Origin of the sequence: Empedobacter sp. UBA5987, assembly GCF_002429865.1 — a bacterium.
Taxonomy (GTDB): domain Bacteria; phylum Bacteroidota; class Bacteroidia; order Flavobacteriales; family Weeksellaceae; genus Empedobacter; species Empedobacter falsenii_B.
The window spans coordinates 1-44,583 of the sequence record NZ_DJBB01000060.1 but is presented as its reverse complement, the minus strand read 5'-3'; the positions used below and the strand labels follow the sequence as shown (position 1 = coordinate 44,583).

The 44,583-nt window shown below is 31.9% G+C and carries 37 protein-coding genes and 1 pseudogene; 11 read left to right on the top strand and 27 right to left on the bottom strand.

What is annotated here, in order from left to right; translation table 11 throughout:
* Positions 1-525: 525 nt before the first annotated feature.
* The 5 genes from B3J26_RS10250 (at position 526) to B3J26_RS10230 (ending at position 4,125) form a co-directional block, all read left to right on the top strand.
* Entirely contained in the window at positions 526-2,154 is a 1,629-nt protein-coding gene (locus B3J26_RS10250; RefSeq protein WP_291074430.1) for a helix-turn-helix domain-containing protein, read from the top strand.
* A gap of 397 nt (positions 2,155-2,551) precedes the next feature.
* Positions 2,552-3,043: a hypothetical protein gene (locus tag B3J26_RS10245; protein ID WP_291074427.1), complete on the top strand. Its 492-nt coding sequence runs from the start codon at positions 2,552-2,554 to the stop codon at positions 3,041-3,043.
* A complete protein-coding gene (locus B3J26_RS10240) occupies positions 3,040-3,456 on the top strand; it encodes a DUF5675 family protein (RefSeq protein ID WP_306822320.1) in 417 nt (138 codons plus the stop codon). The genes B3J26_RS10245 and B3J26_RS10240 overlap by 4 nt, the downstream gene beginning before the upstream one ends.
* Entirely contained in the window at positions 3,443-3,670 is a 228-nt protein-coding gene (locus tag B3J26_RS10235; RefSeq protein ID WP_115000470.1) for a hypothetical protein, read from the top strand. The genes B3J26_RS10240 and B3J26_RS10235 overlap by 14 nt, the downstream gene beginning before the upstream one ends.
* A gap of 275 nt (positions 3,671-3,945) precedes the next feature.
* Entirely contained in the window at positions 3,946-4,125 is a 180-nt protein-coding gene (locus B3J26_RS10230; RefSeq protein WP_286496310.1) for a hypothetical protein, read from the top strand.
* Positions 4,126-4,317: 192 nt separating this feature from the next.
* Here the strand turns inward: B3J26_RS10230 and B3J26_RS10225 are convergent, their stop codons facing one another.
* Entirely contained in the window at positions 4,318-4,812 is a 495-nt protein-coding gene (locus B3J26_RS10225) for a thermonuclease family protein (RefSeq protein WP_291072125.1), read from the bottom strand.
* An 83-nt stretch (positions 4,813-4,895) separates the two neighbouring features.
* Here B3J26_RS10225 and B3J26_RS10220 point away from each other — a divergent pair, with 83 nt between their 5' ends.
* Positions 4,896-5,699 carry a hypothetical protein gene (locus B3J26_RS10220; RefSeq protein ID WP_291072123.1) on the top strand — a complete coding sequence of 268 codons (804 nt, stop codon included), beginning with the start codon at positions 4,896-4,898 and terminating at the stop codon, positions 5,697-5,699.
* A 149-nt stretch (positions 5,700-5,848) separates the two neighbouring features.
* Here the strand turns inward: B3J26_RS10220 and B3J26_RS10215 are convergent, their stop codons facing one another.
* The 24 genes from B3J26_RS10215 to B3J26_RS10100 all read right to left on the bottom strand — a co-directional run bounded on the left by B3J26_RS10215 (position 5,849) and on the right by B3J26_RS10100 (position 35,420).
* Complete coding sequence (locus B3J26_RS10215) at positions 5,849-6,274, bottom strand: DUF6943 family protein (protein ID WP_291072121.1); 426 nt, start codon at positions 6,272-6,274, stop codon at positions 5,849-5,851.
* A gap of 1,290 nt (positions 6,275-7,564) precedes the next feature.
* Positions 7,565-8,428: a hypothetical protein gene (locus B3J26_RS10210; RefSeq protein WP_291074425.1), complete on the bottom strand. Its 864-nt coding sequence runs from the start codon at positions 8,426-8,428 to the stop codon at positions 7,565-7,567.
* Entirely contained in the window at positions 8,425-9,246 is an 822-nt protein-coding gene (locus B3J26_RS10205; protein ID WP_291074423.1) for a HipA family kinase, read from the bottom strand. Before B3J26_RS10205 ends, B3J26_RS10210 begins: the two co-directional genes overlap by 4 nt.
* A gap of 107 nt (positions 9,247-9,353) precedes the next feature.
* The gene (locus B3J26_RS10200) at positions 9,354-11,372 is read right to left on the bottom strand and encodes a Piwi domain-containing protein (protein ID WP_291074421.1); all 2,019 of its coding nucleotides are present in this window, start codon (positions 11,370-11,372) and stop codon (positions 9,354-9,356) included.
* A 111-nt stretch (positions 11,373-11,483) separates the two neighbouring features.
* Positions 11,484-12,107 (bottom strand): hypothetical protein, encoded by a 624-nt coding sequence (locus B3J26_RS10195; RefSeq protein ID WP_291074419.1) that lies wholly within the window; start codon positions 12,105-12,107, stop codon positions 11,484-11,486.
* On the bottom strand, positions 12,097-13,557 hold the full coding sequence (locus B3J26_RS10190) for a PglZ domain-containing protein (RefSeq protein WP_291074417.1): 1,461 nt from the start codon (positions 13,555-13,557) through the stop codon (positions 12,097-12,099). Before B3J26_RS10190 ends, B3J26_RS10195 begins: the two co-directional genes overlap by 11 nt.
* On the bottom strand, positions 13,547-16,318 hold the full coding sequence (locus tag B3J26_RS10185) for a helicase-related protein (RefSeq protein WP_291074415.1): 2,772 nt from the start codon (positions 16,316-16,318) through the stop codon (positions 13,547-13,549). The genes B3J26_RS10190 and B3J26_RS10185 overlap by 11 nt, the downstream gene beginning before the upstream one ends.
* Before the next feature lie 8 nt (positions 16,319-16,326).
* A complete protein-coding gene (locus tag B3J26_RS10180) occupies positions 16,327-18,972 on the bottom strand; it encodes a DNA methyltransferase (RefSeq protein ID WP_291074412.1) in 2,646 nt (881 codons plus the stop codon).
* A gap of 14 nt (positions 18,973-18,986) precedes the next feature.
* Positions 18,987-19,418 carry a hypothetical protein gene (locus B3J26_RS10175; RefSeq protein ID WP_280037780.1) on the bottom strand — a complete coding sequence of 144 codons (432 nt, stop codon included), beginning with the start codon at positions 19,416-19,418 and terminating at the stop codon, positions 18,987-18,989.
* A 1-nt stretch (position 19,419) separates the two neighbouring features.
* Complete coding sequence (locus B3J26_RS10170) at positions 19,420-19,806, bottom strand: helix-turn-helix domain-containing protein (RefSeq protein WP_280037778.1); 387 nt, start codon at positions 19,804-19,806, stop codon at positions 19,420-19,422.
* Between the two features lie 15 nt (positions 19,807-19,821).
* Complete coding sequence (locus B3J26_RS10165) at positions 19,822-20,364, bottom strand: hypothetical protein (RefSeq protein WP_280037777.1); 543 nt, start codon at positions 20,362-20,364, stop codon at positions 19,822-19,824.
* Between the two features lie 42 nt (positions 20,365-20,406).
* Positions 20,407-24,066, bottom strand: a complete 3,660-nt coding sequence (locus B3J26_RS10160) for a DUF6079 family protein (protein ID WP_291074409.1) — start codon at positions 24,064-24,066, stop codon at positions 20,407-20,409.
* Positions 24,063-24,392 (bottom strand): hypothetical protein, encoded by a 330-nt coding sequence (locus B3J26_RS10155; RefSeq protein ID WP_291074407.1) that lies wholly within the window; start codon positions 24,390-24,392, stop codon positions 24,063-24,065. The genes B3J26_RS10160 and B3J26_RS10155 overlap by 4 nt, the downstream gene beginning before the upstream one ends.
* Before the next feature lie 156 nt (positions 24,393-24,548).
* The gene (locus B3J26_RS10150; protein WP_291074405.1) at positions 24,549-26,789 is read right to left on the bottom strand and encodes a DUF3987 domain-containing protein; all 2,241 of its coding nucleotides are present in this window, start codon (positions 26,787-26,789) and stop codon (positions 24,549-24,551) included.
* Entirely contained in the window at positions 26,782-27,090 is a 309-nt protein-coding gene (locus B3J26_RS10145; RefSeq protein WP_291074403.1) for a helix-turn-helix domain-containing protein, read from the bottom strand. Before B3J26_RS10145 ends, B3J26_RS10150 begins: the two co-directional genes overlap by 8 nt.
* Before the next feature lie 2 nt (positions 27,091-27,092).
* Positions 27,093-27,395, bottom strand: coding sequence for a helix-turn-helix domain-containing protein (locus B3J26_RS10140; protein ID WP_125350790.1), 303 nt, complete (start codon positions 27,393-27,395; stop codon positions 27,093-27,095).
* Between the two features lie 106 nt (positions 27,396-27,501).
* Entirely contained in the window at positions 27,502-28,569 is a 1,068-nt protein-coding gene (locus B3J26_RS10135; protein WP_291074401.1) for a DUF6617 family protein, read from the bottom strand.
* A gap of 2 nt (positions 28,570-28,571) precedes the next feature.
* Positions 28,572-29,678 (bottom strand): site-specific integrase, encoded by a 1,107-nt coding sequence (locus B3J26_RS10130; RefSeq protein ID WP_291074399.1) that lies wholly within the window; start codon positions 29,676-29,678, stop codon positions 28,572-28,574.
* A gap of 6 nt (positions 29,679-29,684) precedes the next feature.
* A complete protein-coding gene (locus tag B3J26_RS10125) occupies positions 29,685-30,095 on the bottom strand; it encodes an excisionase family DNA-binding protein (protein WP_291074397.1) in 411 nt (136 codons plus the stop codon).
* 219 nt (positions 30,096-30,314) lie between these two features.
* Positions 30,315-31,712 (bottom strand): tRNA uridine-5-carboxymethylaminomethyl(34) synthesis GTPase MnmE, encoded by a 1,398-nt coding sequence (gene mnmE, locus B3J26_RS10120; RefSeq protein ID WP_291074396.1) that lies wholly within the window; start codon positions 31,710-31,712, stop codon positions 30,315-30,317.
* Between the two features lie 461 nt (positions 31,713-32,173).
* Positions 32,174-32,908 carry an SIMPL domain-containing protein gene (locus B3J26_RS10115; protein WP_115000467.1) on the bottom strand — a complete coding sequence of 245 codons (735 nt, stop codon included), beginning with the start codon at positions 32,906-32,908 and terminating at the stop codon, positions 32,174-32,176.
* 65 nt (positions 32,909-32,973) lie between these two features.
* Positions 32,974-33,606 (bottom strand): thiamine diphosphokinase, encoded by a 633-nt coding sequence (locus tag B3J26_RS10110; RefSeq protein WP_280037555.1) that lies wholly within the window; start codon positions 33,604-33,606, stop codon positions 32,974-32,976.
* A complete protein-coding gene (locus B3J26_RS10105) occupies positions 33,599-34,165 on the bottom strand; it encodes a cob(I)yrinic acid a,c-diamide adenosyltransferase (RefSeq protein ID WP_125350685.1) in 567 nt (188 codons plus the stop codon). Before B3J26_RS10105 ends, B3J26_RS10110 begins: the two co-directional genes overlap by 8 nt.
* A gap of 37 nt (positions 34,166-34,202) precedes the next feature.
* Positions 34,203-35,420, bottom strand: a complete 1,218-nt coding sequence (locus B3J26_RS10100; RefSeq protein ID WP_219034569.1) for an MDR family MFS transporter — start codon at positions 35,418-35,420, stop codon at positions 34,203-34,205.
* A 124-nt stretch (positions 35,421-35,544) separates the two neighbouring features.
* On the opposite strand from B3J26_RS10100, the gene B3J26_RS10095 reads away from it, so the two are divergent.
* From B3J26_RS10095 to B3J26_RS10080, 4 genes are all read left to right on the top strand, one after another.
* The gene (locus B3J26_RS10095; RefSeq protein WP_291074393.1) at positions 35,545-36,393 is read left to right on the top strand and encodes a DUF6929 family protein; all 849 of its coding nucleotides are present in this window, start codon (positions 35,545-35,547) and stop codon (positions 36,391-36,393) included.
* Positions 36,394-36,514: 121 nt separating this feature from the next.
* Positions 36,515-39,430: a protein translocase subunit SecD gene (gene secD / locus B3J26_RS10090; RefSeq protein ID WP_291074391.1), complete on the top strand. Its 2,916-nt coding sequence runs from the start codon at positions 36,515-36,517 to the stop codon at positions 39,428-39,430.
* Between the two features lie 92 nt (positions 39,431-39,522).
* Positions 39,523-40,077 (top strand): twin-arginine translocase TatA/TatE family subunit, encoded by a 555-nt coding sequence (locus tag B3J26_RS10085; protein ID WP_291074389.1) that lies wholly within the window; start codon positions 39,523-39,525, stop codon positions 40,075-40,077.
* Complete coding sequence (locus tag B3J26_RS10080) at positions 40,077-40,652, top strand: phosphatase PAP2 family protein (RefSeq protein ID WP_221854685.1); 576 nt, start codon at positions 40,077-40,079, stop codon at positions 40,650-40,652. Before B3J26_RS10085 ends, B3J26_RS10080 begins: the two co-directional genes overlap by 1 nt.
* A 104-nt stretch (positions 40,653-40,756) precedes the next feature.
* Here B3J26_RS10080 and B3J26_RS10075 read toward each other — a convergent pair whose 3' ends face one another.
* Together B3J26_RS10075 and B3J26_RS10070 are read right to left on the bottom strand one after the other, a co-directional pair.
* Complete coding sequence (locus B3J26_RS10075; protein WP_291074386.1) at positions 40,757-41,905, bottom strand: AI-2E family transporter; 1,149 nt, start codon at positions 41,903-41,905, stop codon at positions 40,757-40,759.
* 145 nt (positions 41,906-42,050) lie between these two features.
* Complete coding sequence (locus B3J26_RS10070; protein ID WP_291074385.1) at positions 42,051-44,219, bottom strand: S46 family peptidase; 2,169 nt, start codon at positions 44,217-44,219, stop codon at positions 42,051-42,053.
* A 239-nt stretch (positions 44,220-44,458) separates the two neighbouring features.
* Between B3J26_RS10070 and B3J26_RS14955 the strand changes: the two are divergent.
* A pseudogene (locus B3J26_RS14955) lies at positions 44,459-44,583 on the top strand (IS982 family transposase); the annotation flags it as partial.

Below are 44,583 nucleotides of genomic sequence, written 5' to 3'. Positions count from 1 at the left end.
ATGAATAAAAATGAAAATAAGATTCTTTGATAAGCTCAGAATGACAAAATCCATCACGAAAGAGAACGAAGAAATTAATAAGAAAAAACAAACAAACCTTATTTCAAAATTTTAATTTTGCTTACCACATTACCACATTACCACATACTCCCAACATCAAGGCAAGATGAAGGCAAGATGAAGGCAACATAGTGGCAGTAGAGTGGCAATAAAGTTGAGGTAATAAAAAAGAGAAGTAAAACTTCTCTTTTTTATTCATCATTTAAGTTTCTTTGAAGTAATCGATTAGACTTATTTGTTCAAAGACATTCAAAACTAGAGATATTTATAGAACAACAAAGATTACAACAAGTACATTTTATAAAAAGAATGTATAATTTATAAATTATACACTTTTAAACGATTAAGTACTTAATAAACGATTTACGATATAAAATAAAGTATTTTAGTAGTAATCAATAGATCTATACCATGAAAAGAGTTGTAGTGTACACATACATACTCTTTCTACTTCCGCTTATAACAATGGCTAATCAAGTTGATTCCTTAGCCTCAAAAGATAATGCCTATCTAATAGAAAAATTGGATGCATTAATAGATGAAAAGCATCATCCAAATGCGATGATCTATGTGCAAGCGTATATAAGAAATGCTAAAAAAGAAAAGGATAAGCTAAATTTATTTTATGCTTATAAAGAAGGAATCTTTTTTTCAAGTCATTTAAATACTCAAATAGAATATGCAGATAGTGCGATAATTACTGCCCGGAAATTAAAAAACAAAGATTTAATAGCAACAGCTTTATTATCAAAAGGGCTAGCCTATTACAAAGCAAAAGATTATAGAGAGGCGTTACAAAATTATTTATATGCAGATCAGGAGTTAAAATATTCAAAAGACCAATATTTATTACATAAAGTAACATTTAATATGGCAATGATAAAAATCAAATTAAATCAATGTAACCAAGCAGAAGAATTGTTGCTGAAATGTAAAAACTTTTTTCAATCAAAACCAGAGAACAAAGATTACCAAGCCTATTTATTAAATACAATATATCAATTAGCATCTCTCCATCAAGAAGTTGGTAACAAAGCAAAAGCGAAAGAATTGAATCAATTAGGATTAAATAAAAGCAAACTTGAAAATAACGAATTTTTCCATAGATACTTTACGATAAATAAAGCAATTGATGAGTTTTTAAATGATCAATTTGTGACGTCTATTCAATTATTATCAACTAAAGAAGATATTTTAATAAAAACGAATGATTTTAATACACTAACCAAAATTTATTACTACAAAGCAAAGGCATTTGATAAATTGAATAATCAACAACATAAAATAATATATTTTAACAAAATAGATAGTATTTTCAATAAATTCAACTTCTTAGAAATTAAATACAGACCAATATACGAAAACATTTTAGATGAGGCATTAGCAGCTTCTGATACGAGCAGACAGTTATATATTGTCAATCAATTACTAAAAATGGATGAGTTAAATTATAAGTTAGATGCAGAAATGATACAAGTGGTGTACAAAGAATACGACACAGTGCAATTGCTCAAATTAAAGGAAAAAATATTGAATAAATCTCAAAAATTATATTACGTATTGGCTACGTCTTTTACTGGAATTATAGTATTGATCGTAGGAATTGTAAAAACGAGAAATAAAAATAAACATTTAATCGATAAATACAATCTGTTTATTAAAGAATCTGCTCAATCAAGTTACAAAGAACGGAAACCATCGATTAAAGATGAAGATGAATTGAACAAAGAGGCATTTGAAAGTTTATTGTTAAAATTTGAAGAATTTGAACAAAATAAAGAATTTTTAAACCCTAATATAACAGTGGTTAGTTTAGCAAAATCTTTTTCAACGAATACCACTTATTTATCAAAATGTGTCAATCAGTACAAAGGAATTAATTTTTCATCGTACATCAATCGGTTGAGAATAAAATTTATTACTGATTTATTGCAAGAACAGCCACAATACCTTAATTATAGTGTAGGGGCATTAGGAGAAATAGTAGGTTATATGAATCCCAGACAATTTTCAAATGTATTTTACAGTGAAACAGGTTTAAGACCTTTAGATTTTATTAAAATTCAAAAGCAAAAAAATATAGAGAGTATATAATGGCTTATTAATGTAATTTATTGACATACAGGCATTAAAAAGGACTTAGCTATTGCTTTAAACATATTGCTGTTGCAACTTTACAAAACCATTGCGCAATGGAGATCAATGTTTAATTAAAAATTTAAAAAAATGGCAAAGCAAAAAGGCTTTTTAAAACTTAGAGGTTCAATCGGAGATTTAAACTTCTACAAATCAAAAGATGGTTATATGGTAAGAGAAAAAAGTTCTATAGACCGTAATACCATAATGAGTGATCCGCGATTTCAGCGTACCAGAGAAAATATGCAAGAATTTAAGAATGCAGGTACTGCTGGAAAAACACTACGAAACGCATTCAATGCGATCATAAAAAAATGCAAAAGACAGCAAATTATCAAGTCGTCTCACAAAAGTAATGCATGGTATCCTAAAAGAAGATACTACAAATGCTCGTGGACAAAGAAATGTACACAAAGGAAATCAATTACTGATGAAAGGCTTTGATTTTAATGCAGGGGCATCATGGTTAAAAACGGTCTTAATTCCTGTACAAGTAGATATAGAACGTACTTCTGGTGAAACAAAATTTACATTAGAAGCATACAAACCCTTAGATGTGATAATAGCACCACAAGGAGCTACCAATTACCGATTTGTAGCAGCTTCTACAGAAATTGATTTTGTGAAGAACGAATACATTACCAAAACATCGTATACCGATTATTATCCATACGATGAGGTTGAAGTGAATGATGTAGAATTGTTGAACAATCTTTCTCCAAATTCAGAGCATACAATCGCTTTAGCAATTGGAATCGAATTCTACCAAGAGGTGAATACCGTTTTGTATCCATTAAAAAATGGAAGTTTTAATGCAGCACATTTAATCGAAATCAATTTACCATGATGACAATTGTAGTAGAACGAATGTATTATCCGAATGGTACAAATGGTAGCTTATTCATCAACGATAAGTTTATTTGTTATACGATCGAGTTACCATGGAAGGAGAACGAACCCCGCAATTCATGTATACCAGAAGGATGTTATGCAATCCAAAAGAGAAGCTCACCAAAATTTGGTCAACATTTTCTGATTACAAATGTACCCAATCGTTCATTGATTTTGATTCATCCTGCCAATCATGCAAAAACTGAATTACAAGGATGTATAGCTCCAGTAACCATATTAACAGGTGAAGGGAGAGGAGAGTTATCAAGAAAAGCATTTACAAAACTTAAAACTCTAGTAAATGATAAACTTGATCGTGATCAAAAAGTAAGTTTAAGGATTAAAAGTAAACAACATGACAATTATTAATCGCTTTACAGCACCTACACCTAAATTATTCCAACAACTACGAAATATAGGATTAACCTTAGCTGCAATTGGAGGTGTATTAATTGCTGCTCCTATAGCATTACCAGCAACATTAGTGACCATAGGAGGTTATTTGACCGTAGCAGGAGGAGTAATATCAGCTGTCAGTCAATTGACGGTAAACGACAAAAACCAAAGTAATGATGATGAATAATAGTAATACATCGTTAATTGTTGGAACGATAGGAGGAACAATGACAAGTTTGGTAGCGACCATTCAGTGGGAACAACTTGTTTATACGATTTGTATGGGAATAGTAGGAGCAATATGCAGTTATGGAACATCATATTTACTGCATAAGAAAAACAACCCTTACGACGAAGACTAAGTGTTTGATTACAAGTAAGATTTGGAAATCTTATTTTATTGATGTAAATTTTAACAACATTCATTTAAGTTTCATTGAGGTAATGCTAATTATTACAGAAATGAAAAATAACGAATTACAAAGAATGGTGATTTATCCGAAAGATGTATCAATTATTACGGGAAAGGGGTATAGGCAAAGTCTACGCTTACTCAATAGAGCAAAGCAGATAATCGGTAAAGAGAAAAAAGACTTCCTAACTTTTGACGAATTTTTGATTGCTTTTAAGATGAAATCGTAAAACCAAAAATGAAAAAGGTTCTCAATTTTATTGAAAACCTTTTTCTATATAACATAATTTTTAATAAGTATTATTTCCCGATGCAAAAAGTAATTAATATTGATATTCAGATAGTTATGTGCTTTGGGTAACAAATAGGCAACAAAATTATAGAAATTGTACAGAAAACAAAGGAAAATAACTGATTCTCAATTAGAAATTTTTAACATAAGAATATAGCCCTAACCTTTCTGATTTTGCTTTCAGATTCAATTCTTGATATAATGGTAACTGATTACAATGTATTTTATTATAGGCTTTAGCAAAGCCAAATTTAATCATTTCTTCGTTTATTATCCTTCCATCTTTTAAAATTAAATATCCTAAAGTTCTTCCGTATTTATCTTTCGTATTATCACGTTCTTGAATTAAGGTTACTGGATCATTTATCTGAACTAATGTTTTTAAAAATTCTAATGATTTATAACCTAATTCAATTAATAATCTTCCTGATACTGATGTTTCCAATTCGTCTTGTTTTAGTTTTTTACAAGGTGTTAATTCTGGAGCATCAATACCATAAAATCTAATTTCAATTACTTCGTTCGTAATTAAATCTTTTACAAAAATTCCATCCCCATCATTGTATTTTTCAATTTTAAGATGCGTTTTTGAAATAGTCTGACCGATTACATTTAATTGCTTCACATTGCACTTGTTAACATTCTGATTATCAATTATTTATATGTAAATTTACGATAATAATTTGTAACTATTTAATAATTAATATTATGGCTAGACAGAGTGGACACATTAAGTATGTTGGAACGTTAGGAGACGTTAGACATTTTAAGATTAAAGGAAACAAAGGTTTCTATGCTGGGTTAAAAGGTGGACCTACTGCACAACAAATTGCAAGCGATCCTGCTTTCGTTCGTACTCGTGAAAATATGAATGAGTTTGGTGGTAGTGCTACTACTGGTCGTTCATTTAGAACAAGTATTGCAAATCTAATTCGTAATAATGCTGATAGTCAAGTGACAGGTCGTATTACTGCGGTTATGAAGAAAATTAATTTAGAAGATGGTTCAGAAGCCAGAGGTCAAAGAGCAATTTTAATTACTGCTGCTCCTCAATATTTAGAAGGTTTTGAATTCAATAAATTTTCTTCTTTAAATGGTGTTTTTAATGCTCCTTACACAATTACTTCAAATGTAGATCGTGATGAGTCAACATTAGCAATTGCACCATTTAATCCATTGGATAATATGTTTATTCCTGCTGGTGCTACGCATTTTAGAATTATCAATGCTATTACGGTTTTATCTGACTTTGCGTACAATCCTTTAACTAAGTCTTACGAACCAAAAGATAACGTAAATAATGGATTGACTGCTACAGCTGATTCGGGTTATTTACCTGTAAATGCAATGACTTCTGCAATTTCTGTTGCTACGACATTGCCAGGTTCTCCAACCCTTTCTGCTGATGTTTCTGTAGTTAATATTTTAGCGGTTGAGTTTTACCAAGAAGTAAATGGAAATTATTATTTATTTGCTCAAGGTAACGCAATGAAGGTTGTAAAAATATTCTAATTCATCATTAGAGATTAGAGGTTTCGGAAAATTGAAAAGCCTGCTCGTTTGAGTAGGCTTTTACTTTTTGCATTAATTTTCCTATATTGATTAATCATCTATTAAATATGTGTTGATTATCTATCGTTTAAATACGAAATAAAGGCGTTTTAACGCCTTTTAATATATCGGTATAGAATTATTCTTTTAGCTTCGGAAATGAGCTGTAATGTTTCTAAATATTGTCTTTCTTTTTGCTCTAATTCTTTAATAGCTTTTACCGATTTTTTAAACAGGGGTAAATTGGCATTTGCTTGTATTAATCCGTTTTTGATGATGGATTTACAATCGTTAATAGTTACAAATAAAATCACTGATCCTTTCAAATAATTGTAGTAGGATTTAGATTTGAATAATCCATCGCATAAGGTTTTGAAAAATTGCTTTTCTTCTTCGGAATTTGTACGTAATACATAGCAATTTGCACAAGGTTCATCCAACGGTTTGCCGCTGTTTTTACCTTTATTCAGAATGTAAAATTCAAATTGTGATTTTTGATTCTTGGGGCTGAAAGTTTTTAATTCAAATTTTTGCATAATACGAGCTTTAAAATTTATTGCTCGCTCACGCTTCGCATCATTTTTTCAAAAGAAAACAGAAAAAAAACGGAAAAAAAAAGAAAAAGAAAGCCGCTCAAAAGGCTGGTGAGGCAAAGCAGTCAAGGTTTTTGGATAAAAAATACAACCTGTATAGGTGGAGATTTTTTATCCAAAACCCGTAGGGCTTGACCTTTACGGCTTTGTGCGTTAGCAGTACCGAAACAGCCTAACTTGCTTTCCTTTTTATTTTTTGAAATATGATGTGATTGCCTCATCTTCTAAAGGATGACTGATGAAAAAATGTGCAGAAGCTGTTTTCCTTTTCCAACTTAAAAGTTGATTTATTGGATAATATTTTCAGCACTTATTCTCTAACATATCGTCTTGTTAATTCGAATGAGTTGGAAATACTGGGTAGTATTTGATTAAGATATTTCCTAACATTTCGTCTTGTGGTAAACTTTGAGTTCTTGGTACTACCTCTCACAACTCTTGGGGCAATTAACTCCAGAAAAAAATAAACTATACCAAAATCAAATGTGGAAATGGTGCGGTGGCAAGTGTAGTGAATGCCTGAGAATGAACTATTGCTTACCTTTATCAAAAAGGAGCAGGCAAAATGCGAACTGCAAGTTTACAAAGATTGCGAAGTTTGCAAAGCAAGCAATAATAATTTGTAGACTGTATGTGAGCATCTGCCTGCGACCACTATAAATAAAGCAATAAGAATGGAAAGGCTGAACTACTCTTGCAGCACCATTTAGTCGATGTGGGTGCTATGTAATGAAATGGAATAGCATCCTACAATAGCCGACACCACTAAAAAATCATAGTTTAATTTTTTTCTGACCATTGAAAAGGGTGGTGGGGAGTTGTGGAAATAAAACGGCTTTTCTTAAAGGCAGAAACGTTCAATTTAGCACGAACGCCTATGGTACTGGCTATTTTACATAACGTTATTATAGTGGGCTTGTCCCCGTAGCCTTTAGGACTATAATGCCACGTTATGTAACTTAGCTTACGCCAATTTTAGTACTGGCATAAGCGAAACGGTGGTGGTGGTTGGAGTGTAGCGTTTTTTTGCTTGTGAAATGAGGAGGCTTGCTCTTTGCTTAGTAAGGAACGTAACTAAGCAATGTGCAATAAAGCCGACGAATGAACATTGCAAAAAATATGACAGTATAAAATGGCGGCAGTACCATAGAATAGAATGGATAAACCTTCAATTTTGCTGAAACTTAAAAGCCGTTTTATTTCATAAAAAAAAGGAGCTAAATGCCCCTTGTTTTATTCTATAAAAGTTGATGCTTTTTTTGATAATATCAATTCTGCGATGCTAGTTGATTCTTCTGAAGTTTTTACTTTGATAATATCATCTTCTTTTCTAATTGAATTCCATAAACGATACTCATCAGTATTAACCTTTGGTTCATCAGCAATTAAAAAGAACTGATTAACATCTAATCCTTTATGGTATTTCTTAGATAGATGAGCAATTATACTAATGTAAGTATTTAAGTTTTTATGAATGGTATCTTTAGATTGATTAAAGGATATTGATTTTGCTCCAATTAAAACTCCATTTTTTCCAACACAATCTAATTCGAATGTATTAATTAATGTAGGAATAATATCATTATCTAATTTGATATTGGTATGAACTTTTTCTTCAACTCTATCTATTAAATTTGTTTTAATTCTTTTATGAAAATTCTCTTCAATTATTTTTTTCTCAGAATTCAAATCTTCAGTAAAAATGGATTTATCAACGAACATACTGAAAATTTTAGAAAATTCATTTTCCGTATTTTTTAATGCTATAAATTTAGGAGTTGTAAATTCAATAATTCCGTTTGAATATCTAGAAAGATAATCAAAATATAAATCGTTGAATTTATAATCAACATTTAATAGACCATTTTTATACGAATCAAAATCTTTATTTGAACTCTCTAAGTTTTGTTTTATTTCCTTAATAATTAAATCAAAAAATTTACTCTCAATATCAACTAAAGATTTAGCTGTAGAAATTTTTTGCTTTGAAAACTGAACTTTGAATTTGAATTCATTGAATACAACAACACCAATAGTCAAGCTATCGCCTGATAATTGATTTGTTCTAACCTTAATTAATGTATAAAATGATTTCATTTTCTTATGTCGTTAATTATATATAATAATGTATTAAAAACTTCTTCTATCCTTAATTCGCTAAATAAATAACGTTTAATTATATCTCTATCTTGTTCTAAAATTGAAAAATATTCAGGTATATTATTGAAGATTTCATTTATATTTTGCCTTACATTATCAATGCAAAGATAAAAATATTCTTTAAGATGACTAATCCAATCTTCGTTAATATTTAAGGACTTAACAATTGATATGCCAACTTCAGAATACAATATTGAATCATTATCACTAAAACTCAAATATTCATCTGATAAGCTATTAAAAGTCAAAGAAGCAAAAGTAAATGCGTGATCGATTGCATATAATTCAAATTTATTATTATCTATACTACACAATAAATTATTATTAGTAGGTTTTCTATCATCATTCTCAATCCAAATATCAAATAATGCTATATAAATTATTGATTCAATATTTTGAAAATTACGTAAGGGAACTTTTCCACTAAAACTAAATAATCTATTTAATTCAAACTGATTTTCAATGAAATGACAACCAAAATAGAATTCAGAATATCTGAATCGTATATCTTCTGTAGAAATTTTATCATATAAATCATTATCTATATTGCATAAATAAACATTTGGAGTTTTAATATTCCAACAATCTAATAGTAAACTACATAAGTATTCTTTTTGTAAAGAAATGGTATCATTTATTGAGTTTTTAGGTTTTAAAATAATTTTATCGAGATCCTCATCCAACATTAAATAAGGACTGTGACCATCTGTTTGATATCTTTGTACAACAGAACCTATTGTTTTTGCTAGAATCAAAATTAATATGTATTAATATTATTGGTTATTATATGTTAGATTGTAAATATAAATAATTTTCAAACAATTAATTATTATTCAATTACGAATCTACTAGTATTTCTTTCTTACAAAAACCACAGGTTGTTTTTTCCGAAGTCGGGTAATTTGTCGCCTTCGAAGTGTGGGAATATTTGTGCTACCATTTCTGGGTATTTGATGGTTACAGGTAAGTTTTGTTGCTTAACTGATTTCCAATACATTCTGCTGAATTGATACACTTGGTCTATTAATTCTTTTACGTTGTTTACATTTTCTAAATAATCTTTGTCTGTACAGTATAATGCCAATTTTACTGGAAATGGATATGCTATTGGTTTGCCTTCTACTGAATATCTTGTATTGTTGTACAATAAATATTTTAGTTTACTGATTTGCAATATTGTTCCACTTATTGGCATTAATTCTGGTGATTGGGTATCAAATGCTACATAATCTGATGATTCTGTTTTGTTGATAGAAATAATAATGATTGGAATATCTAGGTTTAATCGTTTTAATGTTTGTTGTATAGGGTCTATTTCATCCTTTCCTATTGGTTTGTAATAATGAATGATTAATCGTTCGGCTTGGTTGTTATTATCTATAACAAATTTTAGCACCTGCTTTCCTATTGCTCCTGCTATTAAATCTATTTCGTTGTTTCTGAAACAATCAAATCCTTTGAATTCTCCTTTGTTATTAAAACAGAATGCACTGCCTACATAACGTGTGTTGAATTGAGCCGATTTAAAAGCTCCTACACCAATGATTAATTCTTGCTTTAGCTCTCTATCCAAACGCCAAGGAATACCGTCTATTTTGGCTAATAAAGCGGGTGTAATGTTCTCTAAGAATGCTCCGAAATAATTGTTTTTGATGCTTTCTTTATAAATTACTTGTGAGGAAATATCTTGCTTTAATAATTCCTCTTTGATTTGGTAATACAACTGTACATCTTGCTCGGATTCTTTATGAACAGGACTCACATAGATGGCTACATATCGTGTATTGGGTTCTTTTTTGAAATGTATGAGATGTTGCTTTAATTCTACTAAAGCTGTTTTAATGTCCTTATACGCTAAGCTGTTGTCTTTATCCATATGGAATGGTTGACAAATATGTTTAGCTAATGGCGGAAAAAATGTTTTATAACCTTCGGTAAAATAAGTGTATAAAGGTTTTACATATTCTTGTCTATCAGGCTGATGATATATAAAAAAGAACTTCACGTGTTGATGTGGGCTTGGTTGATAAGGCCCAAACTTTTTGATGCCGATTTTTGGATCTATTTCGCTATTTGTGCCAAACCTTAAATTATTGGAATGGTAATGCGTAGCATATACCTTTTCGGCTGGTATTGGGTAAAAGTTATCTGATGGATTTATAAAACTTAATGTGCTGTTGTTTACATATTTCTTCTTAAAATCATTGATTAACTGATAATAGGTTTTGTATCTGTTGGTTGATTTATCAATCGTATGTTCTATTCCTAAAATGTTTTTTAGTCCGATGTTTAGCACTGGATATACTTCTTCCAAATGTAATTTTGCTTCGTTATGTAGTTTATCGAAACTTAAAATCTCGTTTCTGAATATTACTTTTTTGAAATGATGGGTTGGAATATTAAATGTGTTGATGGATTGTGTAGCTACCTTAGATACGCCATCATACGCTATTAATAACGCTAAGTTATTGATGAGGTATGAATATTCTATTTTTAACGTGTATTTATCGTAAGTGGTGTACTCTGTTTTAGATAGTTGGGTGTTCTTCATCCAAACTTCGATGTCTTTTACAAAGTTTAGTTTTACCGCATCTACCAATGGCGAAATATAACGCAATAGCTGTTGCGTATAAAAGTGTTTGGCAAATTTGGTTGATTTGGATAAATCTATGGTTGTGGTGAATGCAGCATCTTGCCCAATTTCAAATGAAGTATAATAAAATTTATCTTTTATTTCCTCTTGATGATTGTCCCATAATTCGCAAGGTAATTCGCTTCTGTGTAATGGATATGAACCTTCGAACTTCTCTGTATAAAAGCTACATTGTAAAGTAGCGTTATTGATCTCTAATGGTATTAAATTTATCGTAAGTTGCTGCATATTTCATCGTGATTAATTAGGGTTATCGGTACTGAATGCTTACAACTAATTTACAATATTTTAGGGAAATAAAAAAGGAGCAAATTTTTGCTCCTTTTAGAAATATTTATACTAATAATTTTTCAAGAAAATCAAATAAGGTTCTGAATACTCATCCCAGATGAATGAATTTAATTCTGCGTTGAATTTTAATGATTCTTTGTATAAATCTATGCTTAGGGAAGATGTACAATGAAATTGTTTATTTACTTCATATAAACCCTGCTTTGGTCTATGAAGAATGTTTGCTTCAATAAACATTGGTATAACGCTATATAATCCAATTTCAGTGGCTCTATTTCCACCATATACATTGGAAATGCTTTTAGAAATCGTTTCTGTATTGACTAGGTCTTGTACCGCTAAATATTTACCGAATGTTCGTAATACGTCAAATGAAAACGGGAACGATGCATTCAATAAAGCAATTAATATTAAATTTCGATCATCTTTTCTTTTCAAAACATTTAAAATCTCTTCTTTATGTTGATCTACATAAGGTACTAAGGGATTTTTTAAAATTATTTTATTGATGATTCGTAATGACTTTTTAATTCTATTCTCTCCTGTAAAATCAAGGTGTAATTGTTCTAAGATATATTGCTCATCATACTCCCCACCAAGATAGCTCTGTAATGCAACATGCAAAGCATCTAAAGGTATACGTTGATTGATATCTATGGATTTACTCTTCATTATTTTTAATTTCTATAAATGGAATAAGCACTTCTAAAACATGTGCTCCTCCATGCGTTACTAAAGTATCCTTGTTAGAGAAACTAAGGTTATTTTTGAAATAGAGCGCGTTTTCTTCAGATACTACAAAATTTATAAGTTCTGGGTTATTATTGAATAGTTCATCTTTTAACCAGGTATCTGTATATTCAATATGTCGTTCGCTTCGACTACCTGATTTATTGGTACCTAATTTTTCCTTCCCTACTAATGATCTCCAAGATTTAGCTTCTATATTGCCGTGATCGGTTGTCAAAAATACTTTAAAATTGTTTTTTATTAATAGTTCTATGTCATTAAATAGTGACGTTTTCTCTATCCAATTCATTGTCAAATCATATAAATCCTTATAATCATCGGAACTGTGCATTTTATCGTCTAACTCTTTATATACAACCGCAATTTTAGAATAGTTTAGGTTATTTTCTTCTAAGCTTTCACTATGAAAATAGGTGATTTGATGCTTAGGAATTCCTTTTGATATCCAATAGTTCTCCCACATTTTTCTTTCATTTGCAGGAGCCTGTTTATATTCCACTAAAGGATTAGATCCTCTGAAAATTGCTTGTCTTGAAAGTTGCGTAATAGAAGGGATCCACGAATAAATGGTTTGCTCAGTAGCTTCAACATCTAACTTTTCTTTCAGCAATACATATTGCCAATACGCTAATCCATCGACTACAATTAATGCTATTTTGTCCTTTATATAATTAAAGGCTATATGATCTAAAACTTTGGATACTATTTTAGGTTTCTTTACAGCACTCGAATTTTTAATGTGCTTATAATTCACTTCCAATTCTACTTGGAAAGATTCATTTACTTCTGTAATTAGTTCGGCATACTTATTTAAAGTTCCCTTTTTGATTGTTCTTTTGATTAACTCAGCTATATCACGTGCAATGGTATTCCAATTAATGGGTGTATCTGCTAGTGTTTCTTTAATAATTTCAACTAATTGATTTTCTTGTTCGTCCTCGTTTTCTATGAGGCTTTCTGAACGTAATTTTTCAATTAATTTTACAGTATCTGCTTTATTTAATGGAATAAAAACCTCTTGTTTGAAAATTTTATTCAATAATTTTATATCTAAATCCTTTATAGATGGTACATGTAAAAAATTGAAATAATGCTCTAAAGACCATATTAATGCAGAAGAATTTGCTGTAATATCTGGTAAAAAACCATTATTATCGTCATTAATTAAAACACAATATTCTTCCTCATTTCTTAATTCATAATGGATGCGTAACTCTAAATTGGTTCCACATACTACTTCAATACCAAAATTCTTTAAAGCAGCAATGATGTCTTTACGTTTTAAAAATCCATCAGAATTTTCGACACGAAGAACTTTTGAATGATAAGATTTTAAATCCTTTGCGATTTGGTATATGAAATTATTCTCCATCTATACGTATTGTCATCAATAATTTAGAACCAGGAATAACATTACGATATTCTTTCATTTTTGATAACCAGTTGTTGTGTTCTTGGTCTAATCGTTTTAGTTTTGATTCTTTAATGTTTTCAATTCCAATTTTCTCTATTCTTCTTTTTTGTACGTTGTAAGCGTTCTCTTTATTTTTTAATTTTTTAACCAAATTTTCAATTAATTCCGCCTCTAATTTTTTGAATGTTTCGTATAATACCTCATTCACTTTATTTTGGATATCTTGCCAATTCTCAGGGTGTAAAGTAGATTGAAACGAAAAGTTATCCTTTAAACTCATCAATCTCGACCAAATATCATTGGCATAAGCTGTATATTGTTTGCCATTATCTGCCACAAAACAACTGATGTAATCTATTTTTTGATCTAACTGATTTTTAGCACTTACTTGCCATAAACTCCAATACCCAGAAGTTTCATCTGATTCTTTCGACTTTACAACAGGAATTCCTTTATCGATAGAAAATTCAGAAAGTTGATTTAATAAACTTTTGATGGTGTCATGCTGTAAGGTAATATGCTCCACATCTGGATTATTTAAAGCTACTTCTGGATCAAAAGTAATTTTCTTCTTTTGCCCATTTTCACCTAAAATAGCATAGCCTAAAGTCGTTGTGGTATAAGAAGTACCTTTAATTTGCGCATAAGTGGTATATAAATTTTCTAACCAAATAGGCAATGGACTGTGTTTTACATCCGCTGCTTTTTTATACTCAATTTCTTCTTCTTGAACTAAAGGTAAAATGCCTTCTGTTGATTTAAACTCTTTTAATTTACTTTTAATCTCATGCATCCATCTATCACTTGCAAAATCAAATCGTTCTGGGTTTAATAAACTTTGTAAATACAATTGATTGACCTTTTTCATATCAATTGCTGAATCCAATACATCCGATGATTTATCAATCCCAAATTGTTCTAAAATATTGGTAAGCTTTTCTTCAATTACCTCATAAACTCTTTGGTCTACACTGTTGTTGGTTAATAAATTAAATGCTTGTACAGGATGTTTCTGCCCGATACGGTCTACACGACCGATACGTTGCTCGATCATCATAGGATTCCATGGTAAATCGTAATTGAAAATGACATGGCAAAATTGCATGTTCAGCGATTCCCCCGCAGCATCTGTGGCTATAAGAATTTGTTTATCTGTTTTAAAAGAAACCAGCGCTCGTTTACGTTCATCTAAATCTTGACCTCCGTTTATAAATGCCACTTGATATCCTTTTTTAGAAAAGATATCCACTAACATTTTTTGTGTTGTTCTAAATTCTGTAAACACCAAAATCTTAAGATTGGTGTCGTTTTTTTCCTGTTGTAAGGCTTCAAATTTCTTTAATAGCGCTTCTGCTTTGGCATCAATTTCTGTTGCTAAACACTCTTTCGCTTGCGTGATTAATTGAACTAAAATCGCTTCTTCATCTTCTAAACCATCTGAAGCATTAAAATAGATTCCTTCAAAATCTAAGTCGATTAACTCTTCTTCAGTAGCCCTTTCATAATCATCTGACCAATCGTTATCTGCTTCTAACAAATTATTTTGCAAACGGTATAATCTCTTTTCCATTGCGGATAGAATGGCTAAAGTAGAACTACTTACCAAACGTTGGAAAAGAATCATAATCAGTCCAGTTGCTTTATTCTTTGAACGTTTAGCAGTATTGAAACCTTTGATGACATATTGGGTTACCGCTTGGTACAATGCCATTTGTTTGGCATGTTTGTTTATATCCAGCAACACATCCAATTTGTAGGTGAACCGTTCGTTAAACAATTTATTTCCTTCGTAATCGACTGCATTTCTTTTTTCTGTACGGATTACATATTGTTCTAATTCTGAAATTTCCGGTAAACCATCACCAGCAAAGGCATCTGGATCTAATAATTGTAAAATACGTCTGAAATGATCTGCTTTCCCTCTATGTGGTGTTGCCGTTAATAACAAAACATTTGGTACAGCATTGCACAATTCTTGCGCCAATACATACCTTGAAACTAAGGCATTGGCTCCACCCATTTTGTGTGCTTCGTCTATAATCACCAAATCGAAATCGGCATTCAGAACCGCATCCATACGGTAACGGTTGTATTCGTCTATGCGTTCTTGTGTCCAGCCTTGTCTACGGTCTAATGGTTTTAACGCATCGGTAGAAACAATGACTTGGTGGTGTTGACGCCAAAAGTTAAACTCTTCATCGGCGTTGATGTTTGAAAAAGTACGTGCTAAAGAAGTAATCATTTCTGAATCGTAGATATGGAAAACCTCGTTAAAATGCTCTTTTAACTCGGCTTGCCATTGCAGCATAGAGGATTTGGGAACGATAACCAATACCCGTTTGATTTCGCCTCTTAGTTTTAATTCCTTCAGGATTAGTCCTGTTTCTATGGTTTTTCCCATTCCCACTTCGTCTGCCAGCATGAAACGATTTTGTTCGGCTTGCATTACTTTCTCTAACACTAAGATTTGATGTGGCAAAGGCACCAAACTGCTTTCGTAAGGTGCAAGGATATTTTTCTTGGCTACCTCATCTTTTATCTTAGCCGCCAAAGCCACATAACGAATATGTGGCAGGTGGATGGTTTGCTCGTCTTCTTGTAGTTCTTGAAAAGGAACTTCTATGAATGTATTATTTTCTAAAAGACGTATCCAGGCAATTTTATGCCCGAATACCTCTTTTGTTCCTATGAGTTCGCAGGGTTGGTTTTGATACAGCATCGTAGAATTTAGATTTTTGCAGAAGCAATATCGTAGAATTGTAATAAGACCTCGTCTTCCATTAATAAATTATTTGGAATACGATCGCCTATGGTTACTATCGTTTTAAAATCTTTATCTTGGTAGCATTGTTTAAACCCTACACGTAGGGCTTCTACACGTACTTCTTTTAGCTTACCTTTTGGTTTGGCCGCTTCCGTTTTATAGTCTTCGAATATTTTTAATAAACGTTTCTCTCTTAATTGTTGTTTTTGAGCGGCGTTATGAATATCCGGAACATACCATTTCCCCGTATCGTCTTTTAAGAAGTTTTCTTCTAATATTTGGCGCATCTCTGGTAAGCTATCTCCTTTGCGCATGTTACCCGCTACTTCGCGCATCCATAATGGATGTAAGTCTTGTTCTGTTTTCGGTTGTTTCTCTAACAATTGGCGTAACCAATAAACGGCATCTTGTTCTGAACCGACAAATAAACTCATTTGGATAAACTCTGGAACTTCTGCTTTCTTGCGCTCGTATTCTTCTACTTGTTCTTGGGTAAAGTACATACCATCGCGCTCTACAAAACGTTCTTTTAAGCCTTCTTGGAATTTACCTGCATCGATAGGTACAGGCAATGAACGTTGTACATAAAAGGCAATTAAACGGTCAAATAAAATTTTTGCACTACGTTCTACTACCGCTGTAGTCGCATTGTCTTTGACCAAATGGATTGGTAAATGCGATAAATGCTCTTCTACAAAATTCCATACGCCCATTGCTGAATGTTGCGATTGTTGGAATTTGGTGTCGAATTCTGAAGACGGTTTGTAACACGAAATAACTAAATCTTGTTTAACTGCCGTTGTATATGTCATAGATTTTATTCCTCCGTGTTTTTTGTCTAAGGCCGCAACATTAGCAACTACAAACCCAGCATTTACTAAAGCAGTTTGAATACCGTTCCATACAGCCGCCGAAGTATTTGAAAATTCTACTGTCATCCACTTCCCAGGCTTTAATATTCTATAATAATCTTTAAAACAATCGATCATTAACTTTTGATACTCTAATGTTGACTTATTTTGTGATGAATTTTCAATGGCCTCTGGTTTATTGTCTGTAAAAACACCTAACCAAGATTCCCAAATATAATTTAACTCAGAATACATAATATTAGCGCCAAAAGGAGGATCAGTGAATATATAATCAATAGAATTATCCTTAATTTGATTAGATTGAGCAGGATTTGTTGATGTAATTACACCTGAATTATCCCAAGAAAAATTAGGAATTTTAGATTTGATTAAATCAAAAAAGTTTTGTTCAACATATTCGCTCGAAACATATAGGGTCCCACTAAGAGGTCCATTCACTTCACCATGTGGTGTTCTTGGTTTCAAAACATATCTATTTAATTTTGTCAGGTTTCTAGATAAAATACTAGTTGCAACAAACTTTTCTTGCAGATTAAGTTGTGACCATAATTCTGATATCAATATTAAATTTCTTTTTGTATAGAAATGATGAATATGAGTAATTCCATTAGATTTAATCGGTTGGCTTAAATTGTAACCATCTGGTAATTTATAATGTGGTACCCAAGCCTCTATTTTTAACCCATTAATTTTAGTAATTAACTCAAGATCAATATCGTCAATATTCTTGAATAATCTTTTTCTATTAAATGTATAATTAACAAAAACAGGTCGATAATTTATTTGGGAAACCACGTCTTCTATCACATTATCATAATTTGTTGACCATGATTTTGTAATAGAATTCTTACTTAATAGCGATTGACATTTAGGACAATTAAACTCCTTTTTCATTCTTCCGTTAACAGTATCTGCTGTCTCATCCCATAACGTAATTTCATGATTACAATCCGGACATTGCACCACTTCGCTCCATACAATAAAGTTTATTCTCCCTGTAGCTCCATTTGTATGTTTTGTTTCATACATCCAGCTGTATTTATCATTCAGTTTTTCTAATTTATCTAAAATTGATTTTTCAATTAAATTTGTCTGATATTTACTATTTAAATTCGCAGAAATAAAAGTTGCTGCTGGTGCTAAATCTGAAACAACCGCATTTCTTTTTCCCCAAATAGGATACTGTTTATGTACAGAGAAATATTCTTGATTTAATTTATTTTTTAAATCTGCATCAGGATTTTCGCATTGACTTGCCGCCACACCTGTCATTCCTGTTCCTGCAAAACCATCAAATACTACATCACCCGGTTGTGTGTAATGTAATAAATAACGCATTATTGCTGGATGTGGCACCTTAGTATGATAAGTATGTAATGTATAAAATGGATTATTTTTACCCTCGCTTACATCCGCAGCATAGGGTTCAGTTACTTCAAAATCAGGTACCCGTTTTCCTTCTTTTTCTAATTGTTTTTTTTCCTCTTCCCATTCTGCAATAAAATCGTTGATCCAAGGATTGGGGCAAGCGGTATAAAATGGAGGATCGGATAGGTTGATGATGTCCTCATCGTCCCCTATTGGGAAACCTTCTATCTCTTTTAATTCTGGTAATTTTTTGCGTAACTCTTCACGGAAATACGCACGTCTTTCTTCGTCGTTGGCAAATGTTTTGCCTAAGACGGTTACTGGACCATTGTTATGTTGATCTTCTTTTTGGAATAAATCTAATGTCATGTGTAAGAATTGGGTTATTGGTTATTCGTTAGCATCTTCATTGGAGAAACTACAGGAATGATGATGTTATGGATGCCTTGGTTGGCTAATTTTTCGAAAAGAATACCTCTTGTCGTAGAAAGCGCAATGCCTAAAATGGTTGCAATAATGGTTGCAGAAAATTTAGGTAATCCTTTTTCGTTGATGGTATAAAAATCTTCTAAATTTTCGATAAGAAAATGATACTCCATGTCTAATTGCAATAATTGCTCTTCCGAATCATTTCGGAATGAGCAACTCATGTCTAATTTTAGCCTTTTATCTTCTAAATTGTGCATTAAACGATGTGCAATGTTCAGTTTATGATCGACTGTATTTTTAAAAGCTTGCGTATTGATATTAAACTCACGAATTTCCAAGTGAAATAAGTGAATCAAATCTGCATCTATTTTTAGTTTATTTTCCATGTTACAAGGCAATTTCGTATGCTTGATCTGCATAAGATTCTTGGTAATCGTTTACCTTTTGTGCATAGTCTTCCGCACCTTTGATCGTACCCAAATACACGTATTCGTATTGTTTGATTGGCTCGGTATGTACTAAACAGATACCTAACGCTTGCTCCATTTTGATGATGCTTTTTAGCGTTAAGTTGTGCATACCCGAAAGCCATTTAGATACTTCGGATGGCGTTTTATCCATTGCTTTTGCTAAGTCTTGGGATTTCCATCCTTTAGCTTCCATTGCAACACGTACTTTTTCGGTAATTGCTAAGTTTTTCTCAACGAACTTATCAATTTCTGGATCACCGTATTGGTCTAACCAATCTGAAATATTATGATTTGACTTTTTCATGCGCTCTGTTTTATATTAATCCCATTGAAGTAAAAAATCATCATCTACTTCTATTTCTGTATAATCATTAATCCAACGAATTTCTTTATTTTGAAATGCTACGTCTATTAATTCAGTCAATTTATTTGCCATTTTAAAATGTGATCTAACATTCTCACATTCTTGCGCTTTCTCCGCCGTTTTAATGTCTCCATTAAATAGAAAAACTACATATTCATTAGCTCTCAAGCAGTATAACCTTAGATTATTTGGTTTATTTTCCTCAGTACCTGTTTCCTCATTGTATTCCACATAAACCGGTTCTTTGTTTACACCTTGAGGAGGTAAAGCGGATGCATGGGCTGTTTCTGCTTCGTTTCTAAAATATTGTTCTTGAGCACCAATTTTATCACCAATGACTTTAATCCAAGCTAAAATATGTTTTAATTTTTCTTTATTTTCATCGGTATGTTTATCCACAAAAGCATCGAACAATGCAATACCATCATTCACAGCAACTGTATAATAAGTTACCTTACGATATGTGTTTACCCAAATTATTTCTGCAAAGTTATTCACTTATAAGTTAATTAGCAAGTAAAATTCACTTTAAAGTGAATTTTACTTCATGATGATTCTGATTTTATCTCTCTCTTTCCCTTTTGCAAGACCATCTACATAAGCTTTAAACTTTTCGATGGCTTCGTCTGGCGTTAATGGTTTTGTAAAGGACGATTTTAATTCATCAAAGCCAATCTCTACCTTCTCTAACCCTTTATGCAAATTGGTAATGGCATTGCGGATACTTAACGCATTCGACTTAGAAAGTTGTACCGCACCTGATTTGAATTGGTTTAGAATCTCTTGTTCCGTCTCATCTAATAAACTGATTTTCTTCTTCACCATTGGATCTTCTAAAATTTCCAATAACGATTGATTCCATTGTTCAAGAATATCCGATAGGTCTTGTTTTAATTGCTTTACAGATGTCTCTTTAACATTGATGTACTCATGCGGATTGAAATCATGAAAAGGAACATTCAGCACAGCTTCTTTATTGACTTTGCTATCTGCTACTTGTAATTTATTAATTTGCTCCATCCATTTAAAGTATGGAGAAGACGAAATATAATCTGCCTCTTTTAAGATTTGAACGATTGAGTGTTCATCCGAATCTAAAATGGCCATTTTATCGGTATGTTCTCTTTGACTGATTCTACATTTTAAATACTGCTCCAAATACCAATTGGCATACTTTTCTTTTAAAGCAGAAAGCTCTTGTTTGTATTGTACTAAAGCTGCTTTGTCATTTTCTTGAACAATCTGAGGCAATTTATTTAAATGCTCGTTTACTTCGTTCTTTAAATCTTCTGCCGTAATATATTGCTTGGCTTGTTGTACATAAGATACTTCTTGATCCAAATCAGTGATTTGATTTAATAATTTTTGTACCTCAAGCACTTGCTCTTTATAAGGCATTAAGCGTGTAATATCTTCTGTAGAAAAAGCAAAGTTTTTCATTTTTGCTTCAGAAGTATAGTTTTGTAGCTTGTCGCAAAATCCGCTGAATGCTGTAAAGTTTTGACGGTATTTAGAAGCTTGTTCTGGACTTATGATTTCAATACCTTTATATACATACCCATTCTGAATTTTATTTAATAAAGCAACGGTTTTTTTCGCTAAATCCGAAGAAGCTTGTACTAAATGCGTGTAAGTTGATGGATCACTTAAATGTCCGCTTAAATCTCGTCCTACAATCCCAATAAACATTTCTTTAATTGCAGCAAGATTTAAACCTTTTGGTCTTTTTACATGCGTAAAGCTCCAAAAATCTTCTTTTTGGATGGTCTTTAAATCGTTTAAGTTTGTTGAATTGATCACTTTACCCGAATGTAATGTAATTTCTAATTCGCCTAAAGCGGCTAAAGTAGCCAAGACCACAAATTCTAATTCAGCTTCAATTTTAAAATCTTTCGATAACCATAAATCAACGCTCTTTTCTACGAACTCAATGATTTCATCCCGATTTAAAACCTTATCGTCTCCTTTATCTTTTAATAACTTTACGATAGATTGAGCATAAGGTGAGTGGCTATAATCTAAACGACCAGGCACCCATAAACCAAGACCTGCTAAAAGACCTTCAGCCTCTCTGTCCGCACGTTCAGGATTGGCAATTTTAGTTAAAGCTTGTTTTATTAATTTATCGTAATTAATTTTTGTTATTGGCGCATTTAATTGACTGAACTTAGGAAAGTTTGGCCTTTCATCGTTAAACCAAGGCTCAAAAACAATAGAAGCCACCGTAGAGAAAATCTGCTCCTTAGGCGCACCTTGCCCCGGTAAAGGATAACCATTAAGTGGTAACACTTTACCTTGGTATTCTACTTGTGTAATTTGAACATACTCTTGGTTAAAAATATCTCTCGCTTTTTTGTTTAACTCATCAATTTTTTGACGGTAAATTGGTTTTTGCGAACTATCTGCTCTTACTTCTAGCGCTAAAGCAGCACCATATAAAGTGATGTACTCTTTAAATTCTTTCGAAATATTATCGAAAGTAAAATAGATTTCATCCTCTTCGTTATTTTTGATTTTTTTAGTATCATCAAAAATTGGCATAAAATACATATAGAAATGTTGGCGCGGATGTGTCGTTGATTTCTCATTTGGATTACCAAAAAAGATGTATCCTTCGCGATAGATTTTATGCGACTGCCATTCGATTGCATGAGGCCAAATTTTAAACCCTGTTCTGTACGTATCACATTCTATTGGAAGGTTTACTTCTAAGAATTTAAAGAAGTATTCATCCTTTTGATTATCAGACATTGTTGCTGCATAATCTTTGATTTTCTGATCAAAATTTATTCCACCTTCAATTCTAAGGTGATACTCTCCGTTGTCATTATTTTTATCAAAATATTGACCAGAGGTTGCCGTAATGATTTGATTTGCAGCAGAATCAATAATATCGATTAAGAAATCTCTATCAAAAGCATTTTTATCCGTTAAGCATAAATCATCTACCAATAACTCGGTATTGGTACCATTTTGCTTTTGTAATTCGTGTTGAATAATTTTAATGGCACAAGCATTGGTAATTCTTGTCGCAATATCTTTTTTAGAACCTCTAACCCCAGTGAAGTAGGTTTCGATTTTATCGTAAACCGTATCAGTTACTTCCTTCACTTTTCTGATATCTGGTTCAGACATCATAGATTGATCATTCGATATGTCTTTCCAGTATTGATCATAGGTCAATAAACCAGGATTATCCGATGGTATTTCTTGATCTAATAAATCTTTGAATTGATTGGATAATGTTTTTAAAATTTCACGTTGGCTTTTACCAATTCTAATTTTTTCGAAATTTTCAAAATAACTCGGGTGTACAGGGAACAAATCTATATAATGCTCTGTACGGGCATTCATATCCGTAAAGAATGGTAAAAATTTATCCAGGTGTTTCTTAATCTTTTGTTTTTGATGTTCGTCTTTACGTAATAAACGATTTTTTACTATAAAAGACACATCGTCTTTTGTGATTAAAATATCTTTGTATCGATCATTTACCTTTTGTAACATTTCAGATTGAAATTGAAACTCAGGAGAATGATAAATCATTTCTTGTACCCCGAAAATGAACTTAAATTTTGACTTATCACAAGCTTGCCCTAACGCTTGAAGAACCGCTAAGTCTTGACTTAAATCTTGTGAGCCCGAACGACCTTTAAGGTAAGCAAGCATCTCATCTATTACGATAAGAAGTCCTTTATCTGGGAACTTCTCTTCGTATTCCGCCATCATTAACTGAAGCTTTTCTAAAAAAGATTTAGCTCCAAGACTTTCAAAAGAAAATGATACCCCAATTGATTCTAAATACTCCTCTAATTTGTATGTTACAATCTCCCATAAGGAAATCGTATGTCCTAATTCAAATCGTAGAACATTAAATTTACCTGCAATCTTTTTTAGTTCGTTTTTAGCTTTTTCGTCCTGTACTAATTCTACTAAGGATTCATCTTCAGCAATCAAGGAAACTAAAGACATGGTATGTGATTTACCGGTACCGTAGTTACCTACAACTTGTAAACCGAAACTTTCTTCTGTATATTCCAAGTCGAGATTACGTACCATCAAAGGAATAAGAATATCTTTGAAGGTAGATGAAAAAACGAATGTTTTTACAAGATTCTGTTGGTATGCTGATTCATTAGTTCTGTTGAACTTAACAACTTCTGTTATAGGTTCAAAACTAATTAGTTCATTGTATTTCATATTACGATGTGGCTTAAGTTATTTAAGTCTATTTTATAGTTATCATTTTTTGTTAAGAAGTAAAGTTGATTGGTATCAATTTCTCCTTCCCATTTTAAAATCAACGTATTATTTTGGGAGTAATCTGATAAAAATTTTTCTACGTTAAATTTCAATTCAGGTTCAAGGAGTAATCCGATATTTTCAATTGCAATTGTTTCACCGAACTCCTTATGTTGAATTTTGTTTTTCACAATTATCTCATCAAGTAATTGATTGATTTTAAAAACTATTTTTTTCTTATCCAAATTACTTAATTCCAATGCTACTAATTTCCCAATATTCATCCAATTTATTTCTTCCAGATTGAAATTGTTCTTACTAATTATCAACCGATTTCTAGGAAATGAATTTAAAAAACTAACTATTTTATCTTTACAAGTATTCATGGAGGATAATAGAAAATGTTAAAATTCAAATATATTAAAATTGGAAATAGTAAACTAAACTTTTTCATAACATCCTGTTTTAGGTTTAGACAATAATTCGGGTACAGAATTTTTAAGAAAATCATCTACCGAACGTTCTGATAGATTGTACTTTGCACCTAACTCTATTGCTTCTTTACGCTGGAATGATTGTGGTAATGCTTCGTAAAAAGCTTTTTTGTTATTGCCCATTTTGTAGGTAATCGGTTCTGACTGACTTGCTAGATTATTGAACATTAAAATGCTATGATTTAGATATACATTTATCAATTCTAATGCTGCTAAAAAATCTTCATCTGTACAAACCACCACTTCTGAACAATCGCCATTTTCCACTTTGCGCAAGGCAGTAAAAATCATACAGAAACGATACAATACTAATCCTAAACGGAAAACAATACTTGAGGTATCATCACTATTGAATAATACGGTATTGGTTAATAGTTTACTGAAAACTACATTTAATTGTTGCCATTGATCGGGCGTTAATTGTACTTCGGTAGGGTGTTGGTCTAGAAAATCATATACCTGCAACACATCGTTGGATAACTTTTCGAAATGATCGTTGAAAATAATTCCTCCTTTTTTAGGTGATGGGTCTTGCCATATAATTTCATTTTTGAAGGCATAGAACATAAACCTACTAAACAAACCATCTTCTGCTGATTGAATTAATTTGGGTACTTGTGCTGGAGTACCTGATAATGAAACGGCTAGTTGAGGATTCGGAATTTCTAATAATTCATTATTTGTTTTACGAGCTGCTGAAATTTTTTCGTGATGGAACGCTGCTCTCATAATATGCGAGTAATTTCCCCAATCTTGTTTGTTTGCACCACTCATTGCATCGGCTTCTGTTTCGCAAATGATACCTTTGCCATCGTTGTCTTGAAGCATTTTCATCATCATTGCTTGGCTGGTATCGGCAGGTAGAAACAATAAATTGAATTTTGGTTCTACAGGTTTTTCGGGAATAGCATCGTCTTTTTTGCGTTTGGCTAGTAGTGTTTTGTATTCTGCATTTTCTATTTCGAATGCTTTTTTAGCTTCATTCGATTTATTCACAAAACGCTCGTGTATTTTATCGCCTAAACGTTTGGCATTTTTAAGCACACCTTTTCCACTTGCTGCAGGAGCAATAATGAAAGAGAACAAATGCGGGTACACTCTTTCTTGATGGTAGATACCTGTAACATTAGGCAAACAACCACTTAAAATAGTTAGTCCAGCTGTAAGAAATACATCACGTTTGCGTTCGTTATCCTTAAACGCCTCGCAACCCTCAATTAATAATTCGGGTAAATAATTGACGATATGTGCAGGAATTGTAGGTGTGGTTTTAAGATAATCTACCTCATCATACACTGGTTCTTTATCAGGTGGACTGTCTTTTTGCAAGTTTACAAAGTTTGCAGTCTTTGCAAATGTACCAAACTCGTGTGCTTGATTTCTATATGCACTTTCAATAGACTTGATGAATTCTTTTTGATTTTCGTGATGAAAGTTTTGCAAAATGAATTGTTCTGCATCTAACTGATTTACGCCTTTTCGATTTAAATTACACGCTAACTGATATACATAATTGTTGCGATTACCTTTTTCGAACTGGGTAATCTTATTGGTAAAATCTACGCAATATTGAAATACATCATCTGTATTATTACTCGTAATTTGTACAGATTGATTGACTTCCTTTTCTTCAACCTTTGTATTGACAGCAAATATTGTAGCTAATGGATTGTAATTCGCATTTTCATCAAACGATACAAAACACAATCTTGTAACATCTTTACACTTTGGATCGGCATTAATACCTAATTGCTTTTCGTAATAATCTTGCACTTGTTTGTATGCTAAGTCGTGGTGTTGTAGTAAACTATCTACTTGAATGAATACTTTTAAACCATTACCACTTGGACTTTTGAAACAAGCTAACGTATATGGAATAGATGCGGTTTGTGTAGTGATTTGAATTAAATCTTCTTCATCAATTTTATCAAAATCTAAATGAATGATTTGATTGTATTCTTGAATAAACTCTTTCTTTCTGCCACCAGAATATATTGCTGATGGCGTGAAAGCTAAAAGATTCTTTTTTAATTCATCGGCTCTTTCGGGTTTCCCCATTCCAATAGCCATACGAATGGTGTTTACATCATCTTGGTATGTACCTGCTTTGATGTTTGAGATTAAATCTTGTAATGTAATGGTTTGTACAGGATTATTGAAGTTTTGGAAAATTGACACTCTAGTCATTGTTAATAGATTTAAGGTTAATGGAATTGTTAGCTGGAATTTTACAACGTTGTAATAGCTCTAAGATGTCGGCTAAAGTGTAGTAGATTTTATTGCCTACTTGTGAATAGGTAATAATGTTTTCGGTACGCCAATAAGCGGCAGTACGTTTGCTAATATTCATAATCTGGAGAAACTCCTGATTATCGTAAAAGACTTGGTCGGGTTCGGTACGTTGTTTCTTCTTAACCTCGATAGATAATTGATCTAAACGATCCATAATCTCTTGAACCTCTTCTTCGGAAAATCTATAAAAGCTCATAATTATTTACGTTTGTTTTTGATTAAATAATTAGCTGCAGCTGTTTCGATGTCTTCCGTAGTTTCTTGCCTGTTACGCATTAACCATTGGTCTATTTCTGTGCGATTGAAATAGAGTTTTTTCCCTTGTGGACAAAAATGTGGAATTTGCTTTTGAGAAGTTAGTTTGTAAAGGTGTGAAGAACTTATGTCTAAATACTTACACACATCATTAAACGTTAATACTTCTTTTTGCAATAAATTTTGCTCCTCAATTTTACCTTCTAATTGAGCAAGCTTTTCTAAAATCAAATTCTCTGAACTCATGACTTATATTTTTAAATTTCTAAGTCAAAATTCTAGAGATTGAGAGGGGTAAAAAGTAAGATGGTAACGTCTTACTAAGACATCTTACTCATCTTACTGTTTTTATTTATAATTGTTTGATAATTCTATCTATAGTTTCTTGTTCTTTAGGATAATTGCTGTTGTTTTTATATAAATTATTCCTTTTTAATAGTGTGCCTTTTTTAGAATAAAACAAATTGGTTTTCTCGATACTTGTAGGTGTAAGGTTATGAAAATGTGATTTTAATTTATCTACGATATAAGCAAATTGAGTGGTTTCGCAATCTAAATGAATTTGTGGCGCACCAATTTTTAAATCTTTAGTGGTAAGTACACTTAACAAATCATCTGATGAGGTTTTATTTTCATTTAAAAGATATAAATGTCTGTTTAATGCATTTATTACTGATTTAAGATTTTCTTTATTTCCATTGAAGCCAAAAGATAGTTTGTCTGATTTTTCGAGTTTAAAATCATCTATTTGAAGTATTGCATTTTTAGCCTCTTGGAATGTTGGTGTGGTAGTATCCGTTTCGAAAGATTCGAAATGATCGTGAAGCAATTCAAAGAATATCTCGTATTGTTCTGTTTTTATTTGATTGGTATAGGCAGGATAAAGTAATTCGACTTCCTTTAGTAAACGAACGATACATTTAACCAATAAATCGATTACATAATCTGTTAATTTATCAGTAGGGTATAAACTCTTGTCTGTGCCAATTCTTAAAAGTAAATCTTTACAAGACTTTATAACATTTTGGATTAATTCCTTTTTGTTGGTTTCGTTAATGTCTTTATTGAAGCAATAGTAAATTCTGTTACTGATTCGTGTCGTTTCATTCTGTAATAAGTAATAATAGAATTTACTTGTAGCAGAAAATGGTTCTTGCAACTGAATGTTAATCATTGGTTTTTTGATTGTATAATCTACCTCTGTATCGGATTGAGTTTCGTACACCTCTAATCCATCTTCATTGTACAATTCACGATAAGTCGGTAAAAGCTCTTTCAACGCTTCGTAAAATGTTGAAGGATCAGCTGGATTGACAAAGTTTGGATTTAGATTTTGTCTAAAAAACTTTTCGTTCGCATCGTCTTGTTGCCAAGGTTTCAAAACTCCATAAAGGATATTTCTATATACAATCAAATCCATAATTAAAGGTTTAGTTTTATTTTGTTAGCGGCTTCAATTTTTTTCTCATTAATAACTTTAGTGTATATTTCGGTTGTGGATAGGTTTTTATGTCCTAACAACTTCGATACGGTGTAAATATCAGTACCCAGCGTTAACTGTAATGTAGCATAAGTATGTCTCGCACAATGGAATGTAATACGCTTTTTGATACCTGCATTGGTCATCCAATCTTTTAATAAGGTTTTGTTCCAATTGCCATATTTAAACCCTGTAAACACGTTATCTTTTGGATTACCTTCTTCGCCTAATAAGGTACGAGCATCTTCGGATATAGGTTGCATTTCAGCTCCGTTGGTTTTCTGTTGTTTGAAGCGTAAGAAATTACCTAACTGTTCTGAATATTGCACTTCTGACCATTTTAGCTTTTCAATATCTGACCAACGCAATCCTGTAAGGCACGAGAATAAAAACATACGTTTTAGTGTTTCATTCTTACAAGGTGTATGCACTAAGGTTTGAACTTCCTCTAAAGATAAAAATTCTCTCTGAACTTCGTCTTGTGGAAATGGTTGTACTTGTTCGGCAGGATTGTATGTTAGCAATCCTTCTTTTAATGCTTGTTTTAGTGCTGCTCTTACTTTATTGAAATAAGAGTATTTAGTATTTAAAGATATAGGTTCGCCTGTTTTAGTAATAGCTACATTATCTAAATAGTCTTTGAAACCTTCTAACCAGTCTTTGTCTAAACGCTCAAATGAAATGCCTTTTGGATCATACGCTTGTAAATGTTTTTTGGTACTATCCCAATTGCCATAATTACCTACGCTGGCTTTCTTCTTTTCTGTTAGTGCTTCAAAGTATGTTAAGAAATTTCCTTTTTGTTTCTCCTTATCCCTAAAACCATAAATTTGATTTTGTGCTTCTAAATGTCTTTTGCTTCTGATACTTTCTGCTAACTCTAAGATTTTTTTGTTTTCATCTTTTTGAGCTTTAGTCAAACTTCCTTTTTCTGGTTCAGGTGTTAGGTACAAACCTAAATATTCGTATTCACGTTTGCCTTTGTCGTAATAGTCAAGGTACAAGGTTATTTTGTTGCCTTTCTTGCGTTGTCTTAAAGATACTTTCATAATTCATCATTTAAAAAGATTATCGATTTCGGTACGTTTTATTATTGTTCTTCTCCCAATTTTAGAAGCTTTTAATTCGTTACGATTAATCATTCTTTGAATTGTCCAACGACTAGCACCTAAAAGAATAGCGGCTTCTTGTACGCTTAGGAATTCTTTATCTCGAAGATTGATAAAGTTGGTGGTTTGGATTGGGAGTTTTTGTAGGCTTTGCAAACTTTGCAAGGTTTCGGGATTTGCAGAACTTACATTTTGAATTTGCTCACTTAGTGTGGCTCTTATTTTTTCTTCTTTCTTGATTTGCTTATAGTGTCTAGAATTGCACTTGTGGCTACAATAGCGAGTAGTGGTGGTTTGGGCAACAAAGGCTTGCCCACAGAATTGACAAAATTTTGGTATTTTGATATTCGTACTCATAATGTTGCTAATTGTAGCACAAAGTAGCTTGATGTAGCTAGTTGGTGCATCATTTCTCCATACTATAATTTTGATGTGCTTTGGGCAACAAACTTGATGCTTGGGCAACAACTGTACATCAAATTTAATCAAAATAAAGCAATTGGGCAACAAAAAAGAGCAACATAGTTGCTCTTAAATATAACATTTATAGGTAGTTAACAAACAAAAGAAAGATAACTACTTCCCGATGCAAAACTTGCCAAATATCGTCCCTAATATATCTTGATCCACATCTATTTCACCTGTAATATGTCCCAAATATGTTAAAGCTTCACGGATATCCATTGCTAACAAATCCCCAGGAAGTCCCATGTCCATTCCTTGTTTGATCTTTCCAATTTGAGAAAGTGTGTTTTGTAATGCTTCTAAGTGACGAGAGTTCGTAACGATTGTGTCATCCTGATTTGTTCCTTTTAATTTGATTTGATGAATCAGATTTTCTTTCAATGCATCAATATTAAATTGATCTTTAGCTGAAATTTCTAAATGAACAACATCTTTAAACTCTTGTTTGATAGCATCAGAAATAGCTGATTCGTTATTGTTTACATCAATTTTATTGGCAACATTAAACAAGATTTTTCCTCTACGTTGCAAATCATCTAACTGATTCGCAATTTGATTATCAGCAGTTATATTGGCATCATACAAATAGATGATAATAGAAGCATTGTCTATTTTTTCGAATGTTTTTTCAATTCCAATCCGTTCTATCGTATCGCCAGCTTCTCGAATTCCAGCTGTATCAATAAAACGGAACCCAACACCATCAATATAAATGGTTTCTTCAATGGTATCACGAGTTGTTCCTTCAATATCCGAAACAATAGCACGTTCTTCGTTTAATAATGCATTTAATAAAGTAGATTTCCCTGCATTTGGCGCACCAACAATAGCTACTGGTACTCCATTTTTGATAACATTTCCAAAAGCAAAAGAATCAGCTAAACGTTTTAAGATGGATTGTAATTTATTCAATAAATCATAAAATTGTGTACGATCTGCAAATTCAACATCTTCTTCAGAAAAATCCAATTCTAATTCCATCAAAGCTGCAAAATTGATCATTTGTTCTCTTAAATCTTTGATTTGATTAGAGAATCCTCCACGCATTTGTTTGATAGCAATTTCGTGCGAAGCCTTAGAATCCGAAGAAATAAGATCAGCAACAGCTTCTGCTTGTGTTAAATCCATTTTACCATTCCAAAAGGCTCTGAAAGTATATTCACCTGGATTGGCATTTCGAATGCCTATTTTATTTAAAAGTTCTAAAACTTTTTGCTGAATATAAATCGATCCATGTGTCGAAATTTCTACGACATCTTCACCTGTATATGAATGAGGATTTTTAAATATTGAGAATAATGCTTCGTCAACAATGGTATCTCCATCCATCACATAACCCAAATGTATGGTATGAGAAGAAGCGTCATTCAAAGATTTAGTTGAATTAAATTTTGATTGATAAATCTGAGCAACTTTAGAAATTGATTCTGGTCCAGAAATACGAATAACCGCTATAGCGCCCATTCCATTGGCAGTTGCCAATGCACAAATTGTATCGTTGTTTAGCATAAGGCAAATTTACAACATAATAAGTTGTTGGAAAATTATAATTAATATGATAATTTTTTAAAATGTAAAAATATTTACTGTTAATATATTAATACTTAAAAAGGGATGTTTTTTAACCTGAACTAATTACTGCTACATCTGATGCTATTGGGAAAGAATTTGAGGATCATGAAATTAAAATTTTTAGTCAAATGGTTTTAATCCTATGATTCTAAATTATCATCAACTTATAAAAAATTAGATTTTGATAGATAATTGGCACACTTTTAGTATTTCTTTTAGAAATTGGAATTTATAATGTCATCAAAGAAAAATTATGCTACAAAAAGAGGTTTTGGAATTGGTAATTTTAGAATTAAAATTGTAGATGTACTTATTGTAATATCCGCTTTGATATTACTTGTAGTAGTATTTAAATAGACAAAAAAGCTTCTTTATATAAAGAAGCTTTTTTATTTATTTTAATTTGAATTATAACTTGCTCTCACTGTAATTTGAGCTGTTTTCTGACGTGATGTTGTATTAAATGATCCACCAGCAGAATACTCTTCATTATCATTTTTACCTGTTATCTGAAAAATACCCAAATCGGCTTGTTTTAATTTTCCTAAACTAGTGCCAGATTTTGTAGCAATATTTTCTGCACGTTGTTTTGCATTTTCAGAAGCTTGCGCAATCAACTCAAGTTTCAAATCTTCTAATTTCGAGTAATAATAATTTGGATTAGAAGAACTCAGCTCAATTCCTTGACTAATTAAAGTAGAGATTTCGCGCGAAGCTTTTTCTATTTTATCCAATTCTTTCGATTCGATTGTTGCGTCTTGAGATAGATTATAACCAGTAAATTGACTAATCGAATTTCCGTTTGCATCTGTTCCGTACTGAAAATCTTTTGAAATATTTACCGCTTCAAAAACAATTTCTTTTGGATTGATTCCTTGCGAAATCAAAAAGTTTTTGACAACCGTTTGATCAGCTTTTAATTGATCCGAAGCAATGCGCAAATCATAATCTTTGCGACTAAAAGTTGCACGCCATTTAACTAAATCAGCATTAAAATCTTTCAAAGCATTTCCAGTAACATTGATCGATTCAGAACTTCTGAATTTGTATTTGTAAGCGTTTCCTAATATACATGTTGCAGCAATTAACCCAACGGCTAAAATAGATGCTACAATAACTGAAAATTTATTCATAGTAATTTGGTTTTCAGTAAATGTACAAAAAATACTAAAGATGTATTTCACTGAAAATAGTGAAATTAAGCAATCAAAATAGGAAATTCTTGATCGATGATAAAGATGATTAAATTACCTTCTGAATAATCAATTGTAACCACATCTTCATTGGCTTTGTTACGAGTTCCTATGCGAGAAAGTAAGTTCAAATCTTCGTTATTCAACGGATATTCCAAGCCTTTTGTGACAATGTTTTTACATTCAGGAAAGGGTAGGAGCGAAATTGTTCGTCCAAAATAGCCTTCTAACTTTGTTTCTTTTTCTGCGAAAAAATATTGACTATAATTATCGTAAAATAAAATATTGATTTGATCTTTGAAACGATAAGCCGCATTCAAATTTCCAATAAAATGATCTTGTTGACGACCACTTGCTCCAAAAACATCAACCTGTTCAAAACCTTTATCCAAAATGATTTGTAAGGCTTTTGCAAAATCTGTGTCATTTTGATCTGGAGTAGAAATAACTTCTGTTTCAGGAGGAAACTGACTGATTTCAAAAGAATCAAAATCGCCCGAAATAACATCGGGCGTTATATGTAATTTTTGTAAATAACGAAATGCACCATCTGTACAAAAAATCATTTCATAATTTGATGTATCAGGCAGAATAGTTGGAACTTCGCCATTCAAAAATAAAAGCGCTTTTTTATTCACCTGGAATCCATTTTACTTCTTCGTGATTATTGTCTGTGGCAATTTTTCGCCCTAAAACGAACAGATAATCAGAAAGACGATTCAAGTATTTTTGTAATTCTGGGCGGATTTCTTCTTCTTCAGCTAAACCAACTGTTAAGCGTTCTGCACGACGACAAATACAACGCGCAACATGTGCATGAGAAGCTGCTTGATTTCCACCTGGAAGAATAAAATGTGTCAATTGTTCTAATTGTCCTTCCAAATCATCAATCCATTCTTCCAATTGAACAATATCTTCTTCAGTAACGGTTTTCGGAATACGAGGTTTACCATTTGCCAAGTATAATTTATCGACTGGCGTTGCTAATTCAGCACCAAGATTAAATAAACCTTTTTGGATGATGATAATTTCTTCCTCTAATGCTGGATCAATTTCATATGAACGAATTAATCCTAAATAAGAATTTAATTCGTCAACTGTTCCGTAAGAATCAATCTTTAAACTATTTTTAGAGACACGTGTTCCTCCATATAAACCTGTTGTTCCTTTGTCTCCTGTTTTTGTATATACTTTCATGTGATTTCAACTTATAATTATCGAAGATAAGAAAATCTTAAATATTTTTTGGTAAAAGTGGCTTAGTAAAAAAGTGATATCCGATAGCTACGATAACTAAAATAACTGTGGTGATTATCCAAAGTATATTAAAACCATAATCGGTAGCAATGTGAGTTCCTAAAAATGGCGAAACAATAAAGGCAATTGCAGCTGTCATTCCGTTCAATCCCATATAAGCTCCTCGGTTATTTTTTTGCGAACGAAAAGCTGTTACCGTTGACATCAAAGGTAAAACAAGCATTTCTCCAATAGACATTAGTCCAATTGCTAAATATAACATACCTAATGTGTGACTAAATGTGAAGATAAAATAACTAATTGCTGTGACAAATGAACCAAAAACTAAAAGTTGAGTAACTGAAAATCGTTTTTCGGTGTAATGGATCAATAACATTTCGAATACAACAATGATTATTCCACTGAATCCCATTAATAATCCAATTTCTGTTTGTGTTAAATGAACTACATCTTTGTAAAATAATGGAAGTGTATTTAGGATTTGGAAAAATGCAATAGAGAATAATACACAAAACAGATTGAATACTAAGAAAGGTGTATCAGTGTATGCATTACGTTCTTTTTCGACAACTGTTTTATCAGAAATATTTTCTGTAGCAGCATTTCGTTCTTTTCGTCCATTGAAAAAGACAAAGAATACAATTCCAGCAACCAAAGCAGCTCCTGCATTGCAATAGAATAATAAATCGTACGAATAATTAGATAAAAAACCTCCCATTGATGGACCAATTGAGAAACCTAAATTAACCGCCATTCTATTCAACGAAAAAGCACGAGTGATATTTTCTTTCTTAGCATAACGCGTGATGGCAACTGAATTTGCAGGACGAAACATTTCGCTAATAATACTCAAAACAAGCATAATAACAGCAAAAGATTCTACCGTTTTAAAATAAGGTAAAATCAAAAACATCGGAGCACTCAGAAATAAACTGATGGCTTGTACTTTAAAGTTTCCGATTTTATCTGTTATCCAACCTCCAAGCCAAGAACCAATTACAGAACCAACTCCAAAACAACTCAAAACTATTCCCGAGTTTTCTAAAGAAAATCCTAATTCGGAGATCATATAAATTCCTAAAAATGGTAAAACCATCGAACCCATTCGGTTCAACAACATTACGATGGCTAACATCCAAGATTCTTTCGAAAGTCCGCTGTAAGCGTCAATGTAAATTTTTAGAATTTTTTTCATCTCTCAATTTTCTTTTAAATGCTACAAAGTTAAGTTCTTTTTTTTTCAAAAAAATGGTTATTTATCAAGGTTTCTGATATTCTTTGATTACTTTTGAAACCTCTTAAAAATAAATCTTACATCTATGTTGTTTTACAATTTCATTCTTAAGGTTTTAATTGTCATAAATGGGCTTGGAGCGGCGTCTGGATTAGTGGTTGATAAACACCATGTTTACACGATTTCCGATGATAAAGCACATTTGTACGTTTACAATAAAAAGAAAAAAGAAGTGGATAAAGTTGATTTGAATCCAGAAGTAAAATCAAAACATATCACTAAAAAAGATAAACCAGATTTTGAAGCGATTACAAAATTTGACAATCATTTGTACATTCTTGGATCGGGCTCTAAAGAAAATCGTTTCGATTTGATTTCATATAACATCAAAACCAAAGAGGTACAAAACGATAATTATAGTTTTCTTTTGGATGAATTTTTAAAGGTTTCAAATTTATCTAAAAAAGATTTTAACATCGAAGGAATTATTACAGATGGACATTGTACATATTTTTTCAACAGAGGAAATGGTCCTGCTGGCGTAAACGGAATTTATAGAGTGGGAGGCAAGATAAATGATTTGAGAGGGAAAACAATTGATTTTTTTCCAATCACTTTGCCTAAAATTAACAATGAAACCACTACTTTTTCAGATGCTATTTTAGTAGATGGAAAAGTTTTGTTTACAGCAACAGTAGAATCTAAAAGTACAACTCAGTTTAATGGAGAAATAAAAGGTTCTATTATTGGTGAGTTAGATTTAGCTAGAATGGAGGTTATACGTTGGCAAAAAATTTCGGATGATAAGAAAATCGAAGGTTTAGCGTTGTATAAAGAATCTGGAAAGAATTATACCTTGTATTTGTGCGAAGATAATGATGATGACTCCAATAAAGCGTCAATTTACATCTACAAATACCAAAAGGAAATCTAATTTTTTGAATAAAGAATTTCGAAATACGGACATCGATTTTCGATTTATTCTTAAAAAATTGTGAAAGTATTTTCAAGACTATTATATTTGTCCGTCAAAATTTATTTATCAATTAAACATTATGCGAGGAAGATGGCTCATTGCAGCATTTGCAATTATTTTAAGTCTCTTGTGTATCAGACAACTAAGTTATACTTGGTACACAACTAAAGTGGAGCATGAGGCGGCGCGCTTGGCGAGTAAGCCAGAAGACGAACCAAGAATTTTAGATAGCTTGGCTCAGCATCCTCTTGATTTGGGAATTATAAAGTACGATTATGGGTATGCCAAAAACAATGAAATCAATTTAGGATTAGATTTGAAAGGTGGTATCAACGTAATTTTACAAGTTTCTGAAAGAGATTTAATCCAGAATTTATCAGCGAAAAGTCAAAACCCTATGTTGGCAACGGCTTTGGATGCGACAGATAAAGCTCAAAAAACAAACGGTAACGTACCTTATGTCGAATTATTTTTTCAAGAATTTGATAAAATAAAAGGAGGAACAAAATATGCAGCTGCAGATTTGTTTGGAAACAAAAACAATGCGGATAAAATTGCGTACAATGCTTCTGATGATCAGGTAAAAGAAGTAATCCGTAAAGATATCGAAGCGAAAGTTGCAACAGCTTATGATGTAATTAGCTCTCGTATTAATCAATTTGGTGTTGTTGAGCCAGTAATTCAACGTTTAGGTGATAAAGGTGATGGACGTATCTTGGTAGAATTACCAGGTGTTTCTGACACAGACCGTGTAAAAAAATTATTACAATCTACAGCAAAATTAGAGTTTTGGCAAGTTGTTCGTCAAGATCCTACAGTTTTACAATATTTTTCTAGCGTTAATACAGAGAAATATAATGTAAAAAATGAGAAAGGAGAAACAATCAAAACTTTAGCAGAAGTTATGCAACCAGCTGGTTCTAACGCAAGTTTTGTTGTGAATGTAAAAGATACTGCTGTTGTAAACCGTGTGATGCAAGACAAAGGTTTTGTACCTGGATTACCAGCAAACATTAGAGGATACAAATACTCTTGGGCGAATAAGCCACTGAATTTAGGTAAACAAGCAAATGATAAATCTGCTCCTAAATTATTAGAGTTTTATGTCTTAAAAGGTAAAAATGGAACGCAAGAACCATTAATCGAAGGAGATAAAGTAGTTTCTGCTGCTGGTGAACGTAATCCTGGTTCTCTTACAAATGAGCCTGTTGTTACAATGCAAATGAATCAAGTTGGTGCACAAGAGTGGTCTCGTATTACAGACGAGTTGAAACCTGCAGGTCCTGGACAACCAGGTCAAGGTGTTGCAATTGTATTAGACAATATGGTGTATTCTGCGCCAAACATCAGTAATCAAATTACAGGAGGTAATTCTGTTATTTCTGGAAACTTTACAATTGACGAAGCAAAAGATTTAGCAAACATTTTACAAGCAGGTTCTTTACCAGCTTCATCTAAAATTGTTTCTGCTGAGGTTGTTGGTCCATCATTAGGACAAGAAGCAATTAACAGTTCGTTAATCGCTTTCGGTTGTGCATTTGCATTAGTATTAATCTGGATGGTGTTTTATTACAGCCGTGCAGGTATCTATGCTAACGTTGCTTTAATCATTAACTTATTATTCTTATTAGGATTCTTAGTATCGCTAAAAGCTACATTATCTTTACCAGGTATTGCCGGGATTATCTTGACATTGGTAACAGGAATGGATGCGAATATCTTGATTTACGAACGTGTAAAAGAAGAATTAAGAAAAGGAAAATCATTACGTCAAGCAGTAGATTTCGCTTATTCATGGAAAGGAGCTTTCTCTGCAATTATTGATGCCAACTCGACATCATTTATCACAGCATTAATTTTATTCTTCTTTGGTAAAGGTCCTGTTGTAGGTTTCGCAACAACGTTTATGATTGGTATTTTTACATCAACATTTACAGCGATTTTCATTACACGCTACTTTGTAGAAGGACGTTTAGCAAAAGGAAAGTCTGTTCCTTTCTATACATCATTTACAGCGCACTGGTTACAAAATATTAAAGTTGATTTATTAAAAACAAGAAAAATTTCTTATGCGATTTCAATTGTTTTAACAGTAGTTGCTTTAATCTCTATTTTCACAAAAGGATTTGATATGGGTATCGAATTCCAAGGTGGACGTACATATACAGTTCGTTTTGATAAACACGTAGATCCGCAACAAATTTCTGAAAGTTTGGGTGATGTTTTAGTGTTAGATGGTGAAAAAATGATTCCACAGGTGAAAACGTATGGTGGTCAAAATCAAGTAAAAATTACAACAGCATATAAAGCTGACGAAGATGGAACAAATGTAGATGATGAGATTAAAGACAAATTATATACAGGTCTTAAATCTTATTTACCAGCGAATATGTCTGAAAAAGATTTCTCTGAAGATAATGCTACAATTGGTTTAATGTCTTCTGCAAAAGTAGGTCCTACAATTGCCGATGATACAACAAGAGCTTCTTACATAGCGGTTTCTTTAGCATTAGTTGCAATTTTCTTCTACTTAATCGTGATGTTCAAACGTTGGCAATTCTCATTATCAACTATCATTGCTTTAGCGCATGACGTGATTATTGTATTAGGAGTTTTCTCTTTATTCAAAGGAATTTTACCTTTCAACATGGAGATCGACCAAGCGTTTATCGCGGCGATTTTGACGGTAATTGGTTATTCGATGAATGACTCGATTATTATCTTGGATCGTATTCGTGAGAATTTAACAGTTGAGAAAAACCACAACTTGTACGATATTATTAATATTTCTACTTCAGAAACATTATCACGTACAATTAATACATCTTTATCAACGTTCTTAATCGTATTAATCATTTTTGCATTTGGTGGAGAATCAATCAAAGGATTTATGTTTGCGAAATTAATCGGTATCGTAATTGGTACATTCTCGTCTATTTTCGTTGCATCTCCTTTATTGTATGACTTTACTAAAAAAGGTCAAATGAATAAATAAGATTCAAATTTTAAATAAATTTTAAGAAAGCCATCAAAGAAATTTGATGGCTTTTTTTCTTCTACTAAATTTAGATTTTATACATTTGTTTAGTGAATAGTTTAGTAATATACCCAGCGTTTTTAGACTTCCAGGAAGTCGTGATTATTATGGTGGTTGCTGTAGTGATTTTTGGACCAGATAAAATTCCAGAAATTGCTCGTGGTTTGGGAACTGCTGTGCGCAAATTAAAAGAAGCATCTGAAGATATCAAGCAAGAGATTATGAATCCTGTTCAGGATGTTGATCCTACAAAAGAGATTCAGAATACCATAAAAGAGTTAAATCCAATGAATGAAGTCAAAGATTCTTTTGCGAAAATTAATCCAATGGAAGATTTTCAGAAATCATTTGATGAAGTTCGTAATCCAGTAGATGAAATGCTTCAAGCTATTCATCAAGACAATACAGTAAATGCAGCGTTGAAAGATGATGCACCAACTATGAAAGCTGTAGATCCTGTACAGGATTTGGAATTGGATGTGCAAGAAACAACAGAACCCGTTATAGAAAATGTGGTTGAGCCAATTGTGGAAGAACCTGCGGTTGTTGTAGAACCAAAATCTGTAGACGAAGCATTAGGTTTAGGCGGATCAGTAAGTAGGTAATGATACAAGATTATTTTGATTGGGACGTACAAATATTTTTGTATTTCAATAATTTAGGGAATGAAAAATGGGATTGGTTTTGGTTATTAGTAACCGATAAAAAAACATGGATTCCGTTGTATATCATCTTTCTCATCTTACTTTATGTAAAACTTGGTTGGAAAAAAACCTTATTGGCTGGAGTTTGTATTGCACTGATGATAGCGTGTGCAGATCAATTTACAAATATCTTGAAAAATTCTTTTCAACGTTTTCGCCCATGTTACACCGAATCGATTCAAGGATTATTTCGCCCGATAGATTGCGAGGGTAGAGGTAAATACGGTTTTACTTCGGCGCATGCATCTAATCATATGGCGATTGCAATTTTTATTGGAATACTGCTAAGACGCCATTACAAATGGTTATTGTATGTCTTACTTGTTTGGGCGTTAATGGTTGCTTACAGTAGAGTTTATGTCGGGGTACATTTCACAGGAGATATATTTTTCGGAACACTAATCGGAATATTTTTCTCGATTCTTTTCTTGAAATTGTATTATTTTTTAGAAAAAAAATATTTGAAGAAGAATTAGATTCATAATAATAAATACAAAAAAAGTCTATAACAATTTGTTATAGACTTTTTTAATGGATAAAATAATAGTCAGCAATCCAATTATGTAAAATAGAAATCAGATTACTCCAAATTCTCGTCCAACTTATTTGTTTTTTTCTTTGATTTTTTAGCTTTCTTTTTGGCTAAAAATGTATTTAAATCATCATCAATTTCTGTAGAATCTTCATCACCCAAAAGATAACCCCAAGGTTTTAATTCAGTCACATTATCAAAAACAATTTTCATCAACGCAAGTATCGGAATCGATAAAAGCATGCCCATAATTCCCCACGTCATTTCTCCAATTACTAATCCAATAATGACAATCAATGAATTGATTTTTACTTTAGAACCTACAATTTTTGGCATCACTACATTTCCATCAATTGCATGAATTGCAATAAATGCAATTAAAACAAAGAACAATTTTGAAGCTGACATTGTAGCAAATGTGATTATTAGCGTTATAATTAACGAAATAACAATTCCTACATATGGAACGACATTTAGAACGCCAGTTAAAATAGCTAAAACAAATTTGTATTTAAGACCAAGAATAGAAAATGCAATAAAAGATAAAATTGATACGACTAACATTTGTAAAAACAAGCCAATCAAATATTGTTTGACCATTTTTTGAATAGACGTAATGACATTATAAACTTGATCGTGTGTATTTGAATTGAATGCGTAATATAAAAATTTTACCAAATGACGACGATAAATCAACAAGAAAACAATGTATAAAAAGGTGAACAAAACTGTAACAGCCATCGATGAAACAATCGAAATTACTTTTTCGATTACAATTGTACTCGTTTCGATAGTGGTTTTGACATTCTTTGTCAAATATTCCATTTGTGCATGCGAATTAACACCAAATGTATGATGAATCCAATCTTGCAAATTCATAAAAGCTTCTATGATTTGTTTCTGAAATGTAGGCCATTCATTTGCTATTTCCGCCATTTGTATAGCAATCAAATAGAAAATTCCTAAGATAAATGCTGCAAAAAGCAAGGTGGTAATGATACTCGAAATAGCACGCGGAATGCGTAAATATCTTTCAAAAAATGCACAAACGGGTGCTAATAATATTGAAATTAAGAAGCCTAATATTAATGGAACTAAAATTCCTTTACCTATTATTGAAATAAATGTTAAACAAATGATTGACAATAATGTGCAAGTTAGTTTTAAATAAAAAGGCCATTTTCTAATGACTTCCATAATTATGAGTGTTTTATTTTGACAATTTTTTAGATAAGTTGTATAAATATAGTTTTATTTCTTAAGATTTTATTTGAATCTTACGTTTATTTCAATAAAAAAACCACGTTATAAAAACGTGGTTTTCAGAATATAGTGAAAAATATTATTTTTTCTTTGCATTTTTGCTTTCTTCAATGATGGTCATTTCATCAATCAAACGTTGCGCATTAGCATACTTGTCAACTACCCATAAAATGTAACGAGAGTCCACCATAATATTACGACAAATCTCAGGATCATAATTCAAATCAGACATTGTTCCTTCCCAAACACGGTCAAAATTCAATCCGATTAATTCTCCTTTTGCATTCAATGCAGGAGAACCAGAATTACCACCAGTTGTATGGTTTGTTGCAATAAAGTTTACAGGTAATTTTCCGTTTTTATCCGCATATTTTCCGTAATCTTTTTTGTCATATAAACTCAACATTTGTTTTGGTAAATCATACTCATAATCACCTGGGATATATTTCTCCATCACACCTTCCATGTGTGTTACAGGCTCGTAATAAACCGCATCGCGTGGTTGGTAACCATCAACTTTTCCGTAAGTTACACGTAAAGTAGAATTCGCATCTGGGAAGATTTTTTTGTCTGTAAAAACATCCATTTGCGCTTTCATATACGTACGCATCAACTTGTTAATTTTATCTTGATTTGCTAAATATGTAGGTGTAACTTTAGTTTGATTTGCATCTAAAATCAAACGAATTTGAGCAATTAAAGCATCGTCTTTTAAAGCTTTGATAAACTCAGCATCATTTTCAGCTAAGGCTTTGATATTTCCTAAAACAGATTGTCCGTTAATTTTTTTTGTTCCGTTGATTACCGAATTTCCTAAAGCTGTTTTGATATTTGCAGCAGTTGTAGTTGGTAATAAATTTTGAGGAACAACTTTGAAATAATTATCTGCCAAATCAGAAGAAATAGTTTTGTCTAATTCAGGATTATAATCCTTGTGCATAGACGCAACTGTATTCAACGCTTTTGCTTTAGTTTCGGCATAATTTTTTTGCCCAACAGCATTCAAAATATTGTTTAATGTTAACGCCATTCTGAATGTTTCTGAATTTGAGAAAAACGTTTCAGAATACATTGTGTATGCTAAATTGTAATCTTGATTTGCTTTATTAACTTGATTTAATTCATAAATAATATTCGAATATTCACGTTTTAATTTAGGATTTTTCGCAATACGATTCATAAATTCTTGCTCGTATTGTTGACGTTTTTCTACAGCTTTCGAACGGTTTAATCCTAAAACTTCACCAATCCATTTCTTGTGTGCATTCGAAATACGCGCTTGTTTAGACGCATAAGCGATACGAGTTGCATCGTCTTCACGCATTTTTTTATCGATATGAGATAATGCAATTGTACGCACATTGATACGCGCAGGATCAATTACATCTTTTATTTGCTGGATAGAAGAAGCTGGTAAATATTCGTCCGTCGTACCTGGGAAACCATATACAAACGTGAAATCGTCCTCGCTAATTCCTGAAATATTAATTGGTAAGAAATGTTTTGGTTTGTAAGGAACGTTTTCTGGAGAATAATCTGCAGGTTTGTTGTTTTTGTCTGCATAAATTCTAAACATCGAGAAATCTCCTGTATGACGTGGCCAAACCCAGTTGTCCGTGTCATTTCCGTATTTACCAATTGCAGAAGGTGGCGCACCAACTAAACGAACATCTTTGTAAGTTTCTGTCGTAAATTGGTAATATTTATTTCCTTTGTAAAAAGGTTTGATAAATACTGAACGATAAGATTCTGTCTTAGTTTTAGCATTAAAATCTTCAATATTTTTCTTGATGATTTTGTTACGATCTTCCTCCGACATATTATCATTAACACCAGCTAAAATTGCTGTAGTTACATCTTTGATGTCCACAATAAAAGTCGCTGTTAAACCCTCGTTTGGTAATTCATCTTTCAACTCTTTAGCCCAGAAACCATCTGTTAAATAATCATTTTCTAAAGATGAATGTGCTTGGATTTCTCCATAACCACAGTGATGATTAGTTAATAATAAACCATTTGGAGAAATAACTTCTGACGTACAACCGCCACCAAAGTGAGCAACTGCATTGTTGATACTTTTATCTCCAGTACTGAAAATGTCTTTTGATGAGATTTTCAATCCCATGTCCTTCATTTCCTTTTCATTCAATTCTGTTGGAATCCACATTCCACCACCTTGTTGTGCAAAAGCACTAAAATTTGCAAACAAAGCCATTAAAATAGATCCTTTAACGAATAATTTCTTCATTTTTATTTGATTATTTTTTTCAATCGATTTCTTAGAATTCCAAAGATAAAGATTTTTATTCAATCATTAATGAATTGCTGAAAACCATTATTATTACCTAAATGAGCCTGATTTAAATAATTTCACAGTAGAATTAGAGGATTAATTTCTTTTACCCGTTGTGCATTTTGATTTATAAATAATAAAGTTGTTCATTTGATTGAAAATTAGTAAATTGTTTTAACTACAAAACATTTACAATGAACAACTTACTTGCAAATTACGAAAGAATATTGGAAGTTCTACGAAAAACATCAACAGATACACTTTTAATTTACCAACGTAGAAGACCTAAACTTTTTGATTTAGAACTCATAAGTCTTGT

Excerpts from the sequence above, each read along its gene's own strand:
- B3J26_RS10250 (WP_291074430.1), top strand. The coding sequence starts at position 526 with ATGGCTAATCAAGTTGATTCCTTAGCCTCAAAAGATAATGCCTATCTA.
- B3J26_RS10245 (WP_291074427.1), top strand. The coding sequence starts at position 2,552 with ATGCATGGTATCCTAAAAGAAGATACTACAAATGCTCGTGGACAAAGA.
- B3J26_RS10240 (WP_306822320.1), top strand. The coding sequence starts at position 3,040 with ATGATGACAATTGTAGTAGAACGAATGTATTATCCGAATGGTACAAAT.
- B3J26_RS10235 (WP_115000470.1), top strand. The coding sequence starts at position 3,443 with ATGACAATTATTAATCGCTTTACAGCACCTACACCTAAATTATTCCAA.
- B3J26_RS10230 (WP_286496310.1), top strand. The coding sequence starts at position 3,946 with ATGAAAAATAACGAATTACAAAGAATGGTGATTTATCCGAAAGATGTA.
- B3J26_RS10220 (WP_291072123.1), top strand. The coding sequence starts at position 4,896 with ATGGCTAGACAGAGTGGACACATTAAGTATGTTGGAACGTTAGGAGAC.
- B3J26_RS10215 (WP_291072121.1), bottom strand. The coding sequence starts at position 6,274 with ATGCAAAAATTTGAATTAAAAACTTTCAGCCCCAAGAATCAAAAATCA.
- B3J26_RS10210 (WP_291074425.1), bottom strand. The coding sequence starts at position 8,428 with ATGAAATCATTTTATACATTAATTAAGGTTAGAACAAATCAATTATCA.
- B3J26_RS10200 (WP_291074421.1), bottom strand. The coding sequence starts at position 11,372 with ATGCAGCAACTTACGATAAATTTAATACCATTAGAGATCAATAACGCT.
- B3J26_RS10195 (WP_291074419.1), bottom strand. The coding sequence starts at position 12,107 with ATGAAGAGTAAATCCATAGATATCAATCAACGTATACCTTTAGATGCT.
- B3J26_RS10190 (WP_291074417.1), bottom strand. The coding sequence starts at position 13,557 with ATGGAGAATAATTTCATATACCAAATCGCAAAGGATTTAAAATCTTAT.
- B3J26_RS10185 (WP_291074415.1), bottom strand. The coding sequence starts at position 16,318 with ATGCTGTATCAAAACCAACCCTGCGAACTCATAGGAACAAAAGAGGTA.
- B3J26_RS10180 (WP_291074412.1), bottom strand. The coding sequence starts at position 18,972 with ATGACATTAGATTTATTCCAAAAAGAAGATCAACATAACAATGGTCCA.
- B3J26_RS10175 (WP_280037780.1), bottom strand. The coding sequence starts at position 19,418 with ATGGAAAATAAACTAAAAATAGATGCAGATTTGATTCACTTATTTCAC.
- B3J26_RS10170 (WP_280037778.1), bottom strand. The coding sequence starts at position 19,806 with ATGAAAAAGTCAAATCATAATATTTCAGATTGGTTAGACCAATACGGT.
- B3J26_RS10160 (WP_291074409.1), bottom strand. The coding sequence starts at position 24,066 with ATGAAATACAATGAACTAATTAGTTTTGAACCTATAACAGAAGTTGTT.
- B3J26_RS10155 (WP_291074407.1), bottom strand. The coding sequence starts at position 24,392 with ATGAATATTGGGAAATTAGTAGCATTGGAATTAAGTAATTTGGATAAG.
- B3J26_RS10150 (WP_291074405.1), bottom strand. The coding sequence starts at position 26,789 with ATGACTAGAGTGTCAATTTTCCAAAACTTCAATAATCCTGTACAAACC.
- B3J26_RS10145 (WP_291074403.1), bottom strand. The coding sequence starts at position 27,090 with ATGAGCTTTTATAGATTTTCCGAAGAAGAGGTTCAAGAGATTATGGAT.
- B3J26_RS10140 (WP_125350790.1), bottom strand. The coding sequence starts at position 27,395 with ATGAGTTCAGAGAATTTGATTTTAGAAAAGCTTGCTCAATTAGAAGGT.
- B3J26_RS10135 (WP_291074401.1), bottom strand. The coding sequence starts at position 28,569 with ATGGATTTGATTGTATATAGAAATATCCTTTATGGAGTTTTGAAACCT.
- B3J26_RS10130 (WP_291074399.1), bottom strand. The coding sequence starts at position 29,678 with ATGAAAGTATCTTTAAGACAACGCAAGAAAGGCAACAAAATAACCTTG.
- B3J26_RS10125 (WP_291074397.1), bottom strand. The coding sequence starts at position 30,095 with ATGAGTACGAATATCAAAATACCAAAATTTTGTCAATTCTGTGGGCAA.
- mnmE (WP_291074396.1), bottom strand. The coding sequence starts at position 31,712 with ATGCTAAACAACGATACAATTTGTGCATTGGCAACTGCCAATGGAATG.
- B3J26_RS10115 (WP_115000467.1), bottom strand. The coding sequence starts at position 32,908 with ATGAATAAATTTTCAGTTATTGTAGCATCTATTTTAGCCGTTGGGTTA.
- B3J26_RS10105 (WP_125350685.1), bottom strand. The coding sequence starts at position 34,165 with ATGAAAGTATATACAAAAACAGGAGACAAAGGAACAACAGGTTTATAT.
- B3J26_RS10100 (WP_219034569.1), bottom strand. The coding sequence starts at position 35,420 with ATGAAAAAAATTCTAAAAATTTACATTGACGCTTACAGCGGACTTTCG.
- B3J26_RS10095 (WP_291074393.1), top strand. The coding sequence starts at position 35,545 with ATGTTGTTTTACAATTTCATTCTTAAGGTTTTAATTGTCATAAATGGG.
- secD (WP_291074391.1), top strand. The coding sequence starts at position 36,515 with ATGCGAGGAAGATGGCTCATTGCAGCATTTGCAATTATTTTAAGTCTC.
- B3J26_RS10080 (WP_221854685.1), top strand. The coding sequence starts at position 40,077 with ATGATACAAGATTATTTTGATTGGGACGTACAAATATTTTTGTATTTC.
- B3J26_RS10075 (WP_291074386.1), bottom strand. The coding sequence starts at position 41,905 with ATGGAAGTCATTAGAAAATGGCCTTTTTATTTAAAACTAACTTGCACA.
- B3J26_RS10070 (WP_291074385.1), bottom strand. The coding sequence starts at position 44,219 with ATGAAGAAATTATTCGTTAAAGGATCTATTTTAATGGCTTTGTTTGCA.